58 protein-coding genes and 1 tRNA gene (2 of these 59 only partly in view) are annotated in these 57,671 nt (G+C 32.1%); 25 read left to right on the top strand and 34 right to left on the bottom strand.

All coding sequences use genetic code 11. The features are described 5' to 3' along the window. Together nusA and infB are read left to right on the top strand one after the other, a co-directional pair. Positions 1–865, top strand: partial view of a transcription termination factor NusA gene (nusA, locus tag D3P13_RS10500; RefSeq protein ID WP_117882098.1) — the 3' portion only. The gene continues 383 nt to the left of window position 1, outside the view; the window shows 865 of its 1,248 coding nt (coding positions 384–1,248); its start codon lies off the left edge, out of view; the stop codon is at positions 863–865. Positions 866–927: 62 nt separating this feature from the next. After that, on the top strand, positions 928–3,747 hold the full coding sequence (gene infB / locus D3P13_RS10495) for a translation initiation factor IF-2 (RefSeq protein WP_117882096.1): 2,820 nt from the start codon (positions 928–930) through the stop codon (positions 3,745–3,747). Between the two features lie 81 nt (positions 3,748–3,828). Here the strand turns inward: infB and D3P13_RS10490 are convergent, their stop codons facing one another. The 8 genes from D3P13_RS10490 to folB all read right to left on the bottom strand — a co-directional run bounded on the left by D3P13_RS10490 (position 3,829) and on the right by folB (position 12,306). Continuing rightward, positions 3,829–4,479: a hypothetical protein gene (locus tag D3P13_RS10490; protein WP_157972893.1), complete on the bottom strand. Its 651-nt coding sequence runs from the start codon at positions 4,477–4,479 to the stop codon at positions 3,829–3,831. Positions 4,480–4,669: 190 nt separating this feature from the next. Then, positions 4,670–5,737 carry a trypsin-like peptidase domain-containing protein gene (locus D3P13_RS10485; RefSeq protein ID WP_117882092.1) on the bottom strand — a complete coding sequence of 356 codons (1,068 nt, stop codon included), beginning with the start codon at positions 5,735–5,737 and terminating at the stop codon, positions 4,670–4,672. An 18-nt stretch (positions 5,738–5,755) separates the two neighbouring features. After that, positions 5,756–6,925 (bottom strand): type III secretion system chaperone family protein, encoded by a 1,170-nt coding sequence (locus D3P13_RS10480; protein ID WP_117882090.1) that lies wholly within the window; start codon positions 6,923–6,925, stop codon positions 5,756–5,758. A gap of 207 nt (positions 6,926–7,132) precedes the next feature. Next, positions 7,133–8,959 carry a M1 family metallopeptidase gene (locus D3P13_RS10475; protein ID WP_117882088.1) on the bottom strand — a complete coding sequence of 609 codons (1,827 nt, stop codon included), beginning with the start codon at positions 8,957–8,959 and terminating at the stop codon, positions 7,133–7,135. A gap of 126 nt (positions 8,960–9,085) precedes the next feature. Further along, the gene (locus tag D3P13_RS10470; protein WP_117882086.1) at positions 9,086–10,777 is read right to left on the bottom strand and encodes a S8 family peptidase; all 1,692 of its coding nucleotides are present in this window, start codon (positions 10,775–10,777) and stop codon (positions 9,086–9,088) included. A gap of 10 nt (positions 10,778–10,787) precedes the next feature. Continuing rightward, positions 10,788–11,648, bottom strand: coding sequence for an MBL fold metallo-hydrolase (locus tag D3P13_RS10465; protein WP_117882084.1), 861 nt, complete (start codon positions 11,646–11,648; stop codon positions 10,788–10,790). 175 nt (positions 11,649–11,823) lie between these two features. After that, positions 11,824–11,894, bottom strand: a tRNA-Cys gene (locus D3P13_RS10460). Positions 11,895–11,949: 55 nt separating this feature from the next. Next, on the bottom strand, positions 11,950–12,306 hold the full coding sequence (gene folB, locus D3P13_RS10455) for a dihydroneopterin aldolase (protein WP_117882081.1): 357 nt from the start codon (positions 12,304–12,306) through the stop codon (positions 11,950–11,952). An 84-nt stretch (positions 12,307–12,390) separates the two neighbouring features. Between folB and D3P13_RS10450 the strand changes: the two genes are divergently transcribed. Further along, positions 12,391–13,977, top strand: coding sequence for an FMN-binding glutamate synthase family protein (locus D3P13_RS10450; RefSeq protein ID WP_117882080.1), 1,587 nt, complete (start codon positions 12,391–12,393; stop codon positions 13,975–13,977). Between the two features lie 84 nt (positions 13,978–14,061). Here the strand turns inward: D3P13_RS10450 and fbp are convergent, their stop codons facing one another. Beyond that, a complete protein-coding gene (fbp, locus tag D3P13_RS10445) occupies positions 14,062–15,081 on the bottom strand; it encodes a class 1 fructose-bisphosphatase (protein ID WP_117882078.1) in 1,020 nt (339 codons plus the stop codon). A 74-nt stretch (positions 15,082–15,155) separates the two neighbouring features. On the opposite strand from fbp, the gene D3P13_RS10440 reads away from it, so the two are divergent. From D3P13_RS10440 to D3P13_RS10425, 4 genes are read left to right on the top strand one after another with little or no spacing between them, the layout of a single operon-like run. Then, positions 15,156–15,638: a GNAT family N-acetyltransferase gene (locus D3P13_RS10440; RefSeq protein ID WP_117882075.1), complete on the top strand. Its 483-nt coding sequence runs from the start codon at positions 15,156–15,158 to the stop codon at positions 15,636–15,638. A 26-nt stretch (positions 15,639–15,664) separates the two neighbouring features. Beyond that, entirely contained in the window at positions 15,665–16,915 is a 1,251-nt protein-coding gene (locus D3P13_RS10435) for an aspartate kinase (RefSeq protein ID WP_117882073.1), read from the top strand. Positions 16,916–16,948: 33 nt separating this feature from the next. After that, a complete protein-coding gene (locus D3P13_RS10430) occupies positions 16,949–18,757 on the top strand; it encodes a GNAT family N-acyltransferase (RefSeq protein WP_117882071.1) in 1,809 nt (602 codons plus the stop codon). Next, a complete protein-coding gene (locus D3P13_RS10425; RefSeq protein WP_117882069.1) occupies positions 18,758–19,756 on the top strand; it encodes an NAD(P)H-dependent glycerol-3-phosphate dehydrogenase in 999 nt (332 codons plus the stop codon). It abuts the gene before it with no gap. 52 nt (positions 19,757–19,808) lie between these two features. On the opposite strand, the gene D3P13_RS10420 is transcribed toward D3P13_RS10425, so the two are convergent. Next, a complete protein-coding gene (locus D3P13_RS10420; protein ID WP_117882067.1) occupies positions 19,809–21,140 on the bottom strand; it encodes an aspartate kinase in 1,332 nt (443 codons plus the stop codon). Between the two features lie 97 nt (positions 21,141–21,237). Between D3P13_RS10420 and D3P13_RS10415 the strand changes: the two genes are divergently transcribed. Then, on the top strand, positions 21,238–21,897 hold the full coding sequence (locus D3P13_RS10415) for a hypothetical protein (RefSeq protein WP_117882065.1): 660 nt from the start codon (positions 21,238–21,240) through the stop codon (positions 21,895–21,897). A gap of 23 nt (positions 21,898–21,920) precedes the next feature. Here the strand turns inward: D3P13_RS10415 and lgt are convergent, their stop codons facing one another. The 5 genes from lgt to fabD are packed head-to-tail and all read right to left on the bottom strand — an operon-like array spanning position 21,921 to position 24,785. Beyond that, positions 21,921–22,754 (bottom strand): prolipoprotein diacylglyceryl transferase, encoded by an 834-nt coding sequence (gene lgt, locus D3P13_RS10410; protein ID WP_117882063.1) that lies wholly within the window; start codon positions 22,752–22,754, stop codon positions 21,921–21,923. 47 nt (positions 22,755–22,801) lie between these two features. Then, positions 22,802–22,972, bottom strand: a complete 171-nt coding sequence (locus D3P13_RS22085) for a hypothetical protein (protein ID WP_198680008.1) — start codon at positions 22,970–22,972, stop codon at positions 22,802–22,804. 1 nt (position 22,973) lies between these two features. Then, the gene (locus D3P13_RS21925) at positions 22,974–23,117 is read right to left on the bottom strand and encodes a hypothetical protein (protein ID WP_157972892.1); all 144 of its coding nucleotides are present in this window, start codon (positions 23,115–23,117) and stop codon (positions 22,974–22,976) included. A gap of 22 nt (positions 23,118–23,139) precedes the next feature. Next, a complete protein-coding gene (locus D3P13_RS10405; protein WP_117882061.1) occupies positions 23,140–23,892 on the bottom strand; it encodes an enoyl-CoA hydratase/isomerase family protein in 753 nt (250 codons plus the stop codon). Beyond that, positions 23,892–24,785, bottom strand: a complete 894-nt coding sequence (gene fabD, locus D3P13_RS10400) for an ACP S-malonyltransferase (RefSeq protein ID WP_117882059.1) — start codon at positions 24,783–24,785, stop codon at positions 23,892–23,894. Before fabD ends, D3P13_RS10405 begins: the two co-directional genes overlap by 1 nt. Positions 24,786–24,902: 117 nt before the next feature. Here fabD and D3P13_RS10395 point away from each other — a divergent pair, with 117 nt between their 5' ends. Then, complete coding sequence (locus tag D3P13_RS10395; protein ID WP_117882057.1) at positions 24,903–25,619, top strand: queuosine precursor transporter; 717 nt, start codon at positions 24,903–24,905, stop codon at positions 25,617–25,619. 28 nt (positions 25,620–25,647) lie between these two features. On the opposite strand, the gene D3P13_RS10390 is transcribed toward D3P13_RS10395, so the two are convergent. The 11 genes from D3P13_RS10390 to D3P13_RS10340 all read right to left on the bottom strand — a co-directional run bounded on the left by D3P13_RS10390 (position 25,648) and on the right by D3P13_RS10340 (position 34,112). Next, positions 25,648–26,283 carry a response regulator transcription factor gene (locus tag D3P13_RS10390; RefSeq protein ID WP_117882055.1) on the bottom strand — a complete coding sequence of 212 codons (636 nt, stop codon included), beginning with the start codon at positions 26,281–26,283 and terminating at the stop codon, positions 25,648–25,650. Further along, the gene (locus D3P13_RS10385; protein ID WP_117882053.1) at positions 26,276–27,061 is read right to left on the bottom strand and encodes a sensor histidine kinase; all 786 of its coding nucleotides are present in this window, start codon (positions 27,059–27,061) and stop codon (positions 26,276–26,278) included. The genes D3P13_RS10390 and D3P13_RS10385 overlap by 8 nt, the downstream gene beginning before the upstream one ends. Positions 27,062–27,076: 15 nt before the next feature. Then, positions 27,077–27,757: a hypothetical protein gene (locus tag D3P13_RS10380; RefSeq protein ID WP_117882051.1), complete on the bottom strand. Its 681-nt coding sequence runs from the start codon at positions 27,755–27,757 to the stop codon at positions 27,077–27,079. Between the two features lie 176 nt (positions 27,758–27,933). Next, on the bottom strand, positions 27,934–28,611 hold the full coding sequence (locus D3P13_RS10375) for a hypothetical protein (protein ID WP_157972891.1): 678 nt from the start codon (positions 28,609–28,611) through the stop codon (positions 27,934–27,936). 33 nt (positions 28,612–28,644) lie between these two features. Further along, positions 28,645–29,283 carry a hypothetical protein gene (locus tag D3P13_RS10370; protein WP_117882046.1) on the bottom strand — a complete coding sequence of 213 codons (639 nt, stop codon included), beginning with the start codon at positions 29,281–29,283 and terminating at the stop codon, positions 28,645–28,647. 506 nt (positions 29,284–29,789) lie between these two features. After that, positions 29,790–30,173 carry a DoxX family protein gene (locus tag D3P13_RS10365; RefSeq protein ID WP_117882044.1) on the bottom strand — a complete coding sequence of 128 codons (384 nt, stop codon included), beginning with the start codon at positions 30,171–30,173 and terminating at the stop codon, positions 29,790–29,792. A gap of 16 nt (positions 30,174–30,189) precedes the next feature. Then, positions 30,190–30,732, bottom strand: coding sequence for a carboxymuconolactone decarboxylase family protein (locus D3P13_RS10360; RefSeq protein ID WP_117882043.1), 543 nt, complete (start codon positions 30,730–30,732; stop codon positions 30,190–30,192). Between the two features lie 108 nt (positions 30,733–30,840). After that, the gene (locus D3P13_RS10355; RefSeq protein WP_117882041.1) at positions 30,841–31,662 is read right to left on the bottom strand and encodes an AraC family transcriptional regulator; all 822 of its coding nucleotides are present in this window, start codon (positions 31,660–31,662) and stop codon (positions 30,841–30,843) included. Positions 31,663–31,682: 20 nt separating this feature from the next. Next, positions 31,683–32,480, bottom strand: a complete 798-nt coding sequence (locus D3P13_RS10350) for a DUF2797 domain-containing protein (RefSeq protein ID WP_117882039.1) — start codon at positions 32,478–32,480, stop codon at positions 31,683–31,685. Between the two features lie 33 nt (positions 32,481–32,513). Then, complete coding sequence (locus D3P13_RS10345; protein WP_117882037.1) at positions 32,514–33,689, bottom strand: 5-(carboxyamino)imidazole ribonucleotide synthase; 1,176 nt, start codon at positions 33,687–33,689, stop codon at positions 32,514–32,516. Next, complete coding sequence (locus tag D3P13_RS10340) at positions 33,690–34,112, bottom strand: hypothetical protein (protein WP_117882035.1); 423 nt, start codon at positions 34,110–34,112, stop codon at positions 33,690–33,692. Between the two features lie 133 nt (positions 34,113–34,245). On the opposite strand from D3P13_RS10340, the gene greA reads away from it, so the two are divergent. Together greA and D3P13_RS10330 are read left to right on the top strand one after the other, a co-directional pair. Next, on the top strand, positions 34,246–34,722 hold the full coding sequence (gene greA, locus D3P13_RS10335) for a transcription elongation factor GreA (RefSeq protein ID WP_117882033.1): 477 nt from the start codon (positions 34,246–34,248) through the stop codon (positions 34,720–34,722). Between the two features lie 2 nt (positions 34,723–34,724). Beyond that, entirely contained in the window at positions 34,725–35,114 is a 390-nt protein-coding gene (locus D3P13_RS10330) for an HIT family protein (RefSeq protein ID WP_117882031.1), read from the top strand. A gap of 39 nt (positions 35,115–35,153) precedes the next feature. Here the strand turns inward: D3P13_RS10330 and D3P13_RS10325 are convergent, their stop codons facing one another. Then, entirely contained in the window at positions 35,154–36,353 is a 1,200-nt protein-coding gene (locus tag D3P13_RS10325) for a sensor histidine kinase (RefSeq protein ID WP_117882029.1), read from the bottom strand. A 96-nt stretch (positions 36,354–36,449) separates the two neighbouring features. Here D3P13_RS10325 and D3P13_RS10320 point away from each other — a divergent pair, with 96 nt between their 5' ends. Together D3P13_RS10320 and D3P13_RS10315 are read left to right on the top strand one after the other, a co-directional pair. Then, a complete protein-coding gene (locus D3P13_RS10320) occupies positions 36,450–37,310 on the top strand; it encodes a flavin reductase family protein (protein WP_117882027.1) in 861 nt (286 codons plus the stop codon). An 11-nt stretch (positions 37,311–37,321) separates the two neighbouring features. Next, complete coding sequence (locus D3P13_RS10315) at positions 37,322–37,696, top strand: DUF3127 domain-containing protein (RefSeq protein ID WP_117882025.1); 375 nt, start codon at positions 37,322–37,324, stop codon at positions 37,694–37,696. Positions 37,697–37,782: 86 nt separating this feature from the next. Here the strand turns inward: D3P13_RS10315 and D3P13_RS10310 are convergent, their stop codons facing one another. Beyond that, on the bottom strand, positions 37,783–38,226 hold the full coding sequence (locus D3P13_RS10310; RefSeq protein ID WP_117882023.1) for a hypothetical protein: 444 nt from the start codon (positions 38,224–38,226) through the stop codon (positions 37,783–37,785). A 154-nt stretch (positions 38,227–38,380) separates the two neighbouring features. On the opposite strand from D3P13_RS10310, the gene aat reads away from it, so the two are divergent. From aat to D3P13_RS10295, 3 genes are all read left to right on the top strand, one after another. Further along, entirely contained in the window at positions 38,381–39,010 is a 630-nt protein-coding gene (gene aat / locus D3P13_RS10305) for a leucyl/phenylalanyl-tRNA--protein transferase (RefSeq protein WP_117882021.1), read from the top strand. A 91-nt stretch (positions 39,011–39,101) separates the two neighbouring features. After that, positions 39,102–39,428: a nucleotide pyrophosphohydrolase gene (locus tag D3P13_RS10300; protein ID WP_117882019.1), complete on the top strand. Its 327-nt coding sequence runs from the start codon at positions 39,102–39,104 to the stop codon at positions 39,426–39,428. Continuing rightward, on the top strand, positions 39,428–39,676 hold the full coding sequence (locus tag D3P13_RS10295) for a hypothetical protein (RefSeq protein ID WP_117882018.1): 249 nt from the start codon (positions 39,428–39,430) through the stop codon (positions 39,674–39,676). Before D3P13_RS10300 ends, D3P13_RS10295 begins: the two co-directional genes overlap by 1 nt. A 64-nt stretch (positions 39,677–39,740) precedes the next feature. On the opposite strand, the gene deoC is transcribed toward D3P13_RS10295, so the two are convergent. Next, the gene (gene deoC, locus D3P13_RS10290; RefSeq protein ID WP_117882016.1) at positions 39,741–40,448 is read right to left on the bottom strand and encodes a deoxyribose-phosphate aldolase; all 708 of its coding nucleotides are present in this window, start codon (positions 40,446–40,448) and stop codon (positions 39,741–39,743) included. A 39-nt stretch (positions 40,449–40,487) separates the two neighbouring features. Beyond that, positions 40,488–43,646, bottom strand: a complete 3,159-nt coding sequence (locus D3P13_RS10285) for a WD40/YVTN/BNR-like repeat-containing protein (protein ID WP_117882014.1) — start codon at positions 43,644–43,646, stop codon at positions 40,488–40,490. A 62-nt stretch (positions 43,647–43,708) separates the two neighbouring features. Between D3P13_RS10285 and D3P13_RS10280 the strand changes: the two genes are divergently transcribed. From D3P13_RS10280 to D3P13_RS10255, 6 genes are all read left to right on the top strand, one after another. Beyond that, positions 43,709–44,926 (top strand): 3-phosphoshikimate 1-carboxyvinyltransferase, encoded by a 1,218-nt coding sequence (locus tag D3P13_RS10280; RefSeq protein WP_117882012.1) that lies wholly within the window; start codon positions 43,709–43,711, stop codon positions 44,924–44,926. Between the two features lie 99 nt (positions 44,927–45,025). After that, complete coding sequence (locus D3P13_RS10275; RefSeq protein WP_117882010.1) at positions 45,026–45,460, top strand: thioredoxin family protein; 435 nt, start codon at positions 45,026–45,028, stop codon at positions 45,458–45,460. Positions 45,461–45,468: 8 nt separating this feature from the next. Continuing rightward, a complete protein-coding gene (locus D3P13_RS10270; RefSeq protein WP_117882008.1) occupies positions 45,469–46,449 on the top strand; it encodes an FAD:protein FMN transferase in 981 nt (326 codons plus the stop codon). Next, positions 46,449–46,661, top strand: a complete 213-nt coding sequence (locus D3P13_RS10265; RefSeq protein WP_117882006.1) for a DUF4266 domain-containing protein — start codon at positions 46,449–46,451, stop codon at positions 46,659–46,661. The genes D3P13_RS10270 and D3P13_RS10265 overlap by 1 nt, the downstream gene beginning before the upstream one ends. A gap of 9 nt (positions 46,662–46,670) precedes the next feature. Then, complete coding sequence (locus tag D3P13_RS10260; RefSeq protein ID WP_117882004.1) at positions 46,671–48,125, top strand: DUF3570 domain-containing protein; 1,455 nt, start codon at positions 46,671–46,673, stop codon at positions 48,123–48,125. 267 nt (positions 48,126–48,392) lie between these two features. Next, complete coding sequence (locus D3P13_RS10255) at positions 48,393–48,896, top strand: hypothetical protein (protein WP_157972890.1); 504 nt, start codon at positions 48,393–48,395, stop codon at positions 48,894–48,896. Between the two features lie 88 nt (positions 48,897–48,984). Here the strand turns inward: D3P13_RS10255 and nagB are convergent, their stop codons facing one another. The 3 genes from nagB to D3P13_RS10240 form a co-directional block, all read right to left on the bottom strand. After that, positions 48,985–50,913 carry a glucosamine-6-phosphate deaminase gene (gene nagB, locus D3P13_RS10250; RefSeq protein WP_117882000.1) on the bottom strand — a complete coding sequence of 643 codons (1,929 nt, stop codon included), beginning with the start codon at positions 50,911–50,913 and terminating at the stop codon, positions 48,985–48,987. A gap of 36 nt (positions 50,914–50,949) precedes the next feature. Further along, a complete protein-coding gene (locus tag D3P13_RS10245) occupies positions 50,950–52,017 on the bottom strand; it encodes a phosphotransferase enzyme family protein (RefSeq protein ID WP_117882271.1) in 1,068 nt (355 codons plus the stop codon). A 107-nt stretch (positions 52,018–52,124) separates the two neighbouring features. Further along, positions 52,125–53,144 carry a LacI family DNA-binding transcriptional regulator gene (locus D3P13_RS10240; RefSeq protein ID WP_117881998.1) on the bottom strand — a complete coding sequence of 340 codons (1,020 nt, stop codon included), beginning with the start codon at positions 53,142–53,144 and terminating at the stop codon, positions 52,125–52,127. Between the two features lie 117 nt (positions 53,145–53,261). On the opposite strand from D3P13_RS10240, the gene kduI reads away from it, so the two are divergent. Genes kduI through D3P13_RS10225 form a run of 3 tightly spaced genes read left to right on the top strand, consistent with a single transcriptional unit; the run spans position 53,262 to position 56,114 of the window. Continuing rightward, positions 53,262–54,104, top strand: coding sequence for a 5-dehydro-4-deoxy-D-glucuronate isomerase (kduI, locus tag D3P13_RS10235; protein ID WP_117881996.1), 843 nt, complete (start codon positions 53,262–53,264; stop codon positions 54,102–54,104). A gap of 15 nt (positions 54,105–54,119) precedes the next feature. After that, on the top strand, positions 54,120–54,908 hold the full coding sequence (locus D3P13_RS10230) for a gluconate 5-dehydrogenase (RefSeq protein WP_117881994.1): 789 nt from the start codon (positions 54,120–54,122) through the stop codon (positions 54,906–54,908). Between the two features lie 24 nt (positions 54,909–54,932). Then, entirely contained in the window at positions 54,933–56,114 is a 1,182-nt protein-coding gene (locus tag D3P13_RS10225) for a DUF4861 family protein (protein ID WP_117881992.1), read from the top strand. Positions 56,115–56,335: 221 nt separating this feature from the next. On the opposite strand, the gene D3P13_RS10220 is transcribed toward D3P13_RS10225, so the two are convergent. Further along, positions 56,336–57,671, bottom strand: the 3' portion of a protein-coding gene (locus D3P13_RS10220; protein WP_117881990.1) for a beta-N-acetylhexosaminidase. The gene runs 278 nt beyond the window's last position; only the last 1,336 of its 1,614 coding nucleotides appear in the window; its start codon lies beyond the right edge, outside the window — the gene reads right to left on this strand; the stop codon is at positions 56,336–56,338.

Genomic DNA, 57,671 nt, shown 5'->3' with positions numbered 1-57,671 from the left:
CATCTTTAAACAATTTAAAGATTTAGAAGGTGAAATTTATAGTGCTGAAGTGCATCATATTAGACATAATGCTGTAATTTTACTCGATGATGATGGAAATGAGATTGTGTTGCCAAAGAGTGAGCAGATAAGATCTGATTATTTTAGAAAAGGAGAGTCTGTTCGTGGTATCATAAAATCAGTTGAGTTACGTGGAAACAAACCAACTATTATAATGTCTAGAACGGCACCTGAATTTTTAGTTAAATTATTTGAACAAGAAATTCCAGAAGTTTTCGATGGTTTAATAACTATTGAACGTGTTGCTAGAATACCAGGTGAAAAAGCAAAAGTAGCGGTAGATTCTTATGATGATAGAATAGATCCTGTTGGTGCTTGTGTGGGTATGAAAGGATCTCGTATTCATGGTATAGTACGTGAATTAGGTAATGAAAATATTGATGTTATCAATTACACTAAGAACGATCAAATATTTATAGCAAGAGCATTAAGTCCAGCTAAGGTTACTTCTATGGTAATTAAAGAAGCTGTTGAAGGTGAAAAGCCTAGAGTTGATGTGTTTTTGATGCCAGACCAGGTATCAAAGGCTATTGGTAAAGGTGGTGTAAATATTCGTTTAGCAAGTCAATTGACCGGTTATGAGCTAGATGTACAGCGAGAAGGTATTGCAGATGAAGATGTAGAATTAACAGAATTTTCTGATGAAATAGAAGCTTGGGTAATTGCTGAATTTAAAAATATTGGATTAGATACAGCGAGAAGTGTATTAGATTTGGATGTTAGTGACTTAGTGAAAAGAACAGATTTAGAAGAAGAAACTATAATCGACGTTCAAAAAATATTAAGAGAAGAGTTTGAAGATTAACATTAGAATAATGTAGTAATCGGTTTAACGAATAAAAGTAAAGTAGTAATTTAAATAATTGTATGGCTGAAAATAAAACATTGAGGCTTAATAAAGTTTTAAGAGAATTAAACATCTCATTAGATAGAGCTGTAGAACATCTTGCCAGTAAGGGCTTTGAAGTAGATGCAAGACCTACAACTAAGATTTCTGGTGAGGTTTATTCTGTGCTGTTGGACGAATTTCAAACCGATAAGAGTAAAAAAGTAGCTTCGAAAGAAGTTGGTGAAGAAAAACGTAAGGAGAAAGAAGCATTGCGTATTGTTCAAGAACAAGAGCAAGAGAAAAAACGTTTACAGCAAGAAGCGAAAAGGGAAATTTTTAAGACTGAGTCTGAAAAATTAGCTGGTGTAAAAACAGTTGGTAAAATAGATATTGAGGGCAAAGAAGTTAAAAAAGCGGAAAAAGTAGTTAAGGAGGAAGCTAAAGTTGAAAAAGTAGTGGAAGAACCTGTTGCTAAAAAAGAGATCCCGAAAAAGGTAGAGCCGGAAGTTATAAAAAGAGAGAAATTATCAGGTCTAAAACAAGTTGGTAAAATAGACATTGATAAAATAGGTGGTAAAAAGAAGGCTGTTAAAAAAGAAGAGCCTAAACCTGAAAAGAAAGTAGAAGAGGTTGTTGAAGAAAAGGTTGTAGAAAAGATTGAAGATAAGGTGGTTGAGCCTATTAAAATAGAAACCAAATATCAAAAATTAACAGGTCCTAAACAGGTTGGAGAAAAAATTGATTTAAAGCAATTTGAAAAACCTAAAAAGAAACCTGAGAAAAAAGAAAGTACCGTAAGAAGACCTGTTGGAGACGCTAGTAAAAGAAAACGTAAGAGAATAAATAAGCCTACAACTGGCGGCGGTGGTGCTGCACGTTCAGGGAGTGGAAGCACTGGTTTTAGACCAGGTGCAAAAGGTAGAGGCAGAAAAGCTGTTGTAAAAGCAGAACCTACAGAAGAAGACGTACAAAAACAAATTAGAGAAACCTTAGAAAAACTTCAAGGTAAATCTAAAAAAGGAAAAGGAGCAAAATACCGTAGAGAGAAACGAGATCAGCACCGTCAACAAACGGAAATTGATCAAGAAATTGCAGCAGCAGAAAGTAAAACAATTAAAGTTACTGAGTTTGTAACTGCAAGTGAGTTGGCTACTATGATGAGTGTTTCGGTTACGGATATTATTTCAGCATGTATGTCATTAGGAATGATGGTAACAATGAATCAGCGTTTAGATGCTGAAACACTTACTATTGTTGCTGAAGAATTTGGTTATGAAGTTGAATTTGTAAGTGCTGAGGTTGAAGAAGCTGTTGAAGAAATAGAAGATAATCCTGAAGATTTAGAGCCTAGAGCTCCTATCGTTACGGTGATGGGTCACGTAGATCATGGTAAAACATCTTTACTAGATTATATTAGAAAGGCAAATGTTATCGGTGGAGAATCAGGTGGTATAACACAGCATATTGGTGCATATAGTGTTACACTTCCTAATAAACAAAAAATTACATTTTTAGATACACCAGGTCACGAGGCATTTACTGCCATGCGTGCACGTGGTGCTCAAGTAACTGATATTGTGATTATTGTAATTGCTGCAGATGACTCTATAATGCCACAAACAAAAGAGGCAATTAGCCATGCTCAAGCAGCAGGCGTTCCTTTAGTGTTTGCTATTAACAAAATAGATAAACCAGATGCTAATCCTGATAAAGTAAAAGAAGAATTAGCTCAAATGAATCTTTTAGTTGAAGATTGGGGCGGTAAAGTACAATCTCATGATATTTCAGCTAAAGTAGGTACTGGTGTAGAAGATTTATTAGAAAAAGTGATGTTAGAGGCTGAATTATTAGAGCTAAAAGCAAATCCTAATAAAAATGCAATTGGTACTGTTGTAGAAGCTTTACTAGATAAAGGTAAAGGTTATGTGTCTACAATTTTAGTAGAATCAGGTACCTTAAAAATTGGAGATTATCTTTTAGCAGGTAAGCATAGTGGTAAAATAAAAGCCATGCATGATGAGCGTGGTAAAAATCTTAAAAAAGCGGGTCCATCAACTCCAGTTTCTATTTTAGGTTTAGATGGAGCTCCACAAGCAGGTGATAAATTCAGAGTATTTGATGATGAGCGTGAAGCGAAACAAATTGCATCTAAAAGAGATCAATTACAACGTGAACAATCGGTTAGAACTCAACGTCATATTACATTAGATGAAATTGGACGTAGAATTGCTTTAGGCGACTTTAAAGAGCTTAATATTATTCTAAAAGGTGATGTGGATGGTTCTGTAGAAGCTTTAACAGATTCATTACAGAAATTATCGACAGAAGAGATTCAAGTTAATATTATTCATAAAGGAGTAGGTGCTATAACAGAATCTGATGTGTTATTGGCTTCTGCATCTGATGCAATTGTTATTGGATTTAACGTAAGACCTTCTGGAAATGCTAGAATTTTAGCAGATAGAGAAGAAATAGATATCAGAAATTATTCTATTATTTATAAAGTAATAGATGAAATTAAAGATGCTATGGAAGGTATGCTTTCTCCTGAAATGATTGAGGAAGTTACAGGTAATGCTGAAATTAGAGAAACTTATAAAATATCTAAAGTGGGTACAATCGCTGGTTGTATGGTTACTGATGGTAAAATATTCAGAAATTCTAAAATTAGAATCATTAGAGATAGTGTAGTAATTTTTGATGGTGAATTAGCATCATTAAAACGATTTAAAGACGATGCTAAAGAAGTAGCTAAAGGTTACGATTGTGGTATCCAAATTAAAAACTATAATGATATTCAAGAGTTGGATGTTATTGAAGCCTACCAAGAAGTAGCAGTTAAAAAGAAATTGAAATAAATATTTAGTTTCTTTTAGAATTGACATAAATAAAAAAAATCCGCTTTTAAGCGGATTTTTTTATGCCTTATAGTTAAGGAATTATTTAAAACGAGTTGTATTTAACACTTGCATTAAATTTTCTAATTGATCATCTGAACCATAGGTTGCAACATAAAGTATTGCAAATCCATTTAAAATGGTTGACATGTATCGTTGTTTTATTTTTAGGCCCTGCATTGTTAATACACCATCAAAATAGTGAAATGTTTTCCCGTCTATATCTATTTTTTTAGTATCACCTTTTATTTCAATAGGAACATTATTGTTTCTAAATTGTTTTTTACTCACTTCTAAATAAGCATCTCCATCTTTTATAGTAGCAGATGAAATACCTAAATTTTCGGCTACTAATGTGAAATTAGAATTTAATACTTTAGGATCTTGATATGTAGCCAAGTCAAATTGAGATGCCATTAGCAAATTGGCTGAAGTAATTTCAGCAGCTTTTATTGCTTTTGCAAGCTTTTCACCACCAATAGCATTAGCACCTTCATTTTGTAATATCTTTTGGGTTTCTTGGTCTTGTACATGCCATCCATCGGGAATTTCCATGGTTAGCCCAAAAAAGTCATTGGTATAGGTATTTTCTTCAACTTTTCCGTAGTCGAAATCAGTTGGTATTTCTCGTCCACAACTCATTAAAGAAAGAGCACAAGCAGCAATAAATAAAAAGTGTTTCATTGTTTTCATAAAATTAGTTTTTGTTGATGATTAATTCATTATTATGATACAAAGATGCATGGTAAGTGAGAATAAGTTTAGACTGTAAGAGGGCAATTTGTTACCCCTGTAAACGGGTGTTAAATAAAAGTTAGAACATTTTTTTAATGAAAAATGCCCTCAATTTTATGAGGGCATCTAATAGGATTAACTATGAGATTTAAACTTTTGCTGCAATGGACATTTCACAGCCGTAATTGTCAACAAAAAAGTCATCTAACTCATCTGCTTTTAAAGCTAAGTTTTTAATATTTTCTTTTATCTCATCTGCATGGTCAGAATAGATATCAGACAAATGCGTACGGTAAGATAAAAAGATGGTGTTGTTATAGATTCCTAAAGAATATGGTGATACATTATCTTTTAATAGATAATCCATTACTTCTTGTAGGTTTTGCTTTGGTAATTTATTTAATGGAGACGTGGCAAATAAGTAATTTCTATTATATACAAAAATGCGTATTTGTGCACTTCCTTGATGGAATTCCCAAAAGTCTCTTCCGGCCCTTCCAAGTACAGGATCCATACCCAACTCAACTAAAGTAGATTCAACAAAATTTGCAAAATGTGATTTTTCAAATTCTTCAAATAATGAAATGTCAATATCACTACCGCAGTTTACACAAAATTCACTTTCTTCAATAGTATAACTATCGCATGAGTTACATTTTACATGATAAGCATTATCTGTACTAATAAAATCTTTAATCTCTTTAATAACGTCTAAGTGTCTTATACCAAAACCAACATTATCAGCATCTGTAAATTTAGAGGTAGTTACTCCCATTAAATTACCAGCCTCATTTAGCATTGGTCCACCAGAGTTTCCTGGGTTTACCGCAGCATCAGTTTGAATGAAGTGTCTATTGCCCATTGGTTGACTCACAGAAGAAACAATACCTTCAGTAACCGTGTATGGCATACCAAACGGATAACCGTTTATAAATATTTTTTGTGTATTTGTAATTTCAATATCTTCATCTAAAGTAATGCCAACTTCTTTATTTTCGTAACCCTCTATAAATAAGAAAGCAAGGTCAACATCGCGATTTACCATAACAACTTTAGCAACAAAGCGATCCTTCTTATAATCTTCTACAGCAACGGATTTGTTGCCTTCTATAACGTGATAATTGGTAATAATATGATTGTTACCTGAAATAGTGAAACCACTACCAGTGCCTGAACCTGTAATAATTTTATATATTGATTTTTCTATATTTTGCATAATTTCTATCTTTTAATTTTAACTGAATAATTTTGAAAAAAGTCCTTTTTTAGCTTTTTTTCGCACTGGTGTTGCTGTTCCGTTTAATAAGCCATTATAAGTGTCTAATAATTTTGGACTAGCCACATCAGGTTCTAAACCAGAAACTTTTTCAAGAACATCATAAATTGCATTAAGCTGATCTTCTTCCAGATTATAACTGTAAACTAAATGTAAGAATGAGAATTGTAAATAATAACAGAGTGCAAAATGATCATTGTCTTTAACATAGTTAGTCACTATGTTTTCTCTGTTTTTCATATTATCTTGAACAATTTCAGTAGAACTACGATATTTTAAAGAAACCAAAGCATCTGCATTATAAATGTTTTTCAAGATTTCTTCTTTAGACATTGCACATAATTTTTTCATAAAATTTGTGCCTTTATCAATTCTAAACTGGAAATCGATATCACCATTTAACATGTTGTTTACATACTCTTGTAATTTCGTTCTTAACGTACCATGTACATAAGGCATGTTCGACAATTTTAGAATTGAAATTAAAATGATATCCCACTGAAAATTGTCCCATCTTTTTTCTTTAAAGAAGGCACTGTAATTTTCATAATCTTTTAAAATATCTTCTATTTGTTGCCATGCTTTTTCTTGATTTTCTGCCGTTAGAGGTATTGTTTTTGAATCTTGATAGAAAGAAGCTTTGTATTTTTCAACGAACTCATCATCATAATCATCAGCATATACGCAAACATCACGTAATACATCATATACTTTAAAAGGTTGACACAAACTTAATGGCATTTCATAACCAAACCACAGCGTATCATCTTTTAAATGAATTTGGGCTAATGTAAGTGGGCTAAAATTAACTTCACCTACTTTTCTTAATAGGGCTATTTTGTTAGTGCCTTCTGTAATTTTTAGAAAAGGAGCTTTTATTTTAAATATATTATCTGTTACTTCTAAATGTATCAAAGCGGAACCTTGACCACGCTCAATTGAAAAAGCACCATTAGTATCAACACCTTCTAATAGTGTGCTGTTCATGTAATTCAGCGTATGGGTTAAAGATTCATTATAATTTTTTTCGTCAAATGCATCTAATGCTTTGTCCCAATAAGAAACATTGGTTTTAGGATCATTAGAGTCTTTTAAAGGACGTTTAAATTTAGGAAGTACGTTGTTCATAATTTGATAGGTTATTTAAATGATTAAATTTTTAACGTGATGTTTAATGATTTATTTGATACAAAGATGAATAGTTTTTGAAAGTGAATGATAACCGAAACTGGTCAAAACACATCCCCCTGTAAATTGGGGTGCAAAGAAAAACCCATCTCTTTAAATTTTAAGAGACGGGTTTTTTGAAAAGGTATTTTTGTAAAAGTTGTTGTATTACAAACCAAAATTATTATTGGTGTCATCAATGTCTGCCATAAGATGACTTGGGTCTATTTCTACTGATTTAACCGCTTTTTGGGCACTAAAGGAATATGTAGGAGCTGTCCAAGACCAACTATTTAAAGGAGTTGCTGCCGTTGGTTTTGAGCCTAACATCATTTTAAGTGGAATATAAAAATTTTCATCAGTACCATCAGTATAGGTCACTTTTAAATCTAAAGGCATTGGCATTTTTCCAATACGTTTTAGAGTTATTTGATTCGTGTCAACGTTATCAACAGCGTAATCTATTGTTGCTGTTGTTTTGGTAAAATAGATCAAATACCAGTCTAACTGTATACCAGATACTTTTTCAGCAGTACGCTTAATATCATTTGGCGTAGGGTGTTTAAATTTAAAGTCCTCAAAATATTTTTTCAACGTTTTTTCAAGATTTTCTTTGCCAATTATATATCCTAATTGTGCTAAAAATACGGCACCTTTGCTATAGGCAGAATTACTGTATGAATAGTTATAAGTATAATGATCAGCTAATGTAGTTAATGGTTCTTCTACACCAGATTTTGCTAATCTTAAATAACCTCTATAAGAACCCGCATTAGGGTTTTCTTTTTCTTGATTTAAAATATCGTTCATGGCTTGGCTAGAAATATATGAAGTAAAACCCTCATCCATCCATTCGTGCTTAGTTTCGTTGGTTGCCAATAAAAATTGAAACCAGGTATGAGCAAATTCATGAGCCGTAACCCCCACTAAAGATCCAAAATTACGACCACCAGTTATAAGGGTACACATAGCATATTCCATTCCGCCATCACCACCTTGAATAACTGAATATTGTTTGTATGGATATTGCCCTATATGCGTGTTGTAGTAAGATAGCAACTCCGCTGTTTTAGGTTGTAATTTCTTCCAATTCTCAATAATTTCTTTATCATTTTTGTAGAAAAAATGTAAGGTAACATCATTTTCACCTTTAATTTTATCATGAATATACTCAGAATCAGCAGCCCAAGTAAAATCATGTACGTTTGGTGCTTTGAAATGCCAAGTTAATTTTTTTACTTTCTTTTTATGTTTTATTGGCATATCAGAATAGCCATGTCCAATTTCGTTAGGGTTTTGTAAATACCCCGTTCCACCTATCGTATACTCTTTATCAATCGTAATTTTCACATCAAAATCGCCCCAAACACCATGAAACTCTCTGGCAATGTATTGATTTGTTTGCCACCCTTCAAAATCATATTCGGCTAATTTTGGATACCATTGTGTCATCGATAAAGCTATACCTTCATCACTGTTTCTTCCAGAACGTCTAATCTGTAAAGGCACTTGTCCTTTAAAGTTCATGTCTAAAACTGTTTTGCCACCTGGAATTATAGGAGTATTTAAAGTTACTTTTAAAATAGTACCTATAACTTCATGTTTAACATCAACACCGTCTTGTTGTAGGGCATTAACTTTAATAAAACCAATTTCATTTGGCTTTAATTTAGCAATTCTACTTTCATAAATTGGAGCCTTTCTAGTTCCAAGATTATTGACCATTCTACCATCGGGATCTGCAATGTTCTGTAACCTGATATCCATATCACTACCTGGTTGAAAGGCATTAAATTGTAAATGGTAGAAAACTTCATCTAATGTGTCTGGAGAGTTATTGGTGTAAACTAATTTTTGTGTACCATCATATTGATAGTTTTCTACATTCATATCAATATTCATGCTGTAATCAACATGTTGTTGCCAATAATTTGTGTTTTGTGCAGCAACCGAAATGGTTATTATTAATCCAATAAAAGATGTGAATTTTCTCATTTTTAAATTTATTTTATATATCGCAATATACTAAGAACAAGTTTGTAACCAAAAAAAAAGAGAAGTCAATGATATCTACTATTGACTTCTCTTTTTCTTAAAAAATTAAAATTATAAGCTTTTTAATTATTTTGACATTTTTTCTGCCATAACAAGAGCGTTATAAGCATTTAAGATTTTACCAGAAGCTGATAAATCTTTAAATGGTACTCTGTTTGATTCAGTTCCAGGTTTTATAACTGCGTTATTAAACTCTATACCAGAATCCATTATAATTTTTTTAACTTGACTAGCCGTTAATTCTGGGTAATATGATCTTACCAAAGCCGCAACACCTGCAACTTCTGGAGCAGCCATTGAAGTACCTTGTATTGATTCATATTCATCTTTAGGTACTGTAGAGTATATTTCTAACCCTGGGGCAAATATGTCTACATTCTTTATTCCGTAATTTGAAAAGGAAGCTGCAAGTTTATCATCATAATGTCTAGTCATAGCACCAACTGTAATTACATTGTCTGCATATTCTACTAATTTATCTTTAGAATCATTTGGGAAATTTTCAGCAACATCGATATCACTACCATCATTACCTGCTGCATGCACTAATAATACATCTTTTTCTTCCGCATATTTAATAGCATCATATACCCACTCTGCATTAGGTGAATAACTTTTGCCAAAACTCATGTTTACAACTTTGGCTCCATTATCAGCTGCATAACGTATGGCTAAAGCAACATCTTTATCATACTCATCACCATCCGGCACAGCTCTAATTGACATGATTTTTACGTTTTGTGCAACACCATTCATTCCAACACCATTATTTCTTTCGGCCGCTACAATACCAGCAACATGTGTTCCGTGCATTTCACCATCTTTAGATCCTATCGTATAAGCATTTCCATAGTTAGTATCTGTAATATCATAAGGATCATCTCCTGTTACGCGACCATTATAATCAATTTTATATTGAGAATTTAACTGCGTACTATAGTGGTTCACAATATTATCTAGTTGCTTTTCGGCACCTTCAACTGTATCTCCACTGCTTATAATTCTCATAATAGTAAATTTACCTTGTTGCAGCATTTGATCATCAAGTTTTACTGAATTTATATTATCTAAATTCATTTCTTTACCCACTAATAATTTAGAAAGTGTATCATTAGCTTTGACAATCAAATCTTTTACTGCCTTGTATTGATTTACTTGAGCTTCAGCACTCTTGTTTTTTTCATCTATAGTTTTCTTGAGTTTGGTAAACAATTCAAACTCTGCTTTATCTGCTTCATCAATATCTTCGGCTGATTTTCCATCAAATTTTGGCATCCATTTTTTTACCATTCTAGTCATTTCTAGTTGTTCAGGAGCAGTTGAACCTTTTTCGCCACCTAAGAAGTTCCAACCATGAATATCATCAACATATCCATTGTTATCATCATCTTTCCCATTACCAGCTATTTCGTCTTCATTTACCCAAGCAACATCATTTAGATCTTCATGCTCAATGTCAATACCAGAATCGATGATACCAACAATTACCGTTTTACCTTTTTTGTTTTTTACAAAATCATAGGCTTTATCTATACTCATTCCAGGAATTGAATCTGTAAAAATGTCCATATGTGGCCATTCTTGTATTTCAGACTCGGTCATTTCGCCAGTTTTAGGAACTATGCTATCCGTAGTTACCTCAATTATAGTTTCTGTTACTGAATTAGAAGTTGTGTTCGTCGTCGTTTTTGTTGTACCACAACTTGTAATTAGCATTGCAGCAATTGCTACAAAAGAAAATGGTTTTAAAATTCTCATGTTTATTAAATTAATTAAAAATATCGTTAAAAGTAAAAGTTTGATCTAATCGTACACCTTTTTCTGTATGTTTTACGGTACAGATTTCATTATGTGCATCATGCTCCATAAATAGCATAAATTTATTGTCAGCTGCTGTATTTAAAAAGACTTGCTTTTCGTCTAAGGTTAATAAGGGTCTAGTATCATAGCCCATAACGTAAGGTAAAGGGATGTGCCCAGTGGTAGGAAGTAAATCGGCCATGAAAACTAAAGTTTGTCCCTTATATTTAATATGAGGAATCATTTGTTTATCAGTATGTCCATCAACAAATAGTATATCAAAATCTAATTCTGAATTTTCACAAAAATTTGAAGTAGGCATTTTAATAAATTCTAATTGTCCACTTTCTTTTATGGGATTGATGTTTTCTTTAAAAAAAGAAGCTTTTTCTCTTGCGTTAGGTTCAGTAGCCCATTTCCAATGATCTTCATTGCTCCAGAATTTAGCATTTTTAAAGGCAGGCTCGTAACCTGTTTTATCTTTATTAAATTGGATGCTTCCACCACAATGGTCAAAATGTAAATGGGTCAAAAACACGTCGGTAATGTCATCTCTATGAAAGCCATATTTTGCCAACGAAGATTCTAGTGTGGCATCTCCATATAAGTCATAATAGCTAAAAAATTTATCAGACTGTTTATTTCCTAAACCGGTGTCAATCAATGTTAATCTTTCTCCATCTTCAATTAACATACTTCGCATACCCATATCAATAAGGTTTTTAGCGTCAGCAGGATTTGTTTTTTGCCATAACGTTTTTGGAACAACGCCAAACATGGCTCCGCCGTCTAACTTAAAATTTCCGGTCTCAATTGGGTATATTCTCATTTTTATAGATAAAAGAATACAAATGTCTTAAAAATAAGTCAGATAAATGTTAAATAAATGAGAAAAAAGAGGTTGAGATAGTAGTGGAGTAATTAATGTAAATAGCTTCTAATTTGCTCGTTTGAGTAATCATTTTTATAGAAAAAAATTAAGATTTAATCCTTTAAAAAAAAAGAGGCGTCGAGCGGATTCGAACCGCTGTACAAGCTTTTGCAGAGCTCTGCCTAGCCACTCGGCCACAACGCCTTTTAATTAAGGCTACAAATCTAAACAAATAAATAGTGATTCCACAAAATAATAACTATTTTTTCTTAGACATTTTAATAGTTACCAAAGCTACGTTACCACCAATGGGTGGATTAACTTTAGAAACTTCTACTGTTGCCTTTTTAACGATAGGAATTTCATCAATAATTCGTGTTAGAATTCTATCCGCTACAGTTTCCAATAACTTAGTTCTTACACTCATTTCTTCTTTTACAATCCTATTAAGATGAACATAATCTACTGTGTCTGCTAAATTATCTGTTTTGGCTGATTTTGAAAGGTCAGATTTAACAGCTAGGTCAACTTTATATTCAGAACCAATTTTCCCTTCTTCATCTAAGCATCCATGGTAGGCATAGACTCTTATATTCCTCACTTTTATAATTCCCATAAAATAAATATTTTGGTAAATATAAAATATTATTGTTTCTTGTTCAATTGTAAATTCAACTATTTATTTTTCTAATTTTTTACTATGAAGGCTCGTAAATATTTTATACTAATTAGTACTATTACAGTGACTTCCATTTTGTTAATGGCACTTGTTTGGCTAGGAATTTTATGGAGTTTTATAATTGTAGCTCCCTTAGTTTTAATGGGTGTTTTTGACATGATTCAAAAGAGTCATACCATTAGAAGAAATTTCCCTTTAATAGGTCGTTTTAGATATGTTTTAGAGTCTGTCAGACCTGAAATAATGCAGTATTTTGTAGAAACAGATACCGAAGGCCGACCTTTAAACAGAATTTTAAGATCATTAATATATAGACGTGCCAAAAAAGTAAATGATACGGAGCCATTTGGAACACAAATGAATTTATACCATTCAGGTTATGAATGGATGGAACATTCAATGTATGCGAAACAAAATCCTCAAGAAATTGGTAAATTTCCAAGGTTAGTAATTGGTGGTGTGGATTGTAAACAGCCTTACTCAAGTAGTTTATTAAATATTTCGGCCATGAGTTTTGGGTCATTAAGCACCAATGCTGTTATGGCATTGAACAAAGGAGCAAAAATGGGCAATTTTGCACACAATACGGGTGAAGGAGGCATAAGTCCATACCATTTAAAACATGGAGGTGATTTAATTTGGCAAGTTGGTACTGGCTATTTTGGTTGTAGAAATAATGATGGTACATTTAATGAGGAAACATATAGAGATAATGCAATAAGGCCTGAGGTTAAAATGATTGAGATAAAATTGTCTCAAGGAGCTAAGCCAGGCCATGGAGGTATTTTGCCAGCTTCAAAAAACACAGAAGAAATTGCAGCCATAAGACATATAAAACCAGGTGTTGCTGTACATTCTCCACCATCACATTCGGCTTTTTCAGATCCAATAGAGTTTATGCATTTTATAAAAAAATTACGTGATTTAAGTGGTGGTAAGCCTGTTGGTTTTAAGCTTTGTATTGGAAGAAGACAAGAGTTTATGGATTTTTGTGAAGCGATGATTTGTACTGGAATAAAACCTGATTTTATAACCGTTGATGGTGGTGAAGGAGGGACAGGTGCAGCTCCTGTAGAATTTTCAAATTCGATGGGTATGCCATTACGTGAAGGACTTGTTTTTGTGCATGACACCTTAAAAGGATTTAACTTACGAAAAGATATTAAAGTAATAGTTGCAGGTAAAATAATAACAGGTTTTCATATAGCTAGAGCCTTAGCTTTAGGGGCAGATGCATGTAATAGTGCACGAGCAATGATGCTGTCTATTGGGTGTATACAGGCATTACAATGCAACAACAATACATGTCCCGTTGGTGTTGCTACTCAAAATAAATCCTTAGTCAAAGGGCTAGATGTTGAAGACAAATCAATAAGAGCACATAATTATCATGATGCTACAATACACAGTTTTTTAGAGCTCATAGCGGCTGTAGGTCTTGATGGACCTTACGATCTTAGGCGTGAGCATATTAACAAAAGAGTTGGAATGTATAATGTTTTGACATATGATGAGATTTACCCACCAGTAGAAGAAGGTTGTCTTCTAAAAATAGAAACAATTCCAGATAATTATCAGAAGTTTTTTAAGCTTACAAGAATTAGATAAATTTGAATAAAAAGAAGTTATATCGTCACTCTAAATTGAAACTTTTAGATTGAATTCTGTATAATAAAAATCTTATTCTTATAATTAATAATCAGCAGAAGCAGGATAGTTTTTCATAAACCGTTCAGCAACGTCAATCATATTGGTACTGCCGCAGAAAAAGGGAACGCGTTGGTGTAATTCTGTTGGCTTAATATCCATAATTCTCATATAACCATCAGATGCTTTTCCTCCTGCTTGCTCAGCTAAAAACGCCATAGGGTTACATTCATATAATAAACGTAATTTACCTTTAGGAGCTTTAGTACTTGTTGGGTAAATATAAATACCACCTTTGATCATGTTTCTATGAAAATCAGAAACTAATGATCCTATATAACGCGAAGTATAAGGTCTATCTCCCTCTTCCATTTGGCAATATTTCAAATAATCTTTTACACCTTGTGGAAAATGCACATAATTACCTTCATTTATAGAATAAATAGTGCCATCTTCAGGAAACATCATATCAGGGTGCGATAGATAAAATGTTCCAATAGCTGGGTTCAAAGTAAATCCATTTACGCCATGACCGGTAGTAAATACCAACATGGTTGATGTTCCATAAACAATATAGCCTGCAGCAACTTGTTTATTGCCTTCTTGTAAAAAATCTTCTAACTGAACTGGGGTTCCAGATTTGGTAACACGTCTATAAATAGAAAAAATGGTTCCAACAGATACATTTACATCTACGTTAGACGATCCGTCAAGTGGATCAATCAATACTACATATTTATTTTCGTTTGAGTCGTCATTACCCGAAATGGTAACAAAGTCATCTTCTTCTTCACTTGCTATACCACAAACAATTTCTCTATTGGTAAGGGTTTCCATAAAAATAGTGTTGGCATAAACATCTAATTTTTGTTGATCTTCACCTTGAATATTCGTTTCACCTGCTTTACCCAATATATCAACTAAACCCGCTTTATTTACTTCATGATTTACCACTTTTGCCGCTAATCTGATTGAGTTAATTAGTCGAGATAACTCTCCTGAAGAATATTTAAACTGTTTTTGGTTTTCTATAATAAACTCACCTAATGTGCTGTGCTGTTGCATTTGTGTTGATTTTGTTGAACCCTAACTTGTTATACCTACAAATAACGTTAAATTTGTGCAAACATTATTAAAATATGAATTTTAAAATAAGAAAAGCCGAACCAAATGATATGGAATCGGTACTGAAGTTGATTAATGAATTGGCTGTTTTTGAGAAAGAACCTGATGCCGTAGAAATAACAGTTGATGACTTAATTGAAAATGGATTTAGAGAACATCCTGCGTTTTATCTTCATTTAGCTGAATTGGACAATATCGTTGTTGGGATGGCTCTTTTTTATCATAGGTTTTCAACTTGGAAAGGCTCTTCATTGCATTTAGAAGATTTAATAGTAACCCAAAAGCATAGACAAGAGGGTATTGGTAAAGCATTATATGATAGTGTTCTAAAGTTTGCCGTAAATAACAAAATAAATAGAGTTGAGTGGGTTGTTTTAGATTGGAATACACCAGCTGTAAATTTTTATAAAAGTACAGGAGCCACAGTATTTGAAGAATGGAATATTTGTCAAATGCCTCGTGAAAAAATAGTTGAATATTTATCCAAAGAAAATTAATTTACAATGCATAACAGATTTAATAAATGAAGGTATTTAAATTTGGAGGAGCATCCGTAAAAGATGCTAGAGGTGTAAAGAATATTGTTACCGTTTTAAATGAAGTTGGTTACCAAGATTTACTTATTGTGGTGTCAGCGATGGGTAAAATGACGAATGCTTTTGAAAAAGTCTCAGACGCTTATTTTTTTAAAAAGGAAGAATTACCAGTATTTATAAAAGAAGTAAGAGATTATCATTACAATATAGTAAACGAATTATTTGAAAATAAAGAACATAAAGTTTTTTCAGAAATAGAAAATCTATTTATTGGATTAACGGGTTTTATGATTCGAAATAAATCAACAGATTATAATTTTGTTTATGATCAAATAGTTAGTATTGCTGAGCTCATATCCACAAAAATTGTAAGTTGCTATTTAAATGAATCAGCCATTGAAAATACTTGGTTTGATGTGAGAGAGTGTATTAAAACGAATAGTGATTATCGTGACGCTAAAGTGGATTGGAAACTGACCGAAAAATCAATTGTAAATAAAATTAATCCGCAAATATTATACATCACTCAGGGTTTTATTGCGGCTAATGAACATGGTAACACTACCACTTTGGGAAGAGAAGGGTCTGATTATTCGGCAGGTATATTTGCTTATGGTCTTAATGCTGATAGTTTGACGATTTGGAAAGATGTAGAGGGTGTTTTAAATGCAGATCCTCGTTATTTTAAGGAAACACAATTGCTGGAACAAATATCATACACTGAGGCTATAGAGTTGGCTTTTTATGGAGCTTCTGTTATACACCCTAAAACCTTGCAGCCGTTGCAGAATAAGGGGATTCCTTTATTGGTTAAATCATTTTTAAACCCAAACAAAAAGGGCACGCATGTAAGTGATGGTAAGAGACTGGTCCCTGAAATACCTTGTTTTATCGTTAAAAAAAATCAATTATTTCTCTCCATCTCTGCTTTAGATTTTTCTTTTGTCGTTGAGCAAAATATTAGTGAAATATTTAATTTGTTTCATCAATACAAAATGAAAGTAAACTTGATTCAAAATTCAGCAATTAGCTTTTCTATTTGTTTGGAAGATAATTTTAGTTTGATTAAAAACCTATTAACGGAGCTCAGTTATAAGTATAAAGTAGTATGTTTTAAAAATGTTTCTTTATATACAGTTAGACATTTTAAAAATAAAAATATTAAGGATTTAGAACAAAATAACAAAGTATTGTTAAAACAATTAACTCAAGAAACTATGCAGATAGTTGTTCAATAAATTACCTATATTTGAGGCTGTCAAAAACCCAACATGGAATTAGTATCTTCTAAAGAAATTGCCAAAGTAATACACCTAGACAAATATGGTTTTGTAGGTACATTTATGGGCTGGGTATTAATGAAAGTTCTCCGCCTATCAAAACTAAACAGAGTTTACACGAAGCATAAAGATAAAAAAGATGTTGTATTTTTAAATGCCATTTTAGATGAGTTACAAATAAAATTTGAAATACCTAAAGAGGATTTAAAACGCATACCGAAAGATGGAGCTTTTATAAGTATTTCAAATCACCCATTAGGAGGTATTGACGGTGTTCTATTGTTAAAGTTGTTGGTAGAAAAAAGACCAGACTATAAAATAATTGGCAATTTTTTGTTACATAGAATTGAGCCGTTAAAGCCCTATGTAATGCCTGTCAATCCTTTTGAAGACCGCAAGGACGCGAAATCAAGTATTACAGGACTAAAAAATGCATTACAACATTTAAGAGACGGTAATTCATTGGGTATTTTTCCCGCTGGGGAAGTTTCAACATATAAAGATGGAAAATTAATTGTAGATAAACCTTGGGAAGAAGGAGCTATAAAATTAATCCATAAAGCAAATGTACCTGTTATTCCCATTTATTTTCACGCAAAAAACAGCCGGTTGTTCTATTTTCTTTCCAAAATAAATAGTGTTTTAAGGACGGCAAAACTGCCATCAGAAGCACTGCGTCAAGGAAGTAGAATTATAAAGGTTAGAATAGGGAAAGTGATTTCTGTAAAAGATCAAAAAGAGCATGAAGATATTGACGATTTTCATAATTTTCTTCGAAAGAAAACATACATGTTGGCAAATCCGTTCGAGGTAAATAATAGGCTCATAAAAACACCATCTTTAAAAATTCCGAAACAACCTAAAGAGGTTATTCCGCCAGTTTCAATTGAAAAAATTAATAAAGAAATTGAAAACTTAAGAAGTGGAGATGCTCGTTTGTTAGAAAGCAAGAATTATGAAGTCTTTTTAGCAGAAAGTGATCAAATACCATATATATTACGTGAAATAGGAAGGCTAAGAGAAATTACCTTTAGAGAAGTGGGTGAGGGTACAAATAATGATATTGATATTGATGTTTATGATAAGTACTATCAGCACATGTTCCTATGGGACAATGAGGCAAAAATAGTTGCTGGTGCTTATCGAATGGGCTTGGGTAAAGAAATTTTTAAAAAGCATGGCATAAGAGGGTTTTACATTAGCACCTTGTTTAGAATGGAGCCAGAGTTGTTTAAGATGATGGAGAAAACAATTGAAATGGGAAGGGCTTTTATTATTAAAGACTATCAGCAAAAACCGATGCCATTGTTTTTATTATGGAAAGGAATAGTGCATGTAACGTTAAGGTTTCCCGATCATAAATTTTTAATGGGTGGGGTTAGTATTAGTAATCAGTTTTCAAATTTTTCTAAGTCATTAATGATTGAGTTTATGAAATCTAATTATTATGACCCGTATTTGGCTCAATATATACATCCTAAAAAAGAATATAAAGTAAAATTAAATGATGTAGATAAAGACTTTGTTTTTGATGAAAGCAAATCTGATATGCAGAAATTTGATAAAATTATTGATGAATTAGAGCCAGGAGCTTTGCGTTTACCAGTATTATTAAAAAAGTATGTAAAGCAAAATGCCAGGTTGGTTGCTTTTAATGTTGATCCGAAATTTAATAATGCCATTGACGGATTAATGTACATTAGAATTGCCGACTTACCTGAAAGCACGGTAAAACCAGTTATGGAGGAATTTCAAGCGGAGTTAGAAAGAAAACTTTCCGAGAATGAAAATCAAATATAAATGAAAAAAAAATATCCTAAAATAGCAGTTTTTGGAGGCGGTAGTTGGGCTACAGCTATTGTAAAAATGTTGAGTGAAAATATTAATGAAATTGGTTGGTATATGCGAAGTACTTCGGTAATTGAGTATATTAAATCTGATCAACATAATCCAAAATATCTAAGTTCAGTGGAGTTTGATACTGAGCAATTACTATTGAGTAATGATATTAACGAAATGGTTAATTATGCGGACTATTTGGTTTTTGCTATTCCTTCTGCTTTTCTTAGTCAAGAGTTAGATAAGCTCAATGTTTCACTTGAGGGAAGAATAATTTTTTCAGCAATAAAAGGAATTGTTCCAGAATCAGGATTAATAGTTGGAGAGCATTTTCATGAAAAATATAATATTCCTTTTGAAGATATTGGTGTTATCACTGGGCCTTGCCATGCAGAAGAGGTTGCTTTAGAACGCTTGTCGTATTTAACCTTGGCCTGTAAGGATAGAAAGAAGGCGAGTGTTATGAGTGCATTGTTGGCCAGTCGATATATTAAAACAAAGACTTCTGATGATATTGTAGGTACAGAATATGCTGCGGTTTTAAAAAATATTTATGCCATTGCGGCTGGAGTAGCTCATGGTGTTGGTTATGGTGATAATTTCCAAGCGGTACTTATGTCAAATGCCATTAGAGAAATGAAAGGTTTCATTAAAAAAGTACATAAAATGAAACGTAATATTAATAATTCTGCCTATTTAGGTGATTTATTAGTTACCGGATATTCAGTATTCAGTAGAAATAGAATGTTTGGTAACATGATTGGTAAAGGCTATACCGTAAAATCTGCAATGCTAGAAATGAGTATGGTGGCTGAAGGGTATTATGCTACAAAAAGTGCTTATAAAATCAAGGAAGAAAATGGTGCTAAAACACCAATAATTGATACCATTTATAAAATTCTTTACGAAAATAAAGATCCCAAAAAAGAGTTTGAAAAATTGTCAGATATCCTAGACTAGCTAAAATTTCAAAGAAAAAATTCTGAATAAATTACCAATTTCAAAATTTATTTTAAGCTTCTTGAGGTTTGTTTTGTTGTACAAATAATCCTTCATTTAATAAATTTAATGCCCTAACCTTATCGTTCTTTTCAACCAGTAGTGAAATGTTATATTGGCTACCACCGTAGGAAATCATGCGTATAGCTACATCAGTTAAACAATTTAATACAGCCGCACTGATTCCTTTTCCACTATGTGAAAAATTACCAGCAAGACAAATAATACTCATGTCAGTGTCATATTCTACTTTACCAATAGTGTTCAATTCTTCAACAATTTCTTTCAGATATTTCTGATTGTCTATGGTAAGTGAAACCGCAATTTCTGAAGTGGTAATCATATCAATTGGAGTGTGATATTTTTCAAAGACTGCAAAAACATTATTTAAAAAACCATATGCCATTAGCATTCGGTATGATTTTATTTTTATAGCAATAATACCATCTTTAGCAGCAATGGCTCTAACACCAGTACTATTGTGACAATTTTTAATTAAAGTTCCTTTTGCTTCAGGATTAAATGTATTTTTTAGGAGAACGGGAATATTATTTTTTTGAGCAGGAATTATACTTTGTGGATGCAAAATTTTTGCTCCGAAATACGCTAATTCTGCCGCCTCGTCGAAAGAGATTTCTCCTATTGGAAAAGTGTTTTCAACATATCGAGGGTCGTTGTTGTGCATACCATCAATGTCTGTCCAAATTTGTATTTGTTCTGCATTAATAGCGGCACCAATTAAAGAAGCACTATAATCACTACCCCCTCTTTTTAAATTATCAACCTCGTTATTGGGGTTTAGGCAAATAAAACCTTGTGTAATAATTGTTTTAGCCTTGTTATTAGCTAAAATTGCAGTTAATTTTGTTTTTATTTTTTCGTTTTCAGGTTCTTCATTCGTGTCAATTGACATAAAATCAAGAGCTGAAATTAATGCTGTAGAATTACCTAATTGTTTTTGGTAAATTTGAAACAAATTGGTGGAGATAATTTCACCTTGAGCTAAAATTATTTTTTCATTTTTAGTCGCTTCATTAGTAAACAATCTTAATTCTTCGAATTTCGTTTTAATGAATGGCTGTGCATCTAAGTGGTGACTTTCTTCATTAAATAATTCTGAAATCAATTGGTTATAGCTTAACTCCAGTTTGTTAATTATGGCAATAGCATCTTCTTTTTTATCATTAGCTAGACAGTTATTTATTTCAACTAAGCTATTTGTGGTGCCTGAAACAGCCGATAAAACTATTATTTTTTCACGGTCACAATCATTTATAATGGCTGCTACTTTTTTTATGTTTTCGGCACTACCAACTGACGTTCCACCAAATTTAAAAACTATCATAATCTAAAATTTTACACAAAAGTTGCTTAGTTCGCATTGTTATACAACTTTTTAATTTATTTTTACAAATTATAACAAATAGTTTAAATTTAAACAAATGAAAACCATTCAAGAAGCTGTTACTGCAATTATAAATAAAACGCCATTTATTGAAGAGGCCCTTTATGATAAATTAATTAACGTATCGTCATTAGCTAGAGTTATAAAACCAGAAGTTGAAAAAATATTAAAGAAAGAAATAAAAGAGGGTGCTATAATGATGGCTGTGAATAGGTTGTCGCCATCCAGTGTGTTAAAAGTTAGAAAAAATATTAAACGAATAGCCTTGTCTTCTGGCGACTTTATTATGCGATCAGACTTATGTGATTATACATTTAAAAATACGGCAACCTTAGTTTCGAAAATAACCAAATTACTAAATGATATTGGTAATGATAGTGATAATTTCTTTACCATATCACAAGGTGTCTTTGAAACGAGTATTGTAATAAGTAAAAAACTAAAACTAAAAGTTGAAGAAATATTTGATGGTGAAGAGGTGCTTTGGGCGGCTTCAAATTTAGCTTCATTAACCATAAAATTACCGAAGACTAATGTGGAACAGTCTGGTATTTATTATTTTATTTTAAAACAATTGGCTTGGGCAAATATTTCAGTGCAAGAGATAATTTCAACTACAAATGAAATTACTATAGTAGTTAAAGAAACCGATATTAAACAGACTTTTTCTATTTTAATGGATATGAAGTTGTCTTAGGGTAAGTTGGGTGTTTCCTTAATTTAGTGCTTTACAGATTGTGTTGACCTTCTTTTTATAAAAATCAATATAAGTCCAACAATAATAAAAGGAATGCTTAAAATTTGTCCCATATTGATACTCATTGCGTCTTCAAACCCTACTTGGTTTTCTTTAAAAAATTCAATCATAAATCTAGCAGAAAACACTAAGACTAAAAGTAGTCCAAAAATTTGTCCGTTAGGTAATTTATTAGCCATTTTCTTATAGGTAAATAGTAAAATTCCGAATATTAAAAGGTATGAAAATGCTTCGTAAAGTTGGGTTGGATGTCGTGGTATTAAATCATCTCTTTGAAAAATAACACCCCAATTCCCATCTGTTGGTTTTCCATAAATTTCAGAGTTCATAAAATTCCCTAATCTAATGAAGACAGCTACTATTGGTGTGGCAATTGCGATTCTGTCTAAGACCCATAAAAAGTTTGTTTTATATTTTTTGCAGTAAATGCCAATTGCAATTAAAGCACCAATAGCACCTCCATGACTTGCTAATCCTTGGAAACCTGTAAATTGATAAGAACCTTCTATCTTTTGAATTGGCAATAAAATTTCGATAGGGTTTTGAAAGTAATATGAAGGCTCATAAAAGAAACAATGTCCGAGTCTTGCTCCTAAGACGATTCCAATAATAATATAGAAAAACAACTTCTCTAAATTTTTAACTGGGATATTTTCTTTAATGTAAATACGTTTGGCCACATAATTAGCCAAAAGAAGACCTGTTATGAAAAATAAGCCATAATATTTTAATGGAAAAGAATCAGTTATCCAATAAATAACTGGATCAAGATTCCAAGTTACAATTCTTTCATTCATAAGTTGTGCTGAGTCTATTCAATTTTAAGTACAGTAATTATAAAATATTAAAACCTTTTTTTCTTTTTTGCCCTATGATACATGATATAGGCAATGACAACTAGTACAGCAAACGGTAAATAAGTGCCAATTAAAATACCTATTTCATAGCCGCCATCAGGAGCGTCCTTGAGCTTTTTTTCAATATCAAGTTGTTGTACTATGGTTAACAAATTCATATTATTTTTTCTTTCTAATTCTACGGACAATAAAATAAATTGCCACTACTAAAATTACATACCAAAGATATTGGCCAACATTTTCACCAGCAGCTTCTGCTTGACTGATTAATGCGATTTTCGAAAATAAGGTTATTGTCATCATACTTTTAAATATCTATTAGTGGTTATTTTTTAAATTTTTGAAGAGCTTCTTTAGTAAAATCAGACAATACCAATTGTCCACTAATTTCTGCTCTTTCTATTAATAAGGTTTTCCAATTTTCTGTACCTTCCCAAAACACTTTTTTCATTGCTTTTAAGGAATCGGGGTTGTAGCTCGCTAATTTTTTTGAAAGACTTTCTACATATGCATCCATATCTCTAGTGTTTTCAAAAACTCTAGCATATAAATTATTCTCTTTTGCCCAATAGGCAGAATGCCATTCGGTAGCATCTAAAGAAAGTTTGCTAAATGCAGCAATTCCAATTTTACGAGTAACCGCAGGTTCAATTACAAAAGGACCAATACCAATGGTAAGTTCTGACAATTTAATATCAGCTTTTTCGGTGGCAAAACAATAGTCAGTTGCGGCAATAATACCAACGCCACCACCAACTGCTTTTCCTTGAACTCTACCAATAATTGGTTTAGAGCAAGTCCGCATAGCATTGATTAAGTTGGCAAATCCAGAAAAGAATTGTTTGCCTTCTTCTAAATTATTAATGGCAATTAATTCGTCAAAAGAAGCACCTGCACAGAATGTTTTATCACCCTCACTTTGTAAAATAATGACTTGAATAGAAGAGTCTTCACTTAAACGATTAATATTTTCTATCAGTCTATCTAAAAGTTCAGTAGGAAAAGAATTACTTGCCGGATGTCCAAAAGTAAGTGTTGCTATATTTTCTTTAATACTAGTAAGTACGGTGCCTTTCATTAGTTGTTTTCTTCAAAAGTTGCTCCATTAGCGGTAACAGATCTGTCAATTTTTCGCATTAAACCTTGTAAAACTTTACCAGGTCCAACTTCAGTAAATTCAGTAGCACCATCTTTAATCATTTGCTGAATCGATTGTGTCCAACGTACAGGAGCTGTTAATTGAGCTACCAAGTTCTTTTTAATATCAGAGGCATTACTTACGGCCTTAGCCGCTACGTTTTGATATATTGGGCAATTGGGTTCGCTAAACAATGTGTTTTCGATCGCCGCGGCTAATTCTTCACGTGCAGGTTCCATTAATGGAGAGTGAAAAGCACCACCAACAGGCAATACTAAAGCTCTTCTAGCTCCTGCAGCTGTTAAGGCTTCGCAGGCTAGGTTTATGGCAGAAACTTCACCTGAAATAACCAATTGACCAGGGCAGTTATAATTTGCGGCAACTACAATTCCTGGCGTTTTTTCACAAATATTTTCGACAATCTCATCTTCTAAGCCTAAAACGGCCGCCATTGTAGATGGTTGTATTTCACATGCTTTTTGCATGGCTAAAGCTCGTTGCGACACTAATTTTAATCCGTCTTCAAATGATAAAGTGCCGTTGGCGACTAAGGCAGAAAATTCTCCTAAAGAATGGCCAGCAACCATTTCTGGTTTAAAACTATCACCTAAAGTTTTTGCTAAGGCTACAGAGTGTAAAAATATTGCAGGTTGCGTAACTTTGGTTTCTTTCAGTTGTTCAGGGGTGCCTTCGAACATAATATCAGTTATTGAAAACCCTAATATTGAATTGGCTTGTTCAAAAAGATCTTGAGCAATATTAGATTTTTCGTAGATGTCTAAACCCATTCCTGAAAATTGAGCTCCTTGACCAGGGAAAATATATGCGTGCATAAGTTGGTTTTAAAGTTGTTTTACAAAAATAGAAAATTTGAACCTAACAAGTGTTGTGATTGTTAAGTTAGTTTTCTTACTACTTTCACAAATATTTTATACTTTCGTAATTCTACTATGGATCACGAAAAAAAATTACTAGGCTACAAGATTTACTTAGTTTTAGCAGCACTTTTTATTACCTCATTGGTAGTATCTAATTTAATATTTCAAAAGTTTTTCACCTGGGATTTTTTTGGTGTTTACACTTTTGAAATTTCTGTTGGTATTTTGCCCTATCCATTAACCTTTTTAGTTACTGATCTTATTTCTGAAATCTATGGTAAGAAAAAGGCAAACCAGGTAGTAATTGCTGGAATTTTTGCATCATTTTTTTCGTTGCTTATTATATTTGTTGCCGAGGCAGTACCGGCCACTTCATGGTCGCCTGTTAATGATACCGTATTTAATAATGTTTTTGGCTTGTCAGTATTAGCAGTGTTTTCTTCTATGATTGCCTATTTGTTAGCTCAGTTTGTAGATATACGCATTTACCATTATTGGAAAAAGTTAACCAAGGGGAGGCATTTATGGTTGAGAAATAATTTCTCTACAGTTACCTCTCAGTTTTTAGATACCTTTTCAGTGCTATTTTTACTGTGTTCTTTTGGAATTATAGAATGGGAATTATTTGGAAAATTATTATTAAATGGGTTTCTGTTTAAGGTAATGATTGCATTTTTAGATACACCAATTTTATATATTGCGGTACACTATTTTAGACAGTTATTTAATCTAGAAGTTGGAGATGAATTAATATTAGACGCAGAGGTTCTGCCGATAAATAACAAGTAGTAAGAGGTCGTTTGTGTAGAACAAAGTGTTAAGCTAAATCATTTTTAAGGGCATAAACGACCATACCAATTCTGTTTTTTACTTGTAATTTTTTAAAAAGTTGCTCACGGTAACCATCAATAGTTTTTGGACTTAAATGCATAACATCTGCAATCTCTTTATAAGTCATTTCTGTACTTGCCAATTTTAAAAATTCCAATTCTCTGCCTAATAGCTTTATTTTAGGTTCTTCAGTAGGATGTAGTGAATGAACTAAGGTGTCAGAAACTCTTTTTGAATGGTAATAACCTTCATTAATTAAGGCTAATAATGCTTCTTTTAAAATATCAGGATGGATGTCTTTGAGTAAATACCCTTTGGCTCCATTCTTAATCATTTTTAAAATAGAACTTTCATTGTCGTCCATTGATAAAGCTAACACTTTAATACTTGGATAATTTTCATTTAAAAATTTAGTCGTTTCTAAGCCATCCATAATGGGCATATTTAAATCCATTAAGGCTATTTCAGGAAGTTTAGATTCGTTCTTTAAGTTGTCGATAAAAATCTTTCCATTTAAAGCGTGCTGTGTTACTTCAAATTCATTAAAAGTATTGATTAATCCTTTTAATGATTGAGCAAAAAGTAGGTGGTCATCTATTATGGCAACAGTATGTTTAGACATCTTTTTTTTGTTTTGGATATGTTAAAGTTAGTGAAACCCCTTTGTCTTTTTCAGATTTTAAATCAAACTCGGCGTTAATTAGTTTTGCACGGCTCTTCATATTTAGCAATCCTGAGCCCTTTTTAACTATATTTTCGTCAAAACCGACCCCGTAATCTTGAATTTTAATTTTTAAAAATTCATGGGTACAGTTTGCCGTGATTTCAATTTTCTTAGATTTAGAATGTTTAATGGAATTAGAAAGAAATTCCTGAACAATTCTAAATAAAATAATTTCATCTTTTTGATTAATAGGTGTAATATTACCTTTAACATCAAAGGTAGCATTTATATAATTTAGTCGGTTAAATCGGTCAATTTCAAGTTGTATAGCCTCATGTAAACCAATATTTTTAACCACTTCAGGATTTAACAATTTTGATAATGATCTTATTTCTTGTAAACTTTTTGAAATAATATCGCCCGTGTCTTGTACTAAAGTTTTTTGCTCTTCAGTTAAACTAGGTTGCACCATATTCAGTTGCATTCTTGCAACCGAAAGTAATTGCCCAACATTATCATGCAACTCCCAACTTATATTTTGCAAGGTTTGTTCTTGCGTTTCTAATTTTGATTTGATAATTTCTTCATCAAAACGCTGCTTTGCTACTTCTTTGTCAAATAAAAATTTAACCTTTCTATTTTGAAAAATACTAAAAATTATAATGATAATAACAATCAATAAAACAATAGTAAGCGTTGCAATTAAAATTATGATAGTTATGTCTCCTTGCTCCATAATGGTATAACTAATTTAATCAATCTTTTCTACTCTTTTGCTCCATATAAAGCCAAATGTAAAGATCAGGTACATTGTTATAGCCAATATATAAATAATTAAATATAATTTGTGTATACCTGGAAAAACGGTGTAATCGTTGTATTTTAATGAAAAAGGTATAGTTCCAGTATGAAATAATAGAAGACCTACACTTATCCAGAATAATAATGTTTTATGAAAAATTATTATTCTGTCTGACTTTAGTAATTGTGTAAAATAAAACATGATGGTAATAATCAGGAAAATTGATCCCGCTACATAGGGTAGTTCAGACATTTCAAAAGCAAAACTCTGTATAAAAGTCCAATTTATTATCGAAATAAGTATATAAGAGAGTATAAATACTTTAATGATTTTTTTTTGTTTGGAATTATTAATGATTTTTAAATAAATCATAAAAATTACAACAAAAAGTATAAAATATAATAGGTTGAATAACCATAGATTGTAGCCTACCCCATCTTTGTCAAAAAAAACCAAAACACTGTTATTTCTTGCATACCATCCAATACATTCGGTTATGGTAATATACCAAAGTAAAAATAGAAAATATTTTAAGGGAGTGTGCTTATACTTGTAAAAATAAATTGTACCAATAGTTGCTGACAATAATTCTGAGAATACGATAAAATTTCTAAAAGAATCTATTGACATCTTATTTATTTTTTGGTGTTAAATATCAAAAGAAGAAATATTATCTTTAATTAGATTATTTAAGGTTTTATTATCAATCAATAACTTATTTTTTCTGTTTTGAAAAACAATAAACAATACTATCATAGCAATGGAAAAAATCAATACTATAATAGAGGTTACTAAAATGATTAACGTTACTCCTTCTTGCTCCATATAAAACCAAATGTAAATGTTAAATACATAATTATTGCTAAAATGTACAAGATTAAAAATAACTCATGAACTCCTTTAATTACCATAAAGCCATTCCATTTTAAGACAAAAGGAATTGTTCCTGTATAAAATAAAAGCAATCCTACGCTAATCCAAAATAATAGAAGTCTGTGAAATATGACTATTTTTTCAGACCGGAGCAATTCAATGAAATAGAATATAATAGATATTATTAAGAAAACTGAACCAATAATTTTTGGAAATACAGCACCCTCCTTTATAAAATTTTGAATAAAAGCCCAGTTCAAAATATTAACCAATAAAAACACTATTAAAAATACCTTTATCCATTTCTTAAATAGTTGCGTTTTTAGATATCTATAATATATAATATAAACAGTGCTAAATGTAACGATGTTAAGAATATTATAAAGCCATTTATTATATATCCACCCATTTTCGTCAATATAGGCCATGTTCCCTGTAACCCTAATATACCAACCCAAAAATTCAGTTATTGTTATATACCACAACAAATAGAGAAAATATTTCAGCGTTGTATGCTTATACTTATAAAAATATACTGTACCTACAATAGCTGAAAGTAACTCGGAGTATTTTACCGAGTTTTTAATTAATGATATTGCGGTTTCAGACATAAGTACTTATTTGTTTATAGACTTTTTGTTGATTTAGTTATTTTCCATTGGAGGAGAAGTTTCTCCATCATTTAATAATAAACCATCTTCATCAGCTACAGTAATTGAAAAGAACCCTGCTTTTTCCACTTGTTGACTTTGAGTTGCTTTGTATTTTCTATTACTTAAGATTGTTTTTAAAAATAATGGCCGTGTTTTATCATTTACCGTTTCAAGTGTATAACCAGATTGTACACCTTCGTTTTTTGTAGTAGGTGCAATAAAAAACGTTTGATGGTTTTTTTGTTTACCCTCATCACTGCCATAAACGCTAAAGTAAAATTGAAGTCCCTCCGGAGAAATTTTATTTTCAGCAGATTTTTTTTCAACGTAAGCGATATAGTTTTTCAACATTTTTAAGTCGAACCATACTCTACGTGTGTCGTTAAAATTATCATCATTATATATAGATCGGAGTGTGTCTTTTAGAATATCAATTCTTTCCTTTTCATAATTTTGGTAGATTGTTACGGCCTTTTCAGGTTTTATAATATGAGCTAACATATCTTTACTGGGTACTACATCCGCTTGATGTGGTTTTTTTTCATCACATGAAATTAACAACATGCTTACAGCTAATAAAAGAGTAATAATAACCTTTAATTTCTGCTTCAATAATTTAAAATACTTCATAGTTAGTGTTTTAAGTTTAATTCAGTTTTATGTAACGGCAAATTACAAATAAATACGTTTGCTTAAAAAGGGGATTTTTCCCCTTTTTAGTTTAGGGGAAAATCCCCTATAATTTTAGGGTTTTGCCTCTTGCTTGCTTTTTACTAAAAGCTCAAATTTGTAACAGAAAAATAGTTGAAAGGAAAATTCTTAGACAATGTAAACAAAACTTTCTATTTGCTATGAAAGTAGTTGCTGTGAAGATAGGGACTATTTAAAGTTAAAACGGGAAAATTGCTATGAAAAGCCAATTTTAGGATGAATTTAGTTAACGAACTTTAAAATTTGACTAAGGTTAATAGGTTAGAAGTTTTTTACTTTATTGGAAAGTTGTTTACAGTCTGAGAATTTTTATTAAAAAGAAATTATTAATTACATCTTTTTGTAATTGTCAAAACATAAAAAAAACTTGCACAACTCTTACATAAAGAGTGGTACAAGTTTTCTTTTTATAAATATAATCCAATTTAAGAATTCTCTTTTTCATTTATAGCTAAGCCAGCTAACGTAGTAATAAGCATCATATGAATCATTATATTCATCCAGTTTCCTGAAGGTATATGCACCAAAACTAAGGCCATTAGCATTATAAAAGCCAAGAAAGCATAAGCATACAATAGCTGTTTATTTAATAATACTAAAATACCTGCAATTAGTTCGAGAGCTGCTAATAATGTTCCTAACGCATAGGTTCCTGTATCTCCTAAAAAAGCAAGACCACTTCCTTTTAGAAAGTTAGCCATATTTTGTAAGCCAACACCTCCAAGAACACCTTCAAAAAATTTTTCTAATCCACCCCAAATAAATAAAAGGGCAATACCTATTCTAATTACTAAATTACCTATGTTCATGTTCTTTTTTAATTAGTTATAGTTCTGCGGCTATTGGGAAGTCAATTTCGAATCCCGCCAAGTTATGTATATAGTTACTAATTGTTTTATCTCCAATAATAATAACGGCATCAATCATGTTAGCCTCTGTATAACCCGCATTAAAGAAATTGTTTTTAACTTCTTCAGATACATTACCTTTATTTGATGCTGCGGCTAAGGTGAATTCCGCCAATGCATTTAATTTTTCATCGAAAGACGCAGTTCCTTTTCGTAGCTCTAAAATTTGAGTATCATTAAAACCATTCATTTTACCCAGTGCTGTGTGAGCAGATTGACAATAACGACATCCGTTATATTGACTCACAACTAAATTAATAACTTCACGTTCTTTTGCTTTTAGAGTAGATTTTCTATTTTGAAAAGCAAGATAATCAGGTAATGCGGTTTCATTTTTTGCATAATAAGCGTATAAATTAGGGACAAAACCTAAAGTGCTTTTAAGGGTATCAAAAATTGCTTGGTTGTTTGAAGATACTTCTTCTCTTGTTGGTACTGTAAATTTTGTTGTTGTTTCCATTTTATACTGTTTTAATATTTATATTATTTTAACAGTACAAATGTATGGCAAGGCTTAGGGCATTTAGTTATCTATAATTCCTAGTGTGTTGGCAATTATTCCTATTTGCTATTTATTTCTAAATTCAGAAGGTGAAAGGTGTTCAATATTTTTAAAAAAGCGACTAAAAACCTGAACATCTGTAAAGCCCAGTTCATAACCTATTTCTGAAATGGTTTTATCTGTGTAGTTTAAGAGGCGTCTTGCTTCTAGCATTATTCTATGCTTTATATAATATAATGGCGTTTTGTTACCTGCTTGCTTAAATAGGTTTGCTAATGTTTTTGGAGACTTATTTAACATTTCTGCATACATGGAAACGGAGTGCTTTTTCTTAAAATGAGTTTCAACTAAGTAATTATATTCTCTTATAATATCAATGCTACTCGTTTCTTTTTGAAAATAATTACTTTGTAACTTATATATTCTTGTACATAATATAAGCATTCGTTTAACCATCATTTGCAACATTTCGAGTTGCAAATTGTCTTTAGAGTTAAACTCTAGTTGTAACATTTTTAAAACCGTTTGTAATATTTCAATATTTTCATTATTAGGTTTTATTATGGGTAGGTTAGAGGCTCCGTAATACAAAATCCCTTTGCAGCCTACTTCGCTATCGTGATCTACAATACAATAAAAAGATCTATTCCAGCGTATAAGTTTTAATGTGTTAATCTTAACAACTTCAATTTTATGAAATTCTGTGAGACTAATTATATCATTTTTATTAAACGAATATGTAACAGCATCTATAATAAGAATATTGTTGTCAGAATTAAACCACAATAGTGATAATTCACTATTCTTCGAGCTTTTTAATACATTGCAGTTGTCTGAAGTAATTTCATGTAGTTCAATAAATGCTCCATTCTGATTCAAATATTTCATAGGCAATGTCTCTGTGAGTTTTAGCCTAAATTTAGACGTATATAATATCCTTCACTACTTCTAATATTAAAGACGGTATTGTCTTCAAAAATAACATATTGCCCTTTTATTCCTTTTAAAACACCTGAAAAATTGGGAGTTTTACTAAGGTTAAGACTTTTTACTTTTGTTGGATATTGTAATACCGGAAATTCAATATTTGTTTCTGTACTATGGTTTTCTAAATAATAAGGCTTGGCTTCATCAGGAATGTAAACTGCTAGTTTTTCTTTTTCTTTAAGCAAGTCTACATCTGTTATGTCATTAGTTAACATTTTACGCCAATTGGTTTTGTCAGAAACATATTCTTTCAAAGCTATTTCTGTAATTCCTGCCAAATATCTATTTGGTACTTCTACAATTTCTATGGCCTCATGAGCACCTTGGTCAATCCATCGTGTGGGTATTTGACTTTTTCTGGTAACACCAACCTTTACGTTACTTGAATTTGCTAAATAAACAATATGAGGTTGTAGTTGTGCCTTTTTTTCATATTCTAAATCGCGATCTTCTTTGCCTAAATGTGCCGTGCTTAATTCTGGCCTCATAATCCAATCTGCAGCTTGTGGCACTTCAAAAAAGCAACTTTTACAAAAGCCCTGTCTGAAGATAGGTTTATCTAAATGACAATTCAAACATTCGTACTTAACAAAAGAAATTTCTAATGTTTTATTAAGTAGTTGATTGACATTTAAAAAATCATTTTCTAATTGCAAATAGTATTGAACAGGTGATCCTAATTCAGTCATCATTTTTCGTAAAACACCTTGGTATTCCATAAGTTCAATTTATTTACTTTAAAGATTTAAGATTTAGCTGTTATTTGTTTCTTTAGAGCTAATTACTCGAATGGTATTTTTAACTGTTTCCGCAACTTTTCTGGCTTCATTGATGTCTTTATGCACTATAGTGACGTGTCCCATTTTTCTGAAGGGCTTTGTTACTTTTTTACCATAAATATGAGGAGTTACACCATCCATTTTTAAAATGGATTCCATGTTTTCGTACACCACATTTCCTGTATAATTTTCATCACCAACTAAATTGACCATTACACCTCCAACCTTGCTTGAAGTATCACCTAACGGCAAGTTTAAAATGGCTCTAATGTGTTGTTCAAATTGACTGGTGTATGAAGCTTCGATACTATAATGTCCGCTGTTGTGAGGTCTAGGAGCAACTTCGTTTACAAGAATTGCATCATTTTCAGTCAAAAATAATTCAACGGCTAATAAGCCAACATGTTTAAAAGCTTCTGCAACTTGTAAAGCAATGCGTTCTGCTTTAATTGCAACTTCTTCAGTAATACGAGCTGGACAAATTACATATTCCACTTGATTAGCTTCTGGGTGAAATTCCATTTCTACAACAGGATATGTTTTTAAGTCGCCATTAACATTTCTAGACACAATAACCGCCAATTCATTTTTAAAAGGAATCAGTTTTTCTGTAATGCATTCCACATTTGGAAGCGTATCTAAATCGGCTTGTGTTCTTACAATTTTTACACCTGTGCCATCATAACCAAATTGAGCACTTTTCCAAACAAAAGGAAAATGAATAGATTCATGATTTATAGCGGTCTTTATTTCATCCGAATAAGCAAAACGTGAAAATTCAGCAGTTGGAATGTCATGATCTACATAAAATAATTTTTGTTTTGCTTTGTTCTGTATAATTCTAATTGTTTTAGAACTCGGGTAAACATTAATGCCCTCGTGTTCTAGTTTTTCTAAAGCATCAACATTTACATTTTCAATTTCAATAGTTAAGGTGTTTACTTGTTTTCCGAAATTATAAACAGTGTCAAAGTCAAGCAGACTACCAATATGAAATTCATCGCAAATATTTGCACATGGTGCATCTTTAGCAGCATCTAAAACACAGGTGTAAATATCAAATTTTTGTGTTTCGGTTAATAGCATTTTACCCAACTGTCCACCACCGAGTATGCCTAATTTAAAATCTGAAGAAAAATAATTTACCATTTAGAAATTTGTAATTAATAAAGTTTGACCATTATTCACAACTCTGTACTCCTTGGCTCCGTATCTAGTACCACTTTGCGGAGCACCTCCCAAAGCCAAAGCATATTTAGAATCATCACAAGAGCAGATCATATTTAATCCATCCACCGTCATTTTTGAACAATCACCCAGAGGTGAATTTGGACAGGCCAAATCGAAAGCATAATATAAATCACTTGTGCCACGATAAACCACAATGCCTTTATATCCACCGGGCTCAACTATATATCCACCTACAAATTGAAGGTTAATACTAGTAGAATTATTTAAATAAACGGTATGGTAAACAGCTATGTCTCCTAAATAAGGATTATTCTCAACTCCAGAGTCTGTGCAGTTTGTTAATGTGAATATTAAAAAAAAAGCAACAACTATATTTTTCATATGATTTACATAATTGGATACAAATATAAGGCATCCTATGTTGAAATAATAAATATTTTGTATCTTTGTAGTTGAATCTCAACTCCGTTATATAGGGCTGGGATTTTTGTATTTTATTAAAAATGATAAAGTTATGAGTAAAGTTTCTTATTACACCGCAGAAGGATTAAAAAAATTAAGAGAAGAGCTAGATCAATTAGAAAGCGTTGAAAGACCAAGAGTTACTAATGATATTTCTGATGCTAGAGATAAAGGCGATTTAAGTGAGAATGCGGAGTATCATGCCGCAAAAGAAGAACAGTCGTTGTTAGAATTTAAAATTGCCCAATTAAAAAATGTAGTTGCGTCTGCACGATTGATTGATGAATCACAATTAGATACATCAAAGGTGCTTGCATTGTCTACTGTAAAAATAAAAAATACTGCCAATAATACGGTAGTTAGCTATACATTGGTTGCTAATTCTGAAGCTGATTTTAAATCAGGAAAAATATCTGTAGATTCACCTATAGGTAAGGGATTGTTAGGTAAAAAGGTTGGTGAAATAGCTGAGGTAAATGTGCCTAATGGTATTATGAAATTTGAAATTTTAGAAATTACAAGGTCTTAAAAATGTCAATATTTTCGAAAATAATAGCCGGTGAAATACCAAGTTATAAGGTAGCTGAAAATGAAGAGTATTTTGCGTTTTTGGACATTAACCCGAATACGAAAGGGCATACATTAGTTGTGCCTAAAAAGGTAGTGGATAAAATCTTCGATTTAGATGAAGATACTTATGGAAAACTAATGCAATTTTCTAGAAAGATTGCTATTGCCATTGAAAAAGCAATTCCTTGTAAAAGGGTGGGTATGACTGTAGTTGGATTGGAAGTGCCGCACGCACATGTTCATTTGATTCCTTTGAATGAGATGAAAGATGCTACTTTTCAGCATAAAGTGAGATTAAGTAAAGAAGAATTTGAAGAAGTGGCCGCTAAAATAAGACAAGAATTATACTAATTTTTTTAGTCCTGTCACTTGTAGTAAACAATGGATTGTTTATAATTCTTTTAGCATCACAGTCATAGTAGTTCCCACACCAATTTCTGACCTTTCCACAATTATTCTACCATCGTGGTAATCTTCCATAATTCTTTTGGTGAGCGATAATCCTAAGCCCCAACCACGTCTTTTTGTAGTGAAGCCCGGTTCAAATATTTTACGGTAAATATTCTTTGGTATTCCTTTACCAGTATCACTTACTTGAACATGAACATATTTACCATCTTTCGAAAATACTCTAATTCTCAAGGTGCCTTTCCCTTGCATGGCATCAATAGCGTTTTTCACTAAATTTTCTATTACCCATGAAAATAATTGCTGATTAATCATAGCATAAATTTTCTCATCTTCATCAGTATCAAAATGATAATCAATCAGTTTTGAGCTTCTTGAAGAATAGTAGTCAAAAGATTTTTTTGTTTCTAAAACGATGTTGTGTCGTGTTAATTTAGGGATAGATCCAATTTTAGAAAATCTGTTGGCAATAGTGTTTAGGCGTTCAATATCCTTTTCAATTTCCGTTACCGTTGTTTCATCGGTGTTGTCCATTCTTAGAATTTCTACCCATCCTAATAAGGAAGAAAGTGGCGTGCCTATTTGATGTGCTGTTTCTTTAGCCATACCCGCCCAAAGTTTATTTTGTTCAGCTACTTTGGATGACTTAAATACTAAATAAATAACAATGCCAAAAAGACATAAAATAAGTAATAAAGCTAATGGGTAATATCTTAATTTGTATAAAAGGTCAGAGTTTCTATAATAAATATAATCAATTGCTGGACCTTCATTAGAAATTCTAGGTACAATCAATTGATTGTTCTCTTGTTTCATTGTTGCCAGCTGATCGGCAAGGTACATTCTGTCTTTATCTGGTAAGTCGTTATATGAAGTATTTTTATCTTCTACCTTTAAATTTGCCCAACCTTTTATCAGATTATCTTCTGTGGTAAAGATCATTGGAATGTTCTTATTGCTTTGGATAATTTCATTTTCCAAAGAGAAATCTGCATCCAAATCCTCTAGATCCATTGCATTCAATTTCTCAAGAGCCATTGCCAAAATTTCCATCTTGTTACGCTCTTCTTGCTTAAAGTTTTTGAAGAAAGTATTAGTGTTCCATAAAATAAGAGCAACCAATAAAAAGGCTGCTATTATTAATATCCATCGAATGATATTCTTACTGAAGGGGAGATTCATTATAACAAAGATAAAATTATCTGTCGATATAACTCAAAAATTTAACTGTTATTATGTTTGTTAATTGAGTATTTTTGTTTTTTTATTAACAATATGATGATAACTATAAACGTAAATAATATACCAACAGCTAAATTGCATGCATACTTGTTAAGTGCGGTTGCACCTAGACCCATAGCTTTTGCGAGTACCATTGATGCTGATGGCCATCCGAATTTGGCTCCTTTTAGTTTTTTTAATGTATTTAGTGCTAATCCGCCAATACTTATTTTTTCACCTGCACGACGGGGAAGAGACAATACAACCAAACATACGTATGAGAATTTAAAAGAGGTAAAAGAAGTGGTTATTAATGTGGTAAATTATGCTATTGCTCAGCAAATGTCTTTGTCAAGTACGGAATATGCAAAAGGAGTAAATGAATTTGAAAAGGCGGGATTTACAATGCTACCATCCGAAGAAATTAAGCCATTTAGAGTTGCAGAGTCACCGGTGCAATTTGAATGTAAGGTGAATGAAATAGTGGAGCTTGGTTCTGAAGGTGGAGCTGGTAACTTAATAATTTGTGAAGTTTTAAAAATACACATTGACAAAAATGTTTTGGATGAAGATGGTGCGATTGATCAAGAAAAACTTGATTTAATCGCTCGGGCAGGAGGGAGTTATTATTCTAGAGCCAAAGATGGTTTTTTTGAAATACCCAAACCGTTACAGAATTTAGGAATTGGGGTAGATCAAATTCCTGATGAGATTAAAAAAAGTAACATCCTGACAGGGAATAATTTGGGAATGTTGGGTAATGTAGAATCCATACCTAATCAACACGATGTTGATAACTTTGTCGCCGATAATCCAAATTATATAGGTTTAGAAACAGAAGAAAAACATAAATTTGCACAAGAATTTTTAGAAAAAAACGATGTGTTTAGTGCTTGGAAAGTACTTTTAATTAAATAATTACGAAAAAAATGGAGGTTACAGGAAAAATTAAAAAAATTGACGAAACAAAAACTTTCGGATCTAGCGGTTTCAGAAAACGTGAAATGGTTGTTACAACAGATGAGCAATATCCTCAGATGATAATGATTGAATTCGTTCAAGATAAGACCAGTTTATTAGATGCTTATAATGAAGGTGATGATGTAAAAGTAAATATCAATTTACGAGGTAGAGAGTGGATTAACCCAGAAGGAGAAGCGAAATATTTTAACTCTATTGTAGGATGGAGAATAGAAAAAGCACAAGCAGGAGCTCCAAATGCAGTTCCTCCAGTTGAAGCTGTTGATTCTTTTCAACCCGCAGATAATGTGTCTAGTGATGAGCCAGATGATTTACCGTTTTAAGGAGTTATTGATTCTTTAATAGTAAAGACATTACAACTTTATTAAAGAAAAGCCTTTTAGTATTTTACTAAAAGGCTTTTCTTATTTTAAAAAACAATGCGTGACTCAAAAGGAGCTGACCATTTTGAAGCTCTTCCAATTGCAGGTGCAATGGTGGCAAATACTTCTAGCTTTCTTGAATTATAGGTGTTTCTTTGCTCAAATCTCCCCAATTTTAAGGTCAAGGGTATTTCCATAGTTTCATTTTTGTTTTCAGCAACTATAACTTTAGAGGCTGAACCTAAAAAATCGTCTTTTCTATCTGATGAGATCGAAATTACAGTACTTTCATCCCAGTTGGGAATAACCAATGGTGAATCTACTTTGCCATGAATATCATAAATGAAAATATGTAAACAGTATTCCATTTGTAGTTTAATATCTAAATCATGAAATTCAATATCTAAAATAACAGTTAAGTCGCTAATGTCGTCTCCAGCATTAATAACTTCGGGTATTGATAATAATTCTACAGATTGTATTTTTGCCATTATGTTACCATTTTTAAATATACTTTTCTCTAGCTAAGATAACTTAAAATTTAGCCAATAGGTATACTTGAAGTATTATAATTTATATTCTTAACTATATTTATTTTTAATCTAGATTTTGTTATATTTTTAAAAAAAAATATAAAACTCATTAATGATTTTATTATCAGATAAATTATGGTTTCCGCCCGTTGAAACCGCTTCAAGTGAAGGTGTGTTAGCTTTTGGTGGCGATTTGTCTCCAAAACGATTATTGCTTGCTTATAATAGTGGGATTTTTCCTTGGTTCAATAAAGGAGAACCAGTGGTTTGGTATAGTCCAGTTGAAAGAATGGTCTTATTTCCTAATGAATTGAAAATATCAAAAAGTATGAAACAAATTCTAAAAAAGGATCGTTTCAAAGTTACTTTTAATCAAAATTTTAAGGAAGTAATTCGTTCTTGTAAAACCATTTATAGAGAAGGGCAGGGTGGAACATGGATAACAGATGAAATGGAACAGGCTTATAATAAACTTCATGAATTAGGGCACGCAAAATCGGTTGAAGTTTGGTTAGATGACGAATTAGTTGGTGGACTTTACGGTATAGACTTGGTTAACGTTTTTTGTGGTGAAAGTATGTTTAGTACTGTTTCTAACGCATCTAAAGTTGCATTTATACGTTTGGTTCAAAAGCTAAAAAGAGAAAATTATAAATTAATAGATTGTCAAGTCTATAACGATCATTTAGCTAGTTTAGGAGCGAGAGAAATACCAAGACACGAATTTTTAAAGTATTTATAATGTTTATTGCATATGTATAGAAGCTCTAAGAATAATGAAGATTCATCTAGAAATTGTTTAATTTTGAATCTTCAATCTCGAATTAAAAGTCATGGATATACAAAACGCACAACTAGAAGTTGATAATTGGATAAAAGAACATGGGGTTCGTTATTTTAATGAGCTTACCAATATGGCCCAATTAACTGAAGAGGTTGGTGAAGTTGCTCGTATTATTGCTAGGCGTTATGGAGAGCAAAGTGAAAAAGAATCAGATAAGAATAAGGATTTAGGTGAAGAACTGGCAGATGTTTTGTTTGTGGTATTATGTTTGGCCAACCAAACAGGTATTGATTTACAAGCCTCTTTTGATAAAAAATTAGATTTTAAAACAAAACGTGACCATGACCGTCACCACAATAATAAAAAATTAAAATAATGACATTCTTAGAAAAAATAAAAACCGCTTTTTTTTGGAAAAGGGCGTTAATGATAATAATTCCTTTCTTTATTGTTTTGGTAATTATATCATTGTTGTTTAATAGCTTTTCAGCAATCATTAATGCTGACATAGCTACGGTTATGGAACAAAATTTTAACCAAGGCAAATGGAAGGATTTCTTTTTAACAAAATCTTTTGTAAGTGTTTTATATGGCGTGTGGATTACCAGTAGAAATATTAAATAGTTAGATATAATATTTTAACAGCCGACTATTAATAAATACGCTGAGAATCAGTAATGCTGATTTTTTATTCGTTTACTGCAGAAATAATAGCTTCTGTTGCTGTAGCACCTATTCTTGTAACGCCCCATGATTTAACCTTTATAGTGTCTTCTAAAGTACGCACACCTCCTGCTGCTTTTACTTCAATTGAAGTATCTGTATGTCTACGCATTAATTTTAAATCATGCTCTGTTGCTCCTTTGTAATTATAACTACCATCAGGTTGTTTTACCATACCATAACCTGTTGAAGTTTTTACAAAATCAACTTTAAGTTTACTACATAGTTCACAAAGCTTTATTTTATGAAGGTCTTCTGGTAAAAAGTCATTTTCAAAAATTACTTTTAAAGCAGCATTTCCTTTTTTGCAAGTAGTGTGAATTTGTTTTATTTCATTCTCTATATATGTCCAGTCTTCGCTCAATACTTTGCCAATATTAACAACCATATCAATTTCTACAGCTCCATCTTTGATTGCTTCTGCAGTTTCAAATACTTTTACATTTACAGTATTACTACCATGAGGAAAACCAATTACGGTTCCCACCATTACGTCTGTTCCTTTTAAAATTTCAGTTGCCATTTTTACAGCATAGGGCTTTATACAAACTGAAGCTACATTATATTTTTTTGCAATTTCACATCCCTCCATTAGTATTTTATCATCCATGGAGGGGTGTAAAAGAGAGTGATCAATCATTTTGGCAATTTCTAATTTTGTTACGCTAATCATTTTTGTACTAGTTTAATTGATATATGTATTTGTTAAGTTTTATTCTCTTGTTTCTGTGGATGGTTGAGGTGAGGCAAGCTGAATTAAATCAATTTCGCTCGTTTTCACCTTTTTGTTGAGTTCAGATACATCGTTTTTAAAGATTTGATATAATGCGTTTAACTCCTTATCAATGGCTATTGTAATTTCCTTTTTAAATTGAACTTCTTGGTCTGTTGGTCGGTAACTTCCCATAGAAGTTAATGCGTTTAAGTGTCCTAACTTATTATTAAGCTTTATTGGAAAATTTAAAGGGTCTTGATTGCTTTTGCTTTTTGTTTGATAAAGATTATTTTCAATAACTGTTACTTCTTTCGAAATTTTGTTTGCAAAATCTAGAAGTACTTTATGCTTATCCTTATCAGTAATTGACTTTTTTAATACAGTAATCTGATCTTTTACCTTCTTAACATTTTTTAAGGCTTTATGTATTTCAGTCAATTTATCGCGGACTTCAATAATAAAATCGAATTGAGCTTGTAAATCTTCTTGAGTAGATTCGCTTCTAGGATCTTTTAAAATTGTAAAATCTTTGGTTTCAGTCTTATTATTTTTTGACAATACTACATTGTAATTTCCTGGTATTGCTTGTGGTCCATTTAGAGATGCCCACCATAAAATCATACCGTCTACTTTTTCAGCACCAGCATACATCATATTCCAATTGAAGATGTTGTTACCAGGGTTAACTTTTAAGGTTTCTTCCTTTTTCTCTTTGTCTGGGTGTGTACTGTATTTTTTTATCAATTGTTTGTTGTTGTCCAAGAATGATAAGGAAATGGTATCTGCTTTCGCTGTATCTTTTACATAAAAATTGATAGCGACACCTCCATAATGGTTTTGCCCATTGGTTTTAGATTTGGATCCTCTACCGCCGCCCATTTTATAGCTGTCCATTGGTTTGTATAGATAGAAATCTTTTGATATTATATTTTTATCTAATTGATGCAGCGGTGTTAAATCATCAATAATCCAAAAAGAACGACCTTGTGTAGCAGCAATTAAATTGTCATTTTTAATGGTTAAATCTGTTATCGGAACAATAGGTAAATTCAATTGAAATTGAGTCCAATTATTACCATCATCAAAACTGATATACATTCCGCGTTCGGTACCAGCATATAACAATCCTTTTCTTTTAGGATCGGCACGTAAAGCTCTAGTAAAAGATTCATTTCCAATTCCGTTGGTTAATTTTGTCCAAGTCACCCCATAATCAGTAGTTTTATAGATATAAGGGCTGTAATCTCCAGTTTTATATTTTGTACCTACGATGTAAGCACCACCCTTATTAAATGGGTCAATTTCTATACAGTTTATCATCATCCATTCGGGCATAATCTTAGGCGTAACATTGTTCCAAGTTACTCCACCGTCTTTGGTAACATGTACCAATCCGTCATCAGACCCCGTCCAAATCAATCCATTTTCTATTGGAGATTCTGCAACGGCAAATATAGTTGCATAATATTCTACACTTGTATTGTCTTTGGTGATGGGTCCACCTGATGGGCCTAATGTTTTAGGATCATTTCTGGTTAAATCAGGACTTATAATTTCCCATGATTGACCTTCGTTTGTGGTGGCATGTAAGTGATTTGAGGCTGCATATAATTTTTTAGGATTATTAGGAGAAAACAACACTGGGAAATTCCATTGGAAACGATATTTAAAATCTTCGGCACCATGTCCCATAGGGTCGTCTGGCCAAACATTTACAGCTCTTCGTTCGTTCGTTTTATGGTTAATTCTCGTTAAAAAAGCACCATAACTTCCACCATAAACAATGTCGTCATTAGTTGGATCAACAGCGATATGAGCACTTTCACCACCTGCTGTACTTTCCCAATCACTTTCTGTAATATATCTGCCGTCGGTTCTGTGCGAAATACGTACAGTCGAATTATCTTGTTGAGCACCATAAATTCTATACGGAAAGTGATTATCTGTAACCACTCTATAAAATTGTGACGTAGGCTGATTGTGATATGTAGACCAATTTTCGCCAGCATCAAAACTAATTTGTGCCCCACCGTCATCACCAATAATCATACGTTGATTGTCATTCGGATCCATCCATAAGTCATGATGATCTCCGTGTGGAGCTCCATAGGTTTTATACGTTTTACCACCATCTTTAGATTGATGATAGCTTACATTTAAGACATATAATCCGTTTTCATCTTGAGTGTCAGCATATATCCGCGTATAATACCACGCACGTTGACGTAATTTTCGCTCTTTATTTATAAGTTTCCATGTTTTACCAGCATCTGTAGATTTATAAACACCTCCATCTTTGTTTTCTATTAACGCCCAAACAATATCAGAATTTACAGGAGAAACTGTTACACCACTAATACCCCATATCCCTTTTGGTAATCCTTCATTTGCACTGATGTTGATCCACGTTTCTCCTTCGTCTGTACTTTTATACAACGCAGAACCTTCACCTCCACTAGACAAGCTGTAAGGTGTTCGTCTGGCATTCCAAGTAGAAGCATAAATGATACGGGGATTGTTAGGGTCAAGTATTAAATCTATTGCTCCAGCGTCGGCATTGGCAAAAAGAACTTTTTTCCAATTTTCACCACCATCGGTAGATTTATAAACACCACGTTCTTCGGAAGACTTATATAAATCTCCCAAAACAGCAGCATATACAATATCAGGGTTTTTTGGATGAATTCTTACTCTAGGTATGTGTCTCGAATTTTTTAACCCCATATGTTTCCATGTTTTTCCAGCATCGACAGATTTATAAATGCCATCACCAGAGGAGACATTACCACGAATAGTTTTTTCGCCCATACCCACATAGATTACATTATTATCCCACTCAGAAACAGCTACAGCACCAACAGAACCTCCAAAAAAACCATCTGAAATGTTCTCCCAAGTATTACCGGCATCGGTAGTACGCCAAACACCGCCACCTGTAGCTCCAAAATAATAAAGGTTGGCCTTACCTGGAACGCCAGTTACCGCAGCACTTCTACCGCCACGAAATGGACCTATATTTCGCCATTGCATAGCATCATAATATTTTTCAGTAAAGAGAGGTTCTTGCGTTTTTTGTTTTTTTTGTCTTTTTTGTGCGTTAACTTTGTCAGCAGTTACAAATAATAAGCAAAGGGCAAGGAAGAATATTTTTTTCATGGTTTAGGTTTGTTGATAGTAGCTAAAATTAAGGATAATAAATTAAATTAGAAACGAGTTAGATGGATTTATTTTTAGATTATACTGATAAACAAATAGTTACTTGTTCAATTAAAATTTCAGGTTCTAAAAGTGAATCGAACAGGTTGTTGATTTTACAACAATTTTTTCCTAATTTAGAATTAGAAAATGTATCTGACTCTGATGATTCTGTCCATTTAACACATGCCTTGCATGCTACAAAGAAGTTAGTAGATATTGGGCATGCTGGAACTGCCATGCGTTTTTTAACAGCATATTTTGCTGTAAAAGAGGGTAGAGAAGTGGTTTTAACGGGTTCTGAACGTATGAAAAATAGGCCTATTAAAATTTTGGTTGATGCATTGCAAATGTTGGGTGCAGATATTGCGTATGTCGATAAAGAGGGCTATCCGCCAATAGCCATTAAAGGCAAAAAAATTTCAGAGCAAAAAGTAGCTATTAACGGGAATGTAAGTAGCCAATATATTTCTGCTTTGGTATTGATTGCTCCTAGTTTAGAAAACGGACTCGAAATAGAATTGTTAGAAGAAATTACTTCTAGACCTTATTTAGAAATGACGTTAGATTTATTGAATCAATTGGGCGTTTCTACGATTTGGGAAGATAATACCATTGTAATAAAACCACAAAAAACCATAAAGGATAAAACAATTACAGTAGAATCTGACTGGAGTTCTGCATCTTACTTTTATAGTTTAGTTGCGTTGAGTGAAGTTGGTAAATCCCTGACGTTATCTTCATACAATAAAGAAAGTCTTCAAGGCGATAGTTGTTTGTCTGCTATATACCAAAAATTGGGTGTACTAACGGAATTTGAAAATAATTCAATAACACTAACCAAGGTAAATACACCTACTTCTGAAATTTTAACGCTAAACTTGCAGGAAGCTCCAGATATTGCTCAAACCATTGCAGTAACGTGTTTTGGTTTAGGGATGGGTTGTGATTTATCAGGATTGCACACCCTGAAAATTAAGGAAACGGACCGTTTAGTTGCTCTGCAAAATGAACTAGGTAAGTTTGGTGCTGCCGTTGTAATTACAGATAAAAGTTTACGACTAACCCCTTCAGCAAATCCCTTTAATAGAGATGTTACGTTAAAAACATATAATGATCACAGAATGGCAATGGCATTTGCTCCATTGGCACTAAAAGTTCCTTTTACGGTTGAAGATGCAGATGTGGTTACTAAATCTTATGTTAGCTTTTGGGAAGATTTTGAAAGCTGTATCCAATAAGAATGGATACAAAGTTAAAGTAAAGTTAAATAAGGGCAATTTGGTTAATTACGAGCAATTTGCTTAAATATATTTCGTTAAAATAGTATTCCTTTGATTATGACCAAAAAAATTCTACTCGTTTGTCTGGTAATTAGCCTTTCTTTCAAGGTTACAGCTCAAGAGTGGCAATCAGATTTGCAAGAAGCAAAAAAAATAGCCACTATTGAAAATCAAAAAATAATTTTAGTATTTCAAGGATCAGATTGGTGTGCCCCATGCATAAAATTAGATAATGAGATTTGGAGTTCAGATGAATTCAAAGGCTATGCAAAAGAGCATTACGTAATGTTACTTGCTGATTTTCCTAGAAAAAAGAAGAATAAATTAAGTAAATCTCAACAAGAAAAAAACAACAAATTAGCCGAAGAATATAACAAACAAGGTTTTTTTCCTTTTGTAGCTGTTTTAGATAAGAACGGTGAATTATTAGGTTCAACTGGTTATAAAAAAGTGAGTGTGACCGAGTATATCGAGATCCTTAATTCAATATAAAATAATACATGCCCAAGTATATCTGTATAGGTATTTTTCTTCTGGTGTTTTCAACACTTGAGGCACAGACTGCTTACCGACAAACCTTAAAATTAATGGGTAGTAGGTTTGATATTTCTGTCATCGCGAATGATTCCCTTGAAGGGAATAGTTACATTACCACCGCTATAAAAGAGATTAAACGTATTGAGCAATTAATTTCCTCTTGGGATGCTAATTCACAAACTTCTGAAATAAATAGAAATGCAGGAATTAATCCTGTTAAAGTTGATAAAGAATTATTTGATTTAATTGAAAGGGCTTTGGCAATTTCTAAACTAACTGATGGAGCTTTTGATATTAGTTATGCGTCTATGGATCATATATGGAAATTTGATGGTCTCATGACTAAAATGCCTTCCGAAGAGAGTATCAAAGCTTCAGTTGCGAAAGTTGGGTATCAGAATATTGTACTCGATAAAAATAAGCAAACAGTATATTTAAAATTAAAAGGAATGAAAATTGGTTTTGGTGCTATCGGTAAAGGTTATGCTGCTGATAAAGCCAAGCAATTACTTATAAACAAAGGTGTTAAAGGTGGTATTATCAATGCATCTGGAGATATGAACACATGGGGTAGACAACCTAATGGTGATTATTGGAAGGTTGCAATAACAAACCCGTTAAATAAAAAAAATGCGTTCGGTTTATTACCTATAAAAAACGGAGCTGTGGTTACTTCAGGTAATTATGAAAAGTTTGTGGCTATAAATGGTAAAAGATATTCGCATATTATTGATCCGCGTACTGGTTATCCATCAAGTGGCATAATTAGCGTTACTGTTTTTGCACCCAAAGCTGAATTAGCCGATGCATTGGCAACTTCTGTTTTTGTAATGGGTATTGAAGTGGGGTTAAATAGGATAAATCAATTGCCAAATGTAGAATGTATTATCATTGATGATAAAGGAATTATTCATAAATCAAACAATATAAACATCAATAAATAATGTTAAAAAAAATTGCACTTTTAGTCTTGGTAATGATGGTTTTTAGTTCATGTGTTGCTGTAAAAGAATATGAAAAAATCAACCTAAATGATCCTGACATGGTATTGTCAGCTAATAAAATTGACCGTTTTGAAACCAATTTCCAATTGTATAGAGAGTCGGCATCTGGTGCTAACGGTGGAAAAACAGGTGGAGGTTGTGGTTGTAATTAAATTGAGTTTATGAAAAAATTAGTTTTAGTAGTTGTCAGTTGCTTTGCATCCTTTTTGGTTTTTGCTCAAGAAAAAACTCCAGAAACTTCCTATAAAAAGAGAGTGTTAGAAAATGTAGAAGTAGATATTTTATCTAGTTATTATAGTCAAGATGGTGATAATGCTGCAGTTACTGGTGGTATTGGTACTGAGGAATTGACTGATTTTACACCAACTATTACAATTTCAATACCCTTAAATGATGACGATGTGTTGATTATCGATGCTGGAATCTCAGCTTATACGTCGGCTTCATCGAGTAACTTAGATCCTTTTGATAGTTCTGGAGCCTCCCAAGGAGGAGATGACGACGACGATGATGATGATGATGATTTTCCAACAGAGGCGAATGGTAGCCCGTGGGTAGCTTCGTCAGGGGCTTCTCAAAAAGACACATGGATTAATGTAAATGCAAGTTATAGTCACAGCTCTGATGATAGAAATAAAATTTGGGGAGCTAATGTTAGCTTAGCTAAAGAATATGATTACACTTCTATTGGGTTTGGGGGCAGTTATGCACTACTTTTTAATGAAAAAAATACGGAGATTAGTATTAAAGCAAATGCATTTTTCGATAAATGGAAACCTGTATATCCAACTGAAATAGATTCTTATAATGAGGCAAATCAAAATTTAAATAGTGGTTTTTTCTCAAATATTGATATTTTAGATCAATCTGGTGATATTATTGATAAAAATAGTACGAATAGTTGGAGTGCTTTTAACACTACTTTAGTTGATGATGATAAACGAAATACCTACTCACTGTCATTAAGCTTTTCTCAAATTTTAAGTAAAAATGCTCAATTATCATTGTTTGTAGATGTGGTTAAGCAAGAAGGATGGCTTTCAAATCCAATGCAACGTGTTTATTTTGGTGATAGAGCCAATTATTATATTGGAAATGCTAATAGTATAGATAATTATACATCTAAATCAAATAAAGATGTTTTTCAGTTGGCAGATGATATTGAAAGATTGCCCAATTCACGATTTAAAACCCCAATAGGAATGCGTTTTAATTATTACTTAAACGAATTTTTAACAGTACGAACCTATTACCGGTATTATTCTGATGATTGGGGTGTTTCATCTCACACGGCTAGTATTGAGTTGCCTATAAAAATTGGAGATAAGTTTACGTTATACCCTGCATATAGATTTTATAATCAAACAGCAGCAGATTATTTTGCTCCGTATGAAGAGCATTTTTCTACACAAGCTTATTATACTTCTGATTATGATTTGTCCGAGTTTAATGCGAATCAGTATAGTTTCGGAATTAAATACACAGATATTTTCACGAAACTAAAAATTCAAAAATTTGGATTAAAAACTATTGATTTGAGATATAGTTATTACGAAAGAAATACGGGTTTACAATCTGGTATAATTTCAGCAGGTTTTAAATTTGTAATGGATTAAAATAGTTTTGGTCTTCAAGTGTTTTATTAGTGTTTGTTGAGTTTTATATTATAAATAAAATTCATATTAATAATTGCTTTTATTGATTAGAATAATGAATAACACCTCGTAAATATGAGAATAATAGCAATTTAAGTCTTTTTTATTACACATAGTTTATTTTGTTCTTACATAGAATATTATAGAATCAAATGTTAAAGTTTGTAACACATTACAATTTTCATCGTCTATAATACATAGAAGAGTTTATTAATCAAAAATCCAATTATGCTATCATACATGCCAACTATTACTGAAGAGGCAATATCTAATAGATTTAGTACTATTAATTTTTTAGTAGGTAGTTATAGCATTGATGTTTTTAGTTACATACCTACAAAAGGTTGGGTGAAGTCAGGGGAAGGAAATTCTGAATTTGTAATCGAGGATACCTTTATTACTGAAAAAGTAAAGTTAAATAAAGAAAATTACGTTATTAATTTAACCAATACCATTGGTAGTGATGAATGTGACAAAGCATTTCGTTTATTATCGTTGGATATTCCTGTGGGTAGTATAGAAATATATAAAGGCGAATTTGATAATGAAAGCTTAATATTTACGAACTTAGAATCAGAGACTAAAGTCAAAGATAAAGTGGGAGAAGAAGTTTCTTTCAAATTGATTTATAAGCCCCTTTCAGAAACTGAAAACGAATTGATTGTGGGTTACACAAAGAATAATGGTAAAACCTGGAGGCCTTATGTAAAGAATATTTATAAAAGAAAGTAGAGTTATATATTTCTAAATATATAACTCTACAATACTTTTTGTTATTTGTATTTTAATAATTAGCTATAAATTACTTGTCATAATCATGTTAAAAATGATATCTAACAAATGCTTCCATAGCAGCGTAATGTGACAATCCAAGAACATCATATAAACTAGCGGTCTCTTTATTCCTATCTTCTGCACGTTGCCAAAATTCTCTACTGTCTGCCCCTTGAAAAACGACACCATCTTTTTGAGATTGATGTTTAAAGATACCTTTACGTTTTTCTAATACTTGGTCTGGTCCCATTGGTACTGCCATTTCTATCTCGTCAATACCCCATTCTTGCCATGCTCCTCTATATAACCAAACCCAGCAATCTTCCATGAATTTTTTAGGTTTTAATTCTTTTAAGGCAGCAAAAACAGAATCTAAACATACTTTATGAGTACCGTGTGGATCTGCTAAATCACCAGCTGCATATATTTGATGAGGTTTAATTTTTTCAATTAAATCATGAGTAATCTTGATGTCAGCTTTGCCTAATGGGTTTTTTTCTATAGTACCTGTTTCGTAAAAAGGCAATTCCATAAAATGAATTTGCTCATCTGGAATACCAATGAAATGACAAGTCGCTCTTGCCTCACCTTTTCTAATGATCCCTTTTATATATCTTACTTCTGGCGTGTCTATTTCACTTGATTTCTTGTTTTTTAAAAATTCAGCTGCTTTTTTATAAATATTTTCTGCCTCTTTATTTTCAATTTTAAATTTGTCGTTATAATCGCATACAAAGCGAGCAAAACGCAATGCCTCATCATCTGCAACAGCAATATTACCTGAGGTTTGATAACCTACATGAACTTCGTGTCCTTGCTCATGTAATCTTTTAAATGTGCCACCCATACTAATAATATCATCATCAGGGTGTGGACTAAAAATTAGCACACGTTTTTTTGCTGGTTCAGCACGTTCAGGTCTTTTACTATCATCTGCATTGGGTTTACCACCTGGCCATCCTGTAATGGTGTTTTGTAATTTATTAAATATTTTAATGTTGATATCGTATGCCGGACCAGAATCTGCTAATAAATCACTCATACCATTCTCTATATAATCGGCATCAGTTAACATTAAAATTGGTTTCTTTAAGTAAAGAGCTAGACTCAATACTGCTTTTCTGATCAGTCTATCTGTCCAAACAATTTTTTCAACTAACCAAGGCGTATTAATTCTTGTTAATTTTGAAGCCGCTTCTTTATCTAAAACAAAAGTAGCGTTATCATGTTCTTGCAAAAATGATGCAGGTACACTGCTGGTTACTTCACTTTCGGTAGAAGCTTTTATAATGTTAGATTTTCTCTCACCCCAAGCTAAAAGAATCACTCTTTTGGCCTCCATTATTTTTTTAACACCTAGTGTAATTGCAGTTCTAGGTGTGTTTTCTAATCCTGAAAAATCACCACTAGCAGCAACTCTTGTAATATGGTCTAAGGCAACCAAACGTGTTTTAGAATTCTGTAGCGATCCAGATTCGTTAAAACCGATGTGCCCATTACCACCAATACCTAAAATTTGTAAATCAAGACCACCTAATGCTTCAATTTTATTTTCATATTGATCACAATAATTAGCAATTTCAGCTTTAGACAAGGTACCATCTGGAACATGATGATTTTCTGGTAAAATATCTACATGGTTAAATAACTGCTCTTTCATAAAACGAACATAGCTATTTACAGCATCAGGCTCCATTGGGTAGTATTCATCTAAATTAAATGAAACGACATTTTTAAAACTTAAGCCCTCTTCTTTATGTAAACGTACCAATTCTGCATATAAACTTTTTGGTGAAGATCCTGTTGCTAGTCCTAAAATACAAGGTTGCTTTTGAGCTTGTTTAACACGAATAAGATCTGCTATTTCTTGAGCAACTGCCTTAGAGGCAGTAGTAGAATTCTCGTAAACAACGGTGCCTATGTTTTCAAATCTTTTTTCGAATCCTGTTGCTTTGTCAATACTACTTTTTAACATAATAATGTGGGTTGTTTTTAGAGATTAATTTTAGTTTTATAACTGTTCTGTTTTTTCAGTGAAACTTTGAATGAGTTTAAATTGATTTTTAGCACGATCTAAATTATGCTCGGGATATTTTGTTTTATAATAGATATCATTATTTAGATAATCTGTTAAAAAACGTAAGCCCATTATAAACATCATAGTCTTGGCACTTAAAGGCAAATATCGTAATTCTATGGCAGATAAAGAAGCTTTCATTTGTTTTAAAAAGCCTTTTTTATAAGCATTATAATAGTCCATATTAAACGTAACAAGTTCTAAGTTAGTTTCATCTTCAGCAGCCGTATTACAAATGGTTCTGATTGCATCTCCAAAGTCATAATGTACAATACCTGACATTACTGTATCTGTATCTATAAGGCATAACCCTTTATTTTTTTTATTAAACAAAGCATTTGATATTTTTGTATCATTATGAGTAACTCTTAGCTTAATTTCTCCAGATTCTTTCAGCTTCTGAATAACATGCATTTCTTCTTTTAAATCTTCAACAAGTTTTATATATTTTTTGGCCTTTTCTAATCTTTCTGATGAAGCTATTTTAAGAGCGTCGTTAAATTGTTCATAGCGAAAGGACATGTCATGAAATTTCGGAATGACTTCCACTAATTTTGAAGGATCAAAGTCACTAGTGAGTGTCAGAAATTTTCCCAGTAAACGCCCGCCTTCATAGGCTATTTCTTTATTAGTAACTATTTCATGAGTTACGCTGTTGTCGATAAAATACATCAAGTTCCAGAAATTTCCTCCGTCATCTTTTAGGTAAGAGCTTCCTGTTTTAGTTTTTGCAAAAGTAAGAACACGACGTTTACGTTTTTTTGAAGAAAGGTCTTTTAATTTTTCTTGAATATGATTACTAACGGCAACTTTGTTTTCAATAAGACCTGGAACATCTTTAAAAACACCATGATTAATACGTTGTAAAACAAAATATGGCTTATCTTTAGTTATCACTAAATAAGTATCATTGATGTGACCAGATGCTAATTCTTTAAAAGATTGAAATTCGCCATTATGTTGAAATTGTTCGAAGGTGTTTTTTATTTTTTCTACTATCATATAATTATAATTTGTTTGGATAACCATCCGTTTTTTTTTTTATTAAAAATACCTTTGTTTAATCAGTATTATATTAGACTAGAAATTACCCTGTTCAAATTTATAATTTATTTTTGTGATGATTGTCGTTCTATTAAATTAGATTCCATTATTATCGTTTCCTCCTGTAAAAGACTATTTTCATCTTTTATATTTTTTATTAATAAATCTGTTGCCGCTTTTCCCATTTCAAATCCGGGTTGGTTAATAGTTGTTAAGGTGGGATTGATAACAGTTGAAATAGGTTCATTGCTAAACCCTACAATGGCTACGTCCTCTGGTATTTTCATTTTATTCTCAATTAAACATTTTATTGCCCCTATAGCAGCAACATCATTTGCAGAAAATATGGCATCAAAAACGATACCTTTATCTAACAATTTTTTAATATTATCAATGCCATCTTGCTCCATTAATCTTGAGCTTATTAAATATTCATCTCTAAACGCAATTCCATTTTTCTTAAGAGCTTCTTTGTAGCCTCTAAAACGGTTCTTGTAAATTTCGAGTTCTTGAGGCCCCGAAAAATGTACAATATTTTTACACCCTTTTGTAATTAAATGCTGAGTGGCATCATACCCGCCCTTAAAATCATCAATAAGTACATTGTTAGTACCTGGAATATTACAATGTCTATCAAAAAAAACCAAAGGAATTCCTCTATTTTTTAAACCTTCTAAATGCTCATAGTCCATTGTTTCCATTGAAATTGAAATCAATACGCCATCTACTCTATTAGCAGCTAAGGTTTCTAAGATGTTTTTTTCTCTTTCTAATTGTTCTAATGATTGACATATGATAACACTGAATCCGGCTTGGTATGCCGTTTCTTCGACACCTTGAATTACAGAAGAAAAAAAATGACGTGATATTCTAGGTACAACAACACCAATGGTGTTAGTTACGTTTTTACGTAAATTTGAGGCTAAGAGATTACGTTGATAGCCCATTTCTTGGGCTACTTTTAGAATTTTATCTTTTGTTTTTTTGGTCACCCTAGGGCTGTCATTTAAGGCTCTTGAAACAGTAGAACTATTAATGTCCAAAGCTTTTGCGATATCATGTATTGTGACTTTATTTATATTCATCTAGAATTAATCTTTCTCGGTTAAAGATATAACAAATGTAACAATAATTAAAAATACAATCGATTGTATTTTTGATTGATTTTTTGTATGTTTGCATAACAATCAAATTATATAAAAATGAAAACACAATACACAACGAGGTATGCAGCATCACCGCAAGATGTTAAATCTTATGACACTACTAGATTAAGAGAAGAGTTTTTAATTGACAATTTAATGCAGGCGGATAAGATAGAGTTAGTATATTCTCATTATGATAGATTTATTACAGGAAGTGCAGTTCCAACTGTAGCTCCTTTAAAATTAGAAGTTATTGATGCGTTAAAAGCTGATTATTTTCTAGCAAGAAGAGAATTAGGAATTATAAATATTGGTGCAGCAGGAACAGTAACTGTTGACGGAATAGTATATGAGTTAGATAACAAAGAAGCTCTGTATGTTGGTCAAGGAAATAAAGAGGTTATCTTTTCAAGTAAATCAGTTGAAAATCCAGCTAAGTTTTATTTAAATTCAACACCTGCACACAAAGCATTTCCAAATAAAAAAATAGGCATTAAGGATGTTGAAGTAGTAGAATTAGGTGCTCCTGAAACTGCAAATGCACGAACTTTAAGAAAATATATTGTAAATAGTGTTGTAGATGTTTGTCAGTTACAAATGGGAATGACTACTTTAAAATCAGGAAGTTCTTGGAATACGATGCCAGCTCATGTACATGACAGAAGAATGGAAGTTTATTTTTATTTTGAAGTTCCAGAAGATCAAGCGGTATGTCATTTTATGGGGCAACCTCAAGAAACAAGACATATTTGGATTGGGAATAATGAAGCTGTAATTTCTCCACCATGGTCTATTCATTCAGGATCAGGTACAAGTAGCTATACTTTTATTTGGGGAATGGCTGGTGAAAATCTAGATTATGGCGACATGGATCATTGTAAAATAAACGAATTAAAATAATCATAAAAATACATTATGTCAATTAACTTATTTGATTTAACAGGAAAAGTAGCTTTAGTCACAGGTGCCGTTCACGGTTTAGGGATGGCAATGGCTAAGGGATTAGGACAAGCAGGAGCTACAATTGTAGTAAACAATCATTCAAAAGATTCATTAGAAGAGGCCGTTGCTGAATATAAATCATGTGGTTTAAATGCCTATGGTTATGTATTTGATGTCACTAATGAAAAGGCCGTTATGGAAGCTGTTTCAAAGATAGAAGCTGAAGTTGGTCCTATAGATATTTTGGTGAACAATGCCGGTATTATTAAAAGAACACCCATAGTTGATATGGAAGTTGTAGATTTTGAGGCCGTAATTAATGTAGATTTAATAGGTCCGTTTATTGTTTCTAAGCATGTAGCTAAAGGAATGATAAAAAGAGGTGGTGGAAAAATTATAAATATTTGTTCTATGATGAGTGAGCTAGGTAGAGATACTGTTAGTGCATATGCAGCTGCCAAAGGTGGATTGAAAATGCTGACTAAGAGTATGGCTACGGAATGGGCAAAGTTTAATATTCAGACAAATGGTATTGGTCCGGGATATTTTGCAACAAGCCAAACAGCTCCAATTAGAGTTGATGGACATCCGTTTAACGAGTTTATCATAAAAAGAACACCAGCGGCAAGATGGGGAGATCCTGAAGATTTACAAGGAACGGCTATCTTTTTAAGTTCAAAAGCAAGTGACTTTGTCAATGGGCATGTGGTTTATGTTGATGGTGGTATTTTAGCTACTATTGGTAAACCTGCTAACGAATAATATCATTTAAAATCACAATCAATTATGAAAACTATCCGATTATTTATTTTTTCATTGTCTTTAGTAGTGCTTGCATCTTGCTCGGAAAAGGAGAAGGTAACCAGTGTTGTAGTAAAAAATACGTTAGAAATTGATAGGTCTATTGAAACTATTGCATTAAATAAATCTGAATTGGGTGTTGAAGATCTTAATACTGTTGGTATTAAAGATGTAAAAACAGGAGAGCTTCAAGTTACGCAATTGGTAGATAATGATGGGGACGGAACAATGGATGATGTGTTGTTTCAGCCAAAAGTAATGGCTAATACTGAAAATACATATGAAATTGTAAAAGTGACTGAAGCTGAAAAACCAACAGCAGAAGAACTTTGTTACTCTCGCTTTGTACCAGAAAGAACAGATGATTATGCTTGGGAAAACGACAGAGTTGCCTTTCGAGTTTACGGTCCTACGGCACAAAAAATGATTGAAGATAATGTGCCTGGAGGTACACTTTCTAGTGGTGTAGACGCATGGTTAAAAAGAGTAGAATATCCAATTATTAACAAATGGTATAAGAAAGATCTTGAGACGGAAGGGTCTTATCATGTAGATACTGGTGAAGGTTTAGATAATTTTCATGTAGGTGTCAGTCGTGGTGTTGGTGGTATTGCTGCTAAAATTGATAGCACCTATTATTACTCTAAGAATTATACAAAATGGCGTACTATTACTACAGGTCCAATTAGAACGAGTTTTTATTTGGAGGTTGCTACCTGGAATGCTGCAGGAAAATCGATAAAAGAATCTAAAGTTATTAGTTTAGATTTGGGTAATAATTTTTCAAAATTCACTATTTCTTTAGAAGGTATTGATACGGTTTCAGTAGGTTTAACACTTCATGAAAAAGATGGTGTTGTTGCAGGTAATACTGATAATGGCTGGGTAAGTTATTGGGAACCTCATGGTGATTCTGAAATAGGTACTGCAATTGTTGCTCCTAAAAGCACCTTTCTTGGTTACGAAAAATATGACACAGATTTAATTGATGAAAGTAATGCTTATGCAGAACTTAAAGTAACTAATAATGAAGTGGTTTATTATTCAGGTTTTGGTTGGAAAAAAAGTGGTCAATTTAAAACGAAACAAGAGTGGGAGAGTTATTTAGACACTTTTGCTAAGCAAATAAATAACCCTTTAGAAGTTGAGGTTCAGTTAGCCAAATAAACATTGAATAAAGAAATTATCTTTAGAGATCATTTCAAGAATTATTAAAATAAAAAACCTAGACTTTCGTCTAGGTTTTTTATTCTTAAATTGAACAGTATCATCTATTATTTAGATTTCAAGAACTTGTTTATATATAATTGTTAAGCGTATGAGAGTTCTTCTTTTATGTTAGTCAATCTTTTTTAATAAAATTACTATTTCTTAATTAGTGAAAATTACTAATCTAATCCTTCATTATAATTTATACCCGATTGATGCCATCTTTCTTTAAGTTGAATTAAAGCTTGCGTAAAATTTTTATAATTTTTATTGGCTTTTTGTGTCCAACCCACTTCAGCATATGCTGCTATTCTAGGGTATATTTGATATTCCATTTGTTTTTCAGTAGGTATCCATTCACTCCACATTTGACAGCCTAAACCTAATATGTTGTTATTGTATTTAGCATCTAAGCCTTCAGGGATAGGGTCAAATGAATATGCTTTTGAGAGTGGTATAGATTTATAATTATAATCAAGATAAGTCATCGAATGCAAAGAGTTTACCACTTCATGTCCATTGGTAACTGCTTTATTGACCAACTCTAGGCTTCCTTTCCAAAAATGAATAATAGCCGTTTTAGACAGTTTTTCTTTAACTTCCATGTTATTATCTTTATCCCATTCATGTACATTATCACCGAGTATTTCATTCCATCCCATCATTCGATGGTCATTTTTTTCGATGAATTTCGAAATTTGGTTTGTAAAAAATATTTGAAGATCGGCAGGAGATATTAATCCTTCTTTTTTAATTTTATCTTGGATGTCTTTTGATTTCTTCCAAGTTTCAAATCTCACTTCATCACCGCCAATATGGACGATATTACTTGGAAAAAGGTCAAAGACTTCTGTTAATACATCTTTCAAGAATTCATTTACTTTAGGGTCTGCTAAATTGAAAGAATCATCCATTTTACCAAATTCTTCAGAAACTTCCATTGTTGTTCCTAAAATTCCAAGCCAAGGATATGCTGCAATAGCTGCGGTAGCATGTCCCGGCATTTCAATTTCAGGGATAATTTTAATATGTCTTTGTTCAGCATATTTAATGATGTCTTTAATTTGTTCTTGAGTATAAAAACCATCATGCGGTTTACCAACTCTTTCTGGGCTTTTTCGGCTTAATTGAGTGTCATTTCTATGACTCCCGATTTTGGTTAAATTTGGATATTTTTTTATTTCAATTCTCCAGCCCTGATCATCTGTTAAATGCCAATGAAAAACATTCATTTTTATAAGGGCCATTTGATCGAGTAATTTTTTAACAGGGTCAGAGCCTTTAAAATGACGTGACTCGTCTAACATAAAAGCTCTCCAAGGAAAACGGGGCTTATCTTTTATTTCTGCAACAGGTATTGCAACAGCTTTATTTTGAAATTTAACGGTTTCAAAGTTACTGGGTAATAATTGTCTAAAAGATTGAATTCCGTAAAACAACCCAGTATTTGTAGCACTTTCAATCTGAATGTTTTTAGTTGTTGATTTTAAGTGATACCCTTCCTTACCTAATTCT

Source organism: Aureibaculum luteum, assembly GCF_003449015.1.
Lineage (GTDB): Bacteria > Bacteroidota > Bacteroidia > Flavobacteriales > Flavobacteriaceae > Aureibaculum > Aureibaculum luteum.
This window is presented reverse-complemented; position numbering and strand designations above follow the sequence as displayed.

Bases quoted from the DNA above. Each gene is read 5' to 3' on its own strand.
- infB (WP_117882096.1), top strand. From the start codon at position 928: ATGGCTGAAAATAAAACATTGAGGCTTAATAAAGTTTTAAGAGAATTA.
- D3P13_RS10490 (WP_157972893.1), bottom strand. From the start codon at position 4,479: ATGAAAACAATGAAACACTTTTTATTTATTGCTGCTTGTGCTCTTTCT.
- D3P13_RS10485 (WP_117882092.1), bottom strand. From the start codon at position 5,737: ATGCAAAATATAGAAAAATCAATATATAAAATTATTACAGGTTCAGGC.
- D3P13_RS10480 (WP_117882090.1), bottom strand. From the start codon at position 6,925: ATGAACAACGTACTTCCTAAATTTAAACGTCCTTTAAAAGACTCTAAT.
- D3P13_RS10475 (WP_117882088.1), bottom strand. From the start codon at position 8,959: ATGAGAAAATTCACATCTTTTATTGGATTAATAATAACCATTTCGGTT.
- D3P13_RS10470 (WP_117882086.1), bottom strand. From the start codon at position 10,777: ATGAGAATTTTAAAACCATTTTCTTTTGTAGCAATTGCTGCAATGCTA.
- D3P13_RS10465 (WP_117882084.1), bottom strand. From the start codon at position 11,648: ATGAGAATATACCCAATTGAGACCGGAAATTTTAAGTTAGACGGCGGA.
- folB (WP_117882081.1), bottom strand. From the start codon at position 12,306: ATGGGAATTATAAAAGTGAGGAATATAAGAGTCTATGCCTACCATGGA.
- D3P13_RS10450 (WP_117882080.1), top strand. From the start codon at position 12,391: ATGAAGGCTCGTAAATATTTTATACTAATTAGTACTATTACAGTGACT.
- fbp (WP_117882078.1), bottom strand. From the start codon at position 15,081: ATGCAACAGCACAGCACATTAGGTGAGTTTATTATAGAAAACCAAAAA.
- D3P13_RS10440 (WP_117882075.1), top strand. From the start codon at position 15,156: ATGAATTTTAAAATAAGAAAAGCCGAACCAAATGATATGGAATCGGTA.
- D3P13_RS10435 (WP_117882073.1), top strand. From the start codon at position 15,665: ATGAAGGTATTTAAATTTGGAGGAGCATCCGTAAAAGATGCTAGAGGT.
- D3P13_RS10430 (WP_117882071.1), top strand. From the start codon at position 16,949: ATGGAATTAGTATCTTCTAAAGAAATTGCCAAAGTAATACACCTAGAC.
- D3P13_RS10425 (WP_117882069.1), top strand. From the start codon at position 18,758: ATGAAAAAAAAATATCCTAAAATAGCAGTTTTTGGAGGCGGTAGTTGG.
- D3P13_RS10420 (WP_117882067.1), bottom strand. From the start codon at position 21,140: ATGATAGTTTTTAAATTTGGTGGAACGTCAGTTGGTAGTGCCGAAAAC.
- D3P13_RS10415 (WP_117882065.1), top strand. From the start codon at position 21,238: ATGAAAACCATTCAAGAAGCTGTTACTGCAATTATAAATAAAACGCCA.
- lgt (WP_117882063.1), bottom strand. From the start codon at position 22,754: ATGAATGAAAGAATTGTAACTTGGAATCTTGATCCAGTTATTTATTGG.
- D3P13_RS22085 (WP_198680008.1), bottom strand. From the start codon at position 22,972: ATGAATTTGTTAACCATAGTACAACAACTTGATATTGAAAAAAAGCTC.
- D3P13_RS21925 (WP_157972892.1), bottom strand. From the start codon at position 23,117: ATGATGACAATAACCTTATTTTCGAAAATCGCATTAATCAGTCAAGCA.
- D3P13_RS10405 (WP_117882061.1), bottom strand. From the start codon at position 23,892: ATGAAAGGCACCGTACTTACTAGTATTAAAGAAAATATAGCAACACTT.
- fabD (WP_117882059.1), bottom strand. From the start codon at position 24,785: ATGCACGCATATATTTTCCCTGGTCAAGGAGCTCAATTTTCAGGAATG.
- D3P13_RS10395 (WP_117882057.1), top strand. From the start codon at position 24,903: ATGGATCACGAAAAAAAATTACTAGGCTACAAGATTTACTTAGTTTTA.
- D3P13_RS10390 (WP_117882055.1), bottom strand. From the start codon at position 26,283: ATGTCTAAACATACTGTTGCCATAATAGATGACCACCTACTTTTTGCT.
- D3P13_RS10385 (WP_117882053.1), bottom strand. From the start codon at position 27,061: ATGGAGCAAGGAGACATAACTATCATAATTTTAATTGCAACGCTTACT.
- D3P13_RS10380 (WP_117882051.1), bottom strand. From the start codon at position 27,757: ATGTCAATAGATTCTTTTAGAAATTTTATCGTATTCTCAGAATTATTG.
- D3P13_RS10375 (WP_157972891.1), bottom strand. From the start codon at position 28,611: ATGTCTGAAACCGCAATATCATTAATTAAAAACTCGGTAAAATACTCC.
- D3P13_RS10370 (WP_117882046.1), bottom strand. From the start codon at position 29,283: ATGAAGTATTTTAAATTATTGAAGCAGAAATTAAAGGTTATTATTACT.
- D3P13_RS10365 (WP_117882044.1), bottom strand. From the start codon at position 30,173: ATGAACATAGGTAATTTAGTAATTAGAATAGGTATTGCCCTTTTATTT.
- D3P13_RS10360 (WP_117882043.1), bottom strand. From the start codon at position 30,732: ATGGAAACAACAACAAAATTTACAGTACCAACAAGAGAAGAAGTATCT.
- D3P13_RS10355 (WP_117882041.1), bottom strand. From the start codon at position 31,662: ATGAAATATTTGAATCAGAATGGAGCATTTATTGAACTACATGAAATT.
- D3P13_RS10350 (WP_117882039.1), bottom strand. From the start codon at position 32,480: ATGGAATACCAAGGTGTTTTACGAAAAATGATGACTGAATTAGGATCA.
- D3P13_RS10345 (WP_117882037.1), bottom strand. From the start codon at position 33,689: ATGGTAAATTATTTTTCTTCAGATTTTAAATTAGGCATACTCGGTGGT.
- D3P13_RS10340 (WP_117882035.1), bottom strand. From the start codon at position 34,112: ATGAAAAATATAGTTGTTGCTTTTTTTTTAATATTCACATTAACAAAC.
- greA (WP_117882033.1), top strand. From the start codon at position 34,246: ATGAGTAAAGTTTCTTATTACACCGCAGAAGGATTAAAAAAATTAAGA.
- D3P13_RS10330 (WP_117882031.1), top strand. From the start codon at position 34,725: ATGTCAATATTTTCGAAAATAATAGCCGGTGAAATACCAAGTTATAAG.
- D3P13_RS10325 (WP_117882029.1), bottom strand. From the start codon at position 36,353: ATGAATCTCCCCTTCAGTAAGAATATCATTCGATGGATATTAATAATA.
- D3P13_RS10320 (WP_117882027.1), top strand. From the start codon at position 36,450: ATGATAACTATAAACGTAAATAATATACCAACAGCTAAATTGCATGCA.
- D3P13_RS10315 (WP_117882025.1), top strand. From the start codon at position 37,322: ATGGAGGTTACAGGAAAAATTAAAAAAATTGACGAAACAAAAACTTTC.
- D3P13_RS10310 (WP_117882023.1), bottom strand. From the start codon at position 38,226: ATGGCAAAAATACAATCTGTAGAATTATTATCAATACCCGAAGTTATT.
- aat (WP_117882021.1), top strand. From the start codon at position 38,381: ATGATTTTATTATCAGATAAATTATGGTTTCCGCCCGTTGAAACCGCT.
- D3P13_RS10300 (WP_117882019.1), top strand. From the start codon at position 39,102: ATGGATATACAAAACGCACAACTAGAAGTTGATAATTGGATAAAAGAA.
- D3P13_RS10295 (WP_117882018.1), top strand. From the start codon at position 39,428: ATGACATTCTTAGAAAAAATAAAAACCGCTTTTTTTTGGAAAAGGGCG.
- deoC (WP_117882016.1), bottom strand. From the start codon at position 40,448: ATGATTAGCGTAACAAAATTAGAAATTGCCAAAATGATTGATCACTCT.
- D3P13_RS10285 (WP_117882014.1), bottom strand. From the start codon at position 43,646: ATGAAAAAAATATTCTTCCTTGCCCTTTGCTTATTATTTGTAACTGCT.
- D3P13_RS10280 (WP_117882012.1), top strand. From the start codon at position 43,709: ATGGATTTATTTTTAGATTATACTGATAAACAAATAGTTACTTGTTCA.
- D3P13_RS10275 (WP_117882010.1), top strand. From the start codon at position 45,026: ATGACCAAAAAAATTCTACTCGTTTGTCTGGTAATTAGCCTTTCTTTC.
- D3P13_RS10270 (WP_117882008.1), top strand. From the start codon at position 45,469: ATGCCCAAGTATATCTGTATAGGTATTTTTCTTCTGGTGTTTTCAACA.
- D3P13_RS10265 (WP_117882006.1), top strand. From the start codon at position 46,449: ATGTTAAAAAAAATTGCACTTTTAGTCTTGGTAATGATGGTTTTTAGT.
- D3P13_RS10260 (WP_117882004.1), top strand. From the start codon at position 46,671: ATGAAAAAATTAGTTTTAGTAGTTGTCAGTTGCTTTGCATCCTTTTTG.
- D3P13_RS10255 (WP_157972890.1), top strand. From the start codon at position 48,393: ATGCTATCATACATGCCAACTATTACTGAAGAGGCAATATCTAATAGA.
- nagB (WP_117882000.1), bottom strand. From the start codon at position 50,913: ATGTTAAAAAGTAGTATTGACAAAGCAACAGGATTCGAAAAAAGATTT.
- D3P13_RS10245 (WP_117882271.1), bottom strand. From the start codon at position 52,017: ATGATAGTAGAAAAAATAAAAAACACCTTCGAACAATTTCAACATAAT.
- D3P13_RS10240 (WP_117881998.1), bottom strand. From the start codon at position 53,144: ATGAATATAAATAAAGTCACAATACATGATATCGCAAAAGCTTTGGAC.
- kduI (WP_117881996.1), top strand. From the start codon at position 53,262: ATGAAAACACAATACACAACGAGGTATGCAGCATCACCGCAAGATGTT.
- D3P13_RS10230 (WP_117881994.1), top strand. From the start codon at position 54,120: ATGTCAATTAACTTATTTGATTTAACAGGAAAAGTAGCTTTAGTCACA.
- D3P13_RS10225 (WP_117881992.1), top strand. From the start codon at position 54,933: ATGAAAACTATCCGATTATTTATTTTTTCATTGTCTTTAGTAGTGCTT.